Below are 57,671 nucleotides of genomic sequence, written 5' to 3'. Positions count from 1 at the left end.
AAAATAAGCCTTGGTCAACCAGTGACAATTAAAGCTGATGCTTATCCAGGAAAGGTTTTTGAGGGGAAAGTCAGTCAAATTGCAGCTCAAGCAACCGTCGAACAGAACGTGACTAGTTTTCAGGTCAAAGCATCTCTCTCTGACCCAGAAAACCTACTGCGGTCAGGGATGAATGTTGATGCAGAATTTCAAGTTGGTGAGTTAGAAAATGCTTTAGTTGTCCCCACAGCCTCAGTTGTGCGCCGAGAAAGAGCTACAGGAGTCTATGTTTTAGGTGCGAATGATCAACCTGTATTTACTCGTATTGAAACTGGCGTGACTGTGAATAACTTTACAGAAGTGAAATCTGGCTTAACAGGTGATGAAAAAGTCTTGCTAAGTTTCCCCCCTGGTTCTCGACCCCAGTCAACGCCACGGGGAGGTGTCTTTCCTGGCGTTGGCGGTGGCGGTGGTCGTTCTGGTGGCGGTGGGCGTTCTGGTCAGTAATGTTGAGAGACAAGGGGGATAAGGGAGACAAGGGAGAGATATATGTGAATGGTTGGTGAGCGAAGTCGAACCACTGCCTCCTGCTTTTCCCAAACTACAAATATTTACGCCATTCTATATTAATATGCTTCAGAGTTTATCTAAAATTCCCAAACTTCAAAAAAGACCTAGTAAGTCTACAGTGCCATTCACAGAGATATTATCAATGGCGGTGGAAACGCTGTGGAGTAATAAATTACGCACAGGGCTGACGATGCTGGGGGTGGTTATTGGTATTGCTTCTGTGATTGCGATTACTTCTGTTGGTCAAGGGGTGCAGAAAAGTGTTGAAAACCAAATTCAAGCACTAGGAACAGATGTATTGCAGGTTTTAGCGGGTGCAGCCAGGAGTGGAAATATCCGTCAAGGTGTGGGTTCTACTAGTACCTTAACTTGGGAAGATGCTAAAGCGATCGCTCAACAAGCCCCATCAGCCGATTTAGTTTCGGCATATCTGCAAAGAAATGCTCAAGTAGTATATGGTGGCGAAAATACTTCCACCACAATCTACGGTACAGACTTAAATTATCCCGAAGCACGCAATACTCATCCCCAAGAAGGGCGATTTTTCACTCAAGAAGAACTTGATTCTAGTAAGCAAGTGGCGGTGATTGGCCCGACAGTCAAAAGAACATTATTTGGCAATAGTAATAAAGTCATTGGTGAACAAATTCGCATTCAAGGAGAGACTTATGAAGTAATTGGCATTATGGAACCGAAAGGCGCTCAAGGGCCGATGGATAGAGATGATCAAATTTTTATTCCTTTAACTAGTATGTCGGGAAGACTAGTAGGAAATAATGCTTTAACTGGTGTTTCAGTTAATGGAATTTTAATCAAAGCTAGTAATCAAGATAAGTTAGAAGCAGCGCAATTTCAAGTTACTAATATTTTGCGCTTACGTCACGAAATTTATCCCCCCCAAGCTGATGATTTTCGGATTACAAATCAAGCTGATATTGTTAGTACCTTTACTAATGTGGTTGGTTTATTTACGATTATGGTGGTGGCGATCGCCGGAATTTCTCTGGTAGTCGGTGGCATCGGAATTGCCAATATTATGCTAGTTTCCGTAGTAGAAAGAACCAGAGAAATTGGCATTCGTAAAGCAGTCGGGGCAACTAATTCAGCGATTCTCAATCAATTTTTAGCCGAGGCGATCGTGATTTCAATTGTCGGTGGTGGTATTGGTATGGGCAGTGGTATTTTAATTGCCTTTGGTGCATCGAGTATTTTTAAATTTCCCTTTGTAATTTCCGTGGCATCAGTAATTGTCGGTTTTGGACTTTCGTTATTTGTTGGGCTAGTTGCTGGTGTGATTCCGGCTCGTAATGCGGCGAAATTAGACCCGATTACAGCTTTACGAAGTGATTAATTTGAGAAATAAAAGCTTCTCCCTTGTCTCTTCTATTCATATATTAATATAACTTACACAATAACTCTCTAAAACTCTTATATCTTCGTGTCCTACCCTGCGGGAAGCCGCTATCGCGTCTATGCGTCCTTTGCGGTTCGTTTTTTCATACTTTCAATTTTATGACTCACGCAAAGGCGCAAAGACGCAAAGAGATATTATTAGTCATAATCTGATTTATGCAAGAGGTCTAATATCTTTACTCATTACTCACTACTCATTACTCAACACTAAAAAATATGACCACAATGATTTGGATGGAATCTATTACAAAAACATACCAACTCGGAGAAATGAGCGTTCCGATTCTCAAAGGTATTCACCTATCCATAGAAGAGGGGGAATATGTTGCAATTATGGGTGCATCAGGTTCCGGTAAATCTACACTCATGAACATTTTGGGCTGTTTAGATAGACCTACTAATGGAAATTATATTTTTGAAGGCAGAAATTTAACTACTTTTGATGATGATGAATTAGCTTATATCCGCAATCAAAGGATAGGTTTTGTGTTCCAACAATTTAATTTATTAGCAAGAGCCACAGCACTAGAAAATGTGATGTTACCGATGGTTTATGCTAATTTACCCAAAAACAAACGCCGGGAAAGAGCCTTAGCAGCTTTAACCAGAGTAGGACTAGCTGAACGCATTCTCAACCGTCCGAGTCAACTTTCTGGAGGACAACAACAACGAGTTGCGATCGCGCGTGCTTTAGTAAATCGACCCGCATTGGTTTTAGCAGATGAACCAACAGGTGCATTAGATACAGAAACTTCTTATGAAGTGATGAATTTGCTCACAGAATTAAATGAACAAGGTATCACTATTGTGATTGTTACCCATGAACCAGATATTGCAGCACAAACTAAAAGAACTATTCGCGTCCAAGATGGTTTAATTGTTGGTTGAGTTGGGTAATGACAAAATAATTAATCGCAGATGCACGCGGATATCATTCACTCAGGTGATAGTCAGACAAAATTAAGTGATTTAAACTGAATTAACTAATCTCTACTCTCGATTTTCCAATTAGTAAACTCTATGCTATCTTCAGTGCATTCTACCTGGTTTGTTGTGGCGATCGCTCTTTTAATTTCTGCTGTACCCAAGAGTGTTGATGCTCAAACTCCATCGCAAACAACACCACAAATTCCCGCAGAAAACTTAAATCCTAGTGCCAATCCTTTACAATTTCCCACTAAACCAGAAGAGGTACAAATTCAAAGAACTGTACCTTTGAGTTTGGCGCAGACTTTAGAATTAGCCAGACGCAATAATCGCACTTTACAAGTCACAATTTTAGAGTTAGAACGCAGTCGTGCAGCACTGAGAGAATCTCAAGCGAGTTTGTTTCCTAGTCTTAATATCAACGGGAGTGTAACTAACAGTGGTAATGGCTTTAGTAGCAATTCTTCTCAACCGAGTACTTCTTTTAACGGTACAGCACAACTGAATTATGACCTCTACACATCCGGTAATCGTCAAGCAACTATTAAACAAGCTGAAGAACAGTTACGCATAGATGAGTTAGATGTCGAAAACCAATCTAGAGAAATTGAACTAAGTGTCAAAACTCAATATTACAATTTGCAACAAGCTGATGAACAAGTCAGAATTAATCAATCGGCGGTAGCCAATGCTCAAGCCAGTTTACAAGATGCTCAAGCCAGAGAAAGAGCAGGTGTAGGGACAAGATTTGATGTCCTACAAGCTCAGGTAAACTTGGCTAACGCCCAACAAGACTTGACTAATTCCCTATCAAACCAACAAATTGCTCGTCGTCAACTTGGGACATTGCTGAGTTTACCCCAATCAGTAGATATTACAGCCGCAGATACAGTGGCACTGGCAGGACTTTGGCAACCAACTTTAGAACAAACTATTGTTGAAGCTTTTCAAAATCGACCAGAATTGCGCCAACAAGTAGCGCAAAGAAATATTTACGAACAACAACGACGACAAGCAATCGCACAAGTCAGACCGCAAGTAAGTTTAGTTACAAGTTATAACTTACTCGATCGCTTTAACGATAGTGTCAGCGTCACTGATGGTTATTCTATTGGATTGCAAGCCAGTATGAATTTATTTGATGGTGGCGCAGCCAGAGCTAGAGCGGCGCAGGCTAAAACTAATATAGCGATCGCCGAAACTCAATTTGCCAATCAGCGCGACCAAATTCGCTTTAATGTTGAACAATACTACGCTCAACTACGCGCTAATTTAGATAATGTGCAGACTTCTGCTGTGGGTTTAGAACAAGCTAGAGAAGCACTCAATATCGCCAGAATTAGATATCAAGCTGGTGTTGGTACACAAACAGAAGTCATCGAAGCAGAAAATGACTTAACCAGAGCCGAAGGTAATCGAGTCACCGCAATTTTAGACTACAATCGGGCTTTAGCTAATCTCCAACGGACTGTGAGTGCAAGAACCTTTTTTTAGGATAGACAGTCCAGTAGTCAGATATGTTAGGACGATTTGAAATCGTGAATGCCACGAATAATAAGACTTATCCTCCTGCCATAAATCATCAGCATTAAATACAAAATCATCTTCCTTGAGAGAGATTGTGATACAGAAAAATTAGGCTTGAATAGAAATAACCGTATATGTATATGGCTGATCTATATACGGGCAAAGCCTTATGAAGCGAAATAGCGCGGGTCAATTTGTGAGTAATTGCGATGGTGAAACTAAACAGCGATTTAGTGTGACACTAACCGCCACTGCTTGGCAATTATTAGATGAACAGGCAAAAAAGCAAGGAACTTCGCGCTCGGAGGTGATTGAACAGTTTGCTCGTAGTTTGATTCAGCCAGAACAACAAACTGTACAGTTCACAAATGAAAACCATCCTGGCAATACTCACTGCCAACAAACTGAAAAAACACTTTATCAAAGTGAAGAGCGACTGAGAATTGCTCAACAAGCGGCTAATGCTGGTGTGTGGGACTGGGAAATTACCACTAATCAAGTTACCTGGTCGGCAGAATATTATCAACTTTATGGTCTTGATCCCACCTTAATACCAGCTTCTTATGAAAACTGGATTTCATCGATTATTGAACCAGACCGCGATCGCACTGATCAAGCAGCCCATCAAGCCCTAGAAAACCGCACTGACCTAAATGTAGAATTTCGCATCATTCATCCCGAAAAAGGAGAACGATGGCTAACCGCCATTGGCAAAACTTTTTACGATGACAATCATCAGCCTATTCGGATGACGGGAATTGCTTTGGATATTACAGAGCGCAAACTCTCGGAAGCAGCCTTGTTGGACAGTGAAGAACGCTATCGATATTTGGCTGAATCTATTCCCCAATTAGTTTGGACAGCTGATACCAATGGAGTACTTGTTGATGTCAATCAACGTTGGTGTAATTTTACTGGGTTGACACTAGCACAAGCACACACAGAAGGCTGGGAAGCAGTGGTTCATCCTGATGATGCGCCTAGACTAACTCAAAATTGGGCAATGGCTCAACAAAATGGCAGTTATTATCAAGCAGAAGGCAGAATGCGCCGGGCTGATGGGACATATCGATGGCATTTACACCAAGCAATACCGTTAAAGAATGACCAGGGTCAAGTAGTTAAATGGTTTGGAACAGCTACAGATATTGAAGACCAAAAACAACTAGAACAGCAACGTATTCGGCTGCTGCAACAAGAACAAGCCGCTAGAGAACAAGCAGAAACCGCCAACCGCATTAAAGATGAATTTTTGGCAGTCTTATCTCATGAATTGCGTACACCCCTCAATCCGATTCTTGGCTGGTCGCGGTTACTACAATCTCAACAGCTAGACCCAGCAAAAACCACCGAAGCCCTGAAAACTATTGAGCGTAATGCCAAACTCCAAGCCCAATTAATTGAAGATTTATTGGATATTTCTCAAATTTTACAAGGCAAACTCAGTCTGAGTGTTACCTCTGTAGATTTGACCACAGTAATTAAAGGTGCAATCGAAACAGTTAAATTGGCAGCACAGGCAAAGTTTATTAGCATACGGACGATTTTGGCATCCAATGTGGGGCAAGTAGCTGGGGATGTTAGCCGTTTACAACAAATTGTGTGGAATCTGCTATCCAACGCCCTTAAGTTTACGCCATCAGGAGGACAGGTAGAGGTTCGTCTAGAACGCTTAGAATCATTTGCTCAAATTACAGTCAGTGATAATGGCAAAGGTATTTCTCCCGAATTTTTACCTTATGTTTTTGATTACTTCCGCCAAGCTGATAGTGCAACAACTAGAAAGTTTGGTGGTTTAGGTTTAGGACTAGCCATTGTGCGTCATTTAATTGAGTTACATGGTGGCACAGTTCAGGCTCAGAGTTTTGGAGAAGGACTAGGCGCAACTTTTAAAGTCAAGCTACCACTCATTCCAACTTACCAGCAATTACATCAACCTAGCCAGCGGCAGGAGTTAGCCTTAAGCTTAAATGGCATCAAGCTTTTAGTGGTTGATGATGATGCTGATAACTGTGAGTTTTTGGCTTTTGTTCTGGAACAAGAAGGCGCAAAAGTCGCAATGGCCAATTCTGCAACAGAAGCCTTACAAACTTTGAAGTACTTCCAACCAGATATCTTGTTAAGCGATATTGGAATGCCGCAAGTAGATGGCTATATATTAATGCAGCAAGTACGAAATTTACCCCCAGACCAGGGCGGCAATATTAAAGCGATCGCTCTTTCTGCTTATGCTGGAGAAATCAACGCTCAACAAGCAATTCAAGCTGGATTCCACCGCCATATCTCTAAACCTGTCGAACCAGAAGAGTTAATTAACGCCATTCTTGAATTACAAGCATTTTAATTGATATTTTTCAATCTACTAGACGCTATTCACAATATTACTATATAGTAATATTGTGAATAAATAGTGGAGTTTAGGCATAATGTTATTCCGACAACTATTTGACGTAGAGACTAGTACATATACTTACTTAATTGCAGATTTAAGAACAAAAACGGCGATTTTGGTCGATCCGGTATTAGAACAAGTGGAGCGCGATCGCCAATTGTTGCAAGAATTAGAACTAACGCTCAAATACTGTTTAGAAACCCACATCCACGCTGATCATATTACGGGAACTGCTAAATTACGGGAAATAACAGGTTGTTTGGGAATTGTGCCAGAAAATGCCCAAGCCGGATGTGCCGATAGATTTATGAAAGATGGCGAAGTTATAGAATTAGGCAGTGTGAAATTAGAAGCGATCGCCACCCTCGGTCATACTGATAGCCATAATGCCTATTTAGTGAATGGTACTCACCTACTCACCGGAGACTCACTATTTATTCGTGGTTGTGGAAGAACAGACTTTCAAAGTGGCAATGCGGGAATGATGTACGATGCTGTCACCCAAAAATTATTCACATTGCCCGACGAAACCTTAGTTTATCCTGGTCATGACTATCGTGGTCATACAGTTTCCACCATTGGCGAAGAAAAACAATTAAACCCTCGGTTTGCAGGGCGTAACCGCGAAGAATTTATCCAGTTAATGGCAAACCTGAATTTACCCAACCCGAAAAAAATCATGGAAGCCGTACCCGCTAACCAACGCTGCGGTAACGTGGCGGCGTAATTAATAAAGGGAGTAGGGGGAAGAAATTTTTGTAACCTACTCGCACAAATATGAAAAAACGAACCGCAAAGGACGCATAGGACACAAAGTTATAACAGTTAGAGAGAGTTCTTGCATAAGTTAATAGAATCTCGGCGTGCTTTTCTCTGCGCCTCTGCGTGAGACAAAAAATTTTCAGATTTCACCATATCTCTGCGTTTAAAAATATTCCTCAAAGGTAAACAATAATGACCACTTCTCATACAAGCAAATTACAAACCATTGACGCTCAAACTCTCCAACAGTTACTCAAACAACAAACTGTCACTCTGATAGATGTGCGTGAACCATCTGAATATGCTGGAGAACATATCCCCAATGCCACACTAATGTCCCTGTCCAAATTTGATCCGCGCAAAGTACCGCAAACCCAAGACACCCAAGTAGTTCTTTACTGTCGTTCTGGGAATCGTTCAACAATGGCGGCGCAAAAACTATTTGATGCGGGATTTACAGAAGTCACCCATCTTAACGGCGGGATGACAGCTTGGAAAGCGGCAGGTTATCCCACCAAAATTAACCAAAATGCCCCAATTAGTTTAATGCGGCAAGTGCAAATTGTTGCAGGTTCATTGGTGGTTACAGGCACATTGCTGGGTGCTTTTGTTTCTCCTTGGTTTTTGATTCTCAGTGGCTTTGTCGGAGCCGGATTGATGTTTGCGGGAATTACAGACACCTGCGCGTTAGGAATGCTACTAGCAAAACTGCCTTATAATCAACGGAGTAGTGTATGACCTGGATAATTGGACATATACTAGCTGCTTGTATTGGGTTGAGTTTAGGTTTGATTGGTGGCGGTGGTTCTGTATTGGCGTTGCCAGTTTTAGTTTATGTTATGGGTATACCCACAAAATCTGCGATCGCTATGACTTTGGCGATCGTCGGGACTGTGAGTTTACTGGGTATAATTCCTCACTGGCTAGCCAAAAATATTCAATTGAAAACAGCATTGATTTTCGGTTCCGCCACTATGTTGGGAGCATTTATCGGGGCAAAAATAGCCTTGCTACCCTTTGTCACCGACACTTTCCAAATGTTGCTGTTTGCCATCATGATGTTATTGGCAGCAGTATTCATGATTCGCCGTAGTTCTCAAAAAGTAGCCCCAGATGATCAGTTAGCTTTGTATCCTCCACCAATTTGTCAATATTGCTGGTTATGGTTAATGACTGAAGGATTAGGTGTGGGAATACTCACTGGCTTGATTGGTGTTGGTGGTGGATTTGCCATTGTTCCAGCTTTAGTACTTTTAGGAAAAGTACCGATGAAAAAAGCAATTGGTACATCACTCTTGATTATTGTGTTGAATTCAATTGCTGGCTTTTTAAGCTATTGGGGACATATTTCTTTTAATTGGCAGTTGATGTTATCTTTTATTGTGGCTGCTAGTGCTGGAACAATTTTCGGTGCATATCTGGCAGAATTTGTTCCTGCTTATAGACTGCAAAAAAGCTTTGGCTATTTTTTATTAGCAGTTGCAGCTTTAGTACTATTCCAAAATCGCCATTCTTTTCAATCCAGCAAAGTATCAGAATACACGCCTAACATTCGTGATCGACTTTATGTTTCTGCGAACAAGTATGATAATACCAATACTATATAGTAATATAGTAGATAGATATATTTAGCCATGAGTATGTTAGAAAATTCACCTGCTGCCCTTGGGCCAATTGCAGATTATTTTAAAGTACTTTCAGAAACTAGCAGACTCCAGGTTTTATGCAGTTTAAAATCGGGTAGCAAAAACGTCTCAGAAATTATCGAAGCTACCGGACTGGGACAAGCCAATGTGTCTAAACATTTAAAAATTTTGGCACAAGCAGGTATTGTTCATCGCCAACCTCAAGGAGTCAGTATTTACTATGAGATTGTTGACCCTTTAATTTTTGAAATTTGCGAACTGGTGTGCGATCGCCTTTCCATTCGTTTAGAACAACAAACGGCACAGTTAAAACAACTAGAAGCTTTACGCAGTCGTTGAAATTATATTACTTTTGCGCCCTCTTTATGAGGGTTTTTTTGTGGTTGTCTTGAAAGTGGTGTGAAGTGCGATCGCAATTTTCCTAAAAACCTCACTTGCTGGGGAAGCTTGTTCACTCATAGCTATAGGATTTCCGCTATCACCACCACTACAAATACGCGAATCAATGGGGATTTGTCCTAACAGTGGTGCTTGTAATTCGGCTGCAAGTTGTTCACCACCACCACTACCAAAAATATAAGTGCGTGAACCACAATCCCCACAGCTTAAGTAACTCATATTTTCTACAATCCCCAGCACCGGAACACCGACTTGGCGGAACATATATATATTACGTCGAACATCTGCAACAGCTACTTGCTGCGGAGTCGTCACTAAAATCACCCCACAAATTGGGCTTTCTTGAATAATCGTAATTTGAGCATCACCCGTACCAGGAGGTAAATCTATTAATAAATAATCTAATTCTCCCCATTCCACATCATTAATAAATTGGGTAATAATTTTGTGCAGTACAGGCCCCCGCCAAGCCAAAGGACGATTTTTTTCTGCCAGTAAACCCACCGACATTAATTTAATTCCTTGCACTTCTAAAGGTAAAAACTTCTCACCTGTAGGAGTCTGAATTACTTCCACATCAGCTTGTTCTAAACCCAACATTTGCGGCACATTTGGCCCATAAACATCCGCATCCAATAGCCCAACTTTTGCCCCTTGTAAGCTTAAAGCGGCGGCTATATTTACAGCAGTTGTTGATTTACCAACACCACCTTTACCACTAGAAATTCCCAGAGTGATTTTCACACCAGGAATTGTACAAATTTGAATATAAGTCTTTTTACACCAAGATAAAGCTGCTAATTTAGCTTCAACTTCTGTTTTTAAGTGCTGTTGATGAGAACCAATATATAAACGCAAGTAAACGTAGTCATCAACTATGCGAAGATTCCGCACCATTCCCAAACTGACAATGTCATTTTTTAAAATTGGTTCAATGACTTGTTTAAGTAGTTTGACGACTTCTTGCTGATAAGAATTAACTTCTGCTTGCACCATTATTGCCAAACCTCTTAAAAAGTTTCATGAAACCATAGCAGACTAACTTTAAAAACACTCTGCGTTTTTCCGCGTTTACTTAGCGTGACTCTGCGTTAAAAACAATATCTGTTTGTATCTTGTTAATCGCTCGTTGCGCTTGAATAGCAACTTCCCTATCAGGGTCATCTAAAGCTTGTTGTAGTGGGATGATAACATCAGAATGAGCGAAATTACCCAGAGCAATTACAGCTTCTTTGCGGACATCTGCATATTCATCTGTTAATGCTTGAATTAATTGCGGCATAACTTGAATATCTGGAATTTTTTGTAAGGCTTGTGCTGTTGCTTTCCTGACTTGCCAATGTTCATCACTTAAAGCAGTTTCTAAGGCAAAAATTTCTTGATGATTTGCATGAATAGCTAGAGATTTAGCCGCATTACGCCGCACTTGCCAATCATGATCATTAGTCAGTGCTTGACTGAGTTTAGTAATTACTTCTGTATCTTGCAAATGTCCCAGAGTTAAAGCTGTAGCACGTCGCACAACGGCTGATTCATCAAAGATTAAATTTAAAGCTTCGGGGCATTTTTCTAGTTGATTGAGATAGCGCAATGTAGTTATTGCAGTTTCCCTTAATTCGGGATTATTTGATTGTAAAAATGGTAATATATATGGTAGAGATTGAATATCATGAATTTTACGCAACAGCACTAAAATATTGAGTTGTGTATTGATATTATCAATTTGTACTTTATCTAGTAAAAGCAATAAATCATCTTGACTAACTAACTCATTTAAAGCTGATGCAGCTTCAGCCCGAATATCTTCATCTTGCGAACTCAAACATTCAATTAAAGCAGGAATCGCCACAGGATTGGCAATTTCCCAAAGAGCAGATATAGCTATTTTCTGGACAGCTATATTTTCATCCTTAAGGGCAATAATTAAAGCATCAATTGTCTCTTCCTCGCCAAGATGTTGTAAAGTTTTAACAGCTACTAAGCGGTCATTGACATCAGGCGATCGCAACATTTCCAACCATTGATTTAATTCAGAATCAGCACTTATAGACATCTTAAATCCTCTCTCAAACTCTTACTCTCCGCACCTATGGTTACTGAGCGAAGTCGAAGTATGCGCCTCTGCGTGAAATTCACATTACTCTAACGGCATAATTACCGCAACAAAAAAGGAATCTGCACCGTAATAGCATTAGTAGGACATTCCTTTTCACAAGGTAGACAAAACCAACATTCGTCATATTTCATATATGCTTTCCCAGTCTCTGGATTCTTAGCCAACACATCTAAAGGACAAACCTCAATACAAGCCGTACATTTTTCCAAACATTTCGATTCATCAACAATAACAGGTACATCTACTCTTTGATTAACTAAAGCCATAACATCATTCCCCAACTTTGTAATTTAGACATTAAACTAATGGCTTATAAAAAGCTAATGACTGTTTTATATTTGTATAACCAATTTTTTCATAAAATAAATGTGCTTCCTTGCGTTTAATATTAGAACGTAAAATTACTCCATCACATTCTTTTAAGACAGCCCATTGTTCAATATACTGCATTAAATAACGTCCAATTCCGTGATGACGATAATCTTTATCTACCACTAAACCTAAAAGAATTGCTTGCTTTGGCATAATGAGTAAATCACAAATATGAGCGTGCGCCCAACCAATTACATATTCATTTGCTAAAGTTGCAACATAAACAATATGTTCTGCATTGTTTTGAAATTTATTCAGACGTTGCTCCACCTGTTGAATTGTGAGAGAATATCCTAGTTGTTCCCCAAGGATAGTAATTCTTTCTGCATGTTTAATATTAGCTTGTTTAATTGTAACTTCTTTAACCAAAGCAACTTTATTTACCATAATTATTACCCATCATGATTTATCGACTGTTGTATAAATAAAGCGATAGCCTATATCAATCTCTTGCAGATTATGAATTTCACCATATTTTTTTATCCATTCTCCACTATTTAAATCGGCTGTAAGTAACTCTAATCCTTTTTCTACTAAATCTTGATTAGCTAACGCAAAAGATGATATACCTGCACGTACTTCGGCTTTCAGATATAATTCTGGTCGTCTCCAGGCTGCGGCGGCGAATAAATCAGATAAGTCGTGTGGTAATAAAAATGGTATGGCTTCAACGCGCCTTTTAGTATTCTTCTGAAGTAAATTAATTTGTTCGTCAAGGGTTAAAAATCGTAAAGCATCTTCCCATAAAAAAGGAAAATAATCATAGAGCCAAATTCTTTGCGCGAGTCTAATATCAAAAGTTAGTAAAATGATTGTTCCATCTCTAATAATTCTTTGCATTTCTTGGAAAGATTTTTCGAGATGCGAAAAGTGATGTATCGCTAAAATACTGATAACGCCATCCACAGATTTATCTGGTAAAGCTAAATTTTCTGCATAGCCAGTAAACCACTCAACTTGAGGATGTACAACTGCTTGCTGTCGCATCACGATAGAAGGTTCAACAGCATAAACAAACAATCCTTGGTTAGCCAAAGCTACACTATAACCACCAGTACCAGCACCAATATCAGCGATAATGCTACCCTTTGGTAAATTGAGTAGATTAATTATTGCATTGACAATGCGACTATCAGGAACACGAGTTTGGGAATATTGTTTACCAATGGAATTATAAATAGGCATTTTTTTGAAATATTCAATGGTTAAACATTATTTAACGAGTTCTAGGAGGATGTTTTAAAAGTCTTCTTGTTGGTAGCAAAACATTTTAGATCCCCCTAAATCCCCCTTAAAAAGGGGGACTTTGAAGTATTTCCCCCCTTTTTAAGGGGGATTTAGGGGGATCAAGAAGTGCTAATAATCACAACCAACCACTTTTCAAACAACCTCTAGTAAATTTAAAAGTTGATTGACGATAAATTTTGGTTTAACTTCCTGTGGTAAGGCTTGATTTTTTCTGTTGTAGTAACAAAAATCAATATTGACTTGTCTTGCTCCTGCATAGTCATGATTAAGAGAGTCTCCAACGTAAAGAACTTGTGCGGGTGTTAAATCTAATTTCAATAAGGCATGATGAAATATTTCAGGAGATGGTTTAGCAAAACCAATTGCTTCCGAAACTACCACCTCCTCAAAAAAGTGATCAATTCCCGCAGCCTGCATCCTTGGTACTTGTGCTGATACAAAACCGTTGGTAATGACAGCTAACCGATAATTGCGTTCCAGGACGGTTAAAAGTTCATATACACCATATTCTGTTACGGCTGAATGATTAAAAATATGCCAAAAGCTTTGACTGAGGTGATTAGTTTTATCTGTTTTTATATTTAATTGAGCAAGTGTACTTTGATAAGACAATTCTGTTATTTCGATAGGTGATAAAACATCTCTCTTTCTCCAATACTGAGAGTTATAAGTCTCAAATACTTCTAAAAAATTAGCTTCAGTTATTTCATATATATCTAAAGATACTGCACAATCTGATAACGCACCAAGGATAGCTTGACGTTCACATAGTTCAAAATTTAATAGTGTATTATCGAGGTCGAAAATTATGGCTTTATAAGACATTTATTACTACTTATTATTTGACCAAAAGATGAGGAAACCAATTTAACCAGCCACTCCAATTCTGCACAAGATTGGCAAACTCTGTATATCCTGCGGTTCTGGGATGTGCGCCATCATACGATTTTGCCTCCTCTACCCAAATATTGGACTGTTTTAAAGGAGTAAAAACATCAAGGTAAGGTATATTCAGTTCATGACATATTAAAGAAAATTCCTGAGATAAATTTGCTATTCGTTGATTTCTTTCATCCTGCTGATTATCTGCACATGGTGGAGGACTAATCATTAAAACAGGATATAACTTCTTTGCTTCACTTAAGATAATCCGGGCGTTCTCAATTGATTCTGAAAGTTCGACACGAGTTTTACCATTTTCAATAGTTGTATCATTTACGCCAAACGAAAATACAACTCTACCATCATATTCTTTTGGTAAACGATAAACGGTTTCTCTTAACCAACGCTGTCTTAACTCTGTACTGGTTTCTCGTCTCACTCCTAAATTATAGTAGGTAATATCATAGCCATTTTTATTAGCATAAACACATACTCTGCCTGTCCAACCTAGATACTCTGGGTCGCCAGTACCGTTAACAAATGACTCACCAAGAAAGCATATTCTAATTTGTGATAAATCTGTCATTTTTAGTTAAATTGCAAGTTATATTTTTGGAAATAACATATTAATAATTAATTGAGTATACTGGATTTATTCATCGTGTAGAGTAAGACGAACGTAAGTGCGATCGTCAGATTCAAGAACTGTACAGACTGGTTGCGGGTTCATTTTGAATACCTTACTTCATAGTTACATTGTATAGTTCTTTGGTTGTGTCTACTTCGACAATGTAAGGATCTACAGGACGCTTGAACAATACCATTTGTCCTGATTCATCTTTCTTTAAATTGACATGACAGAACCATTCATCATCATTTTTTTCTGGATAATCTAAGCGGTAATGATATAGACCCCAACGAGTTTCTTGGCGATATAATGATGCTCTGGCTGCCATTTCTGCACAGTCTCGAATAAAATGCACTTCCAGAGAACGCATTAATTCATGGGGGTCACGCGCACCCATTAAATCTAAGGTTTGTTGATATTGAATAAACTGTTTTAAACCAATTTCGATTTTGTTGCCTGATTTGGGTGGTTGGAGATAATCATTAACTAAGCGTCTGAGTTTATATTCTACCTGGGTATGAGGTACACCATTGGGTCGAGTTAATGGGGCATAAATTCTGGCTTTTTCTGTTTCTAAAAACTCGGCATCTGGTTCGACAAAATCTAAATCTTGGATATATTCAATGGCATGAGTTCCAGCTATGCGACCGAAGACAAAAGCGCCAATCATATAATTATGGGGAACGCTGGCCATGTCTCCGGCTGCATATAAACCTGGGACTGTAGTTTGGGCATTTTCGTTTACCCACACACCAGAAGCACTATGACCGCTACATAAGCCGATTTCGGAAATGTGCATTTCTACGCCGTGGGTGCGGTAATCTTCATTTCTACCTTGATGAAAGCGTTCTCTACTTGGTCTTTCATTCGCCCAAAGTATGGATTCAATTTCAGCAATTGTATCTTCATCAAGATGGGTCATTTTGAGTTGGACTGGCCCTTTTCCTGAGTTTAATTCTTTCCAAATTTCCAACATCATTTGCCCACTCCAATAGTCGCAACTAATGAAGCGATTTCCTTCGGCGTTGGCTGTATGTGCGCCAAAAGGCCCGGCGACATAGGCGCAGGCAGGGCCGTTGTAATCTTTAATTAAGGGGTTAATTTGAAAGCATTCAATGTTACTGAGTTCTGCGCCTGCGTGATAAGCCATTGAATAGCCATCGCCAGCATTGGTAGGATTTTCATAAGTGCCGTAGAGATATCCGGAAGCGGGTAAGCCTAGTCTGCCACAAGCACCTGTACAGAGGATGACGGCTTTGGCTTGAATGATTATATAGTCGCCGTTTCTCACATCAAATCCTACCGCACCAATAGCGCGTCCGTCTTTGACTAAGACACGGGTAGCCATCACTCGGTTCGTAACTTTGACTTTGTGGCGCTTGACTTGGCGGGTGAGAATGGTTTTTAAGTCTTTACCTTCTGGCATAGGTAAGACGTATTTACCCACACGATGCACTTGTTTTAAGTCATAGTTACCTTGGGCATCTTTTTGAAACTTTACACCCCAACTTTCTAATTCTTGGATGACTTCGTGACCTAATTTACCGGTTTGATAGACAGCTTTTTGGTTGAGAATGCCATCGTTGGCGAGGGTGATTTCCCGGACGTATTGTTCTGGTGTGGAGTGTCCGGGGATGACTGCGGTGTTGACTCCATCCATCCCCATTGCGATCGCACCACTCCGCCGGATGTTAGCCTTTTCTAATATCAGCACCTCTGCATCTGGATTTGCCTGCTTGGCTTTAATACCTGCCATTGTGCCAGCAGTACCGCCACCAATGACGAGTACATCAGTTTTTATGCGTTGAGTATTGATATCCATAAGTAGGAGTGGGGAATGGGGAGTGGAAATTACAATTACTAGTACAGGTTGGCGTAAGTAAACAGACCACACTTCGACTACTTCGGCTGCGCTCAGTACAAGTAAGCTCAGTGACAGGCTGTAATTGCTAAAAAGCTTGTGGTATCGTGATTTTTTCTTTTGCCTTTTGCCTTGTTGTACTAGCCTCTAGCCTTCCAAACAATTTCGCTCACATTGACAGATTTCGGTATCAGCTTGATTTTGTAAAAAGTATCGGCAATTTCCTGCTGTGCGCGAATTACTTCGTCTGTTAGCGGTAATACGTCATAGTCTCGGCGTTTTTCTGCCACTTCTAAAACTCCAGCATCAATTCCCAAGGCTGGTGAAAGAAATTTGGCAACTTCTGTAGGATTATTTTTTGCCCAGTCACTTCTTTTTTTGACTTCTTCCAATACTGTTTTTAAAGCATCAGGGTTCTTGTCTACAAAAGATTTCGCCGCTAAATAATAACCGCGATTTGGTGCTAAACCAGTTGCATCAGTTAAGGTGCGTGCGCCTGTAGCAGCTTGCGCCGCCGCTAAATAAGGGTCCCAAATCGCCCAAGCATCAACATTATTACCCTCGAATGCTGCACGCGCATCAGGCGGTTGCAGAAAAGCAGGTTTGATATCGTTGTAATTTACTCCGCCTTTTTCTAAAGCTTTGACTAATAAATAGTTAGTATTAGAACCTTTTGCAAACGCAACTCGTTTACCTTTTAAGTCTGCAACGCTTTGAATAGGGGAATTTTTTGGCACAATAATTGCTTCGGCTTTGGGACTCCAAGGATCGTAAGCAACATATACTAAGGGATTACCTGCGGCTTGGGCAAAGATTGGTGGTGATTCACCTGTGTAGCCAAAATCAATACTTCCAGCGTTCATCGCTTCTAACATTGGGGGGCCAGAAGGAAATTCTGACCATGTTACGGAAGCACCAGTCGCTGCAAAAGCCTTTTCTAAATCTTGTTGGGCTTTCATCGCGCTGAGAATAGTTGCAGCTTTTTGATAGCCAATACGAATGACTACACCTTGATTGGTTGGACTGGAATTAGCTGTTGGTGTTGCGGTGGAGTTACTCGCGTTGTTGGCAGAACACGCAGACATCACCAAAGCCAACGTCAACCCGCCAGCAAAGAATAAAGCAAATGTGTTAATTCTCAATAGTTCATAATTTTGCAGTACACTGCTGAACATCTTCATCAATCTATTTGATAGATACTTGATTAACATAGGCACATTCAAGCTATATTTGATTTGATAATACGTCAAGTCGAGCAATTAACCGTAGTTTTATAGCATACTCACACAAATAGCCGACAATTGCAAGCTAAGGCAAGCAGGTATTTACTTTTGTGTTTACTCGCTTTGAACTCAAGTTCAAGGCTAATAGCTGAACTCTACTCAAGTAGACTCAAAAATTTCGGGTATATTGAGCCATCTTCAGATGAATTTTGCTCTCAACCAGTAACTTGAGTGGCTTGCGGGATATGAGTTATACGTTAAGATAGGTTTCTCTAGATACAATGCACTTAGCTTTCTTGTTGAGGAACTTCTCATAGATGTGTCCAGTAAGTGTTCGGACTAGTAACTCTACGCGCAACCTAGAAACTGGTGCAGCAAAACTGTGGCTGTTGTTAGTTGGAGTTAATCAATATCAAGATGAGCGCATACCTTGTTTACGTTATTCTGCACAAGATTGCCAAGGTTTAAGTGCAGCTTTGAGTACAGCAACGGCTGGATTTCCTCAAAAAGAATTGCGAGTTTATTGTGATCATAGTGAGCATTTACCTTTATTAGAAAATGTCCGCAATAGTTTAAAAGAAATTGCGGCGGCGGCTCAAGCTATAGATACGGTATTAGTTTATTTTTCTGGTCATGGAATGTTAGAACCATCTGATAAACAGGTGGTTTTGTGTTTGCAAGATACTCAACAAGATAATTTAATTAATACTGGCTTGCAATTACAAGAATTATTGCAAATATTAGAAAATAGTGCTGCCCAACAACAGTTAGTCTGGTTAGATGCTTGTCATAGTGGTGATTTGACTTTTGTGGGGGCGAGGGGCGAAAAAAATCCTTTACTGGATTCTACACAAGAATTAGTAGAAATTCTCCGCCAACGGGCAGCAAAGAGAAAGGGATTTTATGCTTTATTATCTTGCGATCGCGGTCAACAATCTTGGGAATTTCCCCAATTAGGTCACGGGGTTTTTACTTACTATTTAATTCGCGGATTGCGAGGAGAAGCCGCAGATGCTCAAGGAATTATTGAATCTGATGGATTGTACCGCTATGTTTATCACCAAACACTGGCATATATAGATAAAGCTAATCAACAATTGCGAGTTATTAATCAACTCAAAAAAGGTAGAGGCGAAAATCAAATTCATTCGGAATATACTTTGCAAACACCAAAGCGAATTGTTGAAGGTGTAGGTGAGGTAATTTTAGGGCTAAAACCAAATCAAAAAGGTGTCACACGTCATCCCCGCCAAGGTTTAATTATTGATGGATTTTCTCAGATAAAAAGTGCTTCGGCTTTCATCAAAACACTCAGCAATTCGGGGAATTTTGAAATTAATTATTGGAACGGGCGTAGCAATAGTATAAAGTCAGATGTCCGCAAAGCCATTCAAAAATGCTTACTCTCAGAATCTTTCTCTGAATCTCCCAAAGAATACCAAATCCAAGAAATTTCCACCATATTTTTATATTTACGCGGACAAATTCAAGAAACACCCACAGGTGAAGCAGTATTGGTATTGGCTGATGATACAGTAATTAATCGTGCTTGGTTACGCAAACAATTACGCCTGTGTAAGTCACAACAAATTATTATTTTAGATTGTCCGGTTCCAGATAATAATATTCGTGATTGGGTAGAAGAACTACAACTAGGTACAGATGCCGGACAATGTTTAATAGCTTGTGCCGCATCAGATAATGCGAGTGAAACTTTTGCTAAGACTTTATTAGATATCTTCAGTCAAGATAAGCAAGCTTCTGGACTCACAGCCGCTAGTTTAATTACCCAATTACAAATAAATTTGGCATCCACTGAAGTTAAATTATACTTTTGGTTATCTGGTTCCCAAGGAATTATTGAAGTTTTCCCAGAGAAGCATTCATTTTTCACTGAAAGTTCTACTCAACCAACAGAAGATGATGATTTAAGTTCATCTTTAGGCATAGATTACTCTCAATTGCGAGATTTATTACAAGCTGGTAGATGGTTAGAGGCGGATGCAGAAACCACAAATCTGATATTAAAAATGGTGGAAAGGGAACAACAACGCCACCTTGATTTACCGAGTTTAGAAAACTTACCTTGTGTTGATTTACTGACTATCGATCGCTTGTGGGTAAAATACAGTCACGGAAACTTCGGTTTCAGTGTCCAGCAACGCATTTACCAAAGCATTGCGAGTTCTGCATCAGACCCGGTGTTATCTTTAATGCTGGGTAGTGCCAAAGTTGCAGCGTCGGAAACTTGCATTGATTTTGCTAACCGAGTTGGCTGGCGGTTGAAAGATGCTTGGCTGAGTTATGATAACCTCACTTGGTCGGAAGATGCACCGATGGGACATTTGCCGTTTTTTGGCTTTTTTGAGTCGGTTTGGCGCGTCAAAGTCTTAGGCGTTTGGGAATGGCATAGTGCGATCGCCACAGCTAATTGGTGGCAATTATGCGTTAATCTGTTCTCACGCCTAGAAGTTTGTCAAACAACGAAAAGATAAACATCGCTTCTAACTCAGGAATTAGCATTTAATCAGGACTTACGCAAAAATTGCCCAAAAGCTTAATTTATCGTAGACGCGAAGCGGCTTCCCGCAGGGTACCGCCAAGTCGCCAAGAACGCCAAGAAATCGTAGAGTTTGCGTAAGTCTTATTAATTACTCTGGTGAGATATTAGGCAGGAATAACTAACCGCAGATGCACGCGGATGGATGCAGATAAATGAGTCGATAGATTCGATGTTTATGAGGTACAGCAACTGGTTGAAAAAAGGAATAAGTAATAAAATTACTCATTACTTATTAATCATTACTTAATACTTATGGTGTACCTCACTTGCTTCAAAATTTTTATAAATAATCATCCCTAAGATAGTTTTTAAAGTTTGATTTTTCCTCAAATATTTATTGAGGACTATATTTAAAATTAATATTAGGAGAAAATTTATGAAGTTATTAGCACAAGAATTACCACCACCAAGAGCAATTAAAGAAACTCCACCACCTGGGACAAACCAAGACCCACTGATAGCCAAAAATTTACAGAAAGGTCAATATGTGGGCATTATAGGACTAGCGATCGCTCTCGTTGCGGCTGTCGGATTTTTTAGCCGCCGAGTGGAATACGCTATTATGTTTGCCATTGCTTTGAGTGCAGTATTGATAGCTTTCTTTTTATTTATTTGATTGGTCAATAGTCAAGAGCATAAATTTTAGCTCTTCTATGTCTCTCGATGAAAACAATTTGTAGAAATTCTAATTTTTATGAATAGCAGTGTTTATCAAACTATTATTATCGGTGGTGGTTTTACTGGATTATTTACTGCCTTACATTTAGCACACGAACATTATCCGCGTTCTGTAATTTTAATTGATAGCAATGAGCGATTTTGCTTTAAGCCACTACTGTATGAATATTTTGATGGCGAGCTGGATTCTATTCAAGTAGTACCGCGTTTTTCGGAATTACTAAAAGGAAGCGGAGTTATCTTTGTTCAAGATACAGTACAGTCAATAGATTTGCATCAACGAGAAGTCAAATCAGCTTCGGGTAACTCTTACAAATACAGTAACTTAGTATTAGCTTTGGGTAGTGTAACTGGCTATCATCAAGTTACAGGTGCTAAAGAAAATGCCTTTCCGTTTTGGACACAAGCAGATGCGATCGCACTTGATAAACATCTACGTGATTGTTTACAAACAGCAATCCAAACACAAGATATAGAACAACGCCGCAAACTATTAACAGTAGTTGTAGTTGGTGGTGGTGCTTCTGGTGTGGAAATGGCTGCAACTTTAGCCGATTTTCTGCCACATTGGTATCAAGCTTTAGGTGGTAATTCTCAAGAAATTCGGGTAATTTTACTCAATCATGGTCACAACATCCTGGATGGAGATATTAACGATCCTTTGCGTCCAATTGCTGAAGAAGAATTACAAAAACGTAGCACAGCTATAGAAATTTTGACACAAGCAGAAGCTACTGCTGTTCATCCTTATGCAATTGAATATAAAACTAATAATGAAATTAAAACTCTAGCAACACACACTACAGTTTGGACTGCTGGTACTTCAATCCATCCCCTAATTCAAGATTTACCCATCCCCAAAGAACATCGTGATGCGCATCACCGTCCCTTAGTTACTCCCACGATGCAATTGCTCGATTTTCCAGAAGTCTTTGCAGGTGGTGATTGTGCAGCAGTTGTTGATAGTTCCCTACCACCCACAGCACAAGTCGCTTATCAACAAGGCGCAAATATTGCTCATAATTTGAAAGCACTGGCTTTAGGAGAAGACCCCAAACCAGCTAGAGTAAATATCCGAGGTACTCTATTAAAGTTAGGAATTAATGACGCTGCTGCAAACCTATTTAATGTTTTTGAAGTTACAGGTGAACCTGCACATTTCATCCGTCAAGGTACTTATTTAACACTATTACCAACCCCAATTCATGACTTTAAAGCGACGACAGAATGGCTAGATGAAGAAATATTTCATCACCATTTAGACACTCACGCTATCGGTAAAACAGTCGTACAAGCTGTGGAATTAGTTGGTGCTGGGGTAGTTAGTGTTTTAGTTGCGCGAAAATTACTGCGAATGTTAGCAGATGAGGGTAAGAAAGACCAAAATATTTAGGGGTATAGGTGAGTTACAACTCCTGCACCCATATAACCTGAGTTCAGCTTTGCCGTTGCCGATAGCTTAGGCAGGCAGGCGTTTGTATAGCCCCAGACTTCCAGTCCGGGGAATAATTTTATTGAGAATATTTTTAAATAGATATTGATCATTTGTCAGAAAGGTACTAAAGTGATTGAGAAATTGAGAAATAGTCTCAATTAGTTTGGCGAACCAACGCACAATCAAACTCTAATGTTCTCTTTTGTTAAAAAAAAACACTGTCCCTGATGCAGTGGCACAAAATATCACGTAGATTCTTACCTTTTCTACTCTGTCTGGTTTTGACTTTGGTTCTCAGTAGTCAAAGTATTGCTTCTCTCGCCAAACCCACAGAAATTCTTTGGGATACTTACGGCGTACCGCATATTTATGGCAATAATCCTCAAAATGCTTTTCAGGCTTTTGGGTGGGCGCAGATGCAAAGTCACGGAAACTTACTATTGCGTCTCTACGGACAAGCGCGAGGTAAAGCAGCAGAATATTGGGGAGAAGATTATCTCGAATCAGATCAATGGGTTTTGACAATGGGTGTACCCAAACGTGCTGATGCTTGGTACACAGCGCAAAGTCCCGCATTTCGGAATTATCTCCAGGCTTTTGCCAACGGCATTAATAACTATGCTAAAAAGTATCCCGATTTAATTGACAACGAAGTCAAAGTAGTACTACCAGTTACACCACAAGATGTACTCGCACATTTACAGCGAGTTATGTTGTTTACTTTTGTTGTCGATCCAGGACAGGTAGCTAATATACATCGTACACAGTCTGCCCCTGGTTCTAATGGTTGGGCGATCGCACCAAAACGGTCAGCCAGTGGTAAAGCAATGCTATTAGCTAATCCCCACCTGCCTTGGAGCGATTTATTTTTATGGTATGAAGCCCAAATTACTGCCCCTGGAATTGATGCCTATGGGGCAACATTGGTCGGTGTTCCTGTTTTAGCGATCGCCTTCAACGATAATTTAGGTTGGACTCATACCGTCAACACCCATGATGGTTGGGATGCTTACGAACTGAAATTACAACAAGATGGTTATCTTTTCGATAACAAAATCCGCCCTTTTGAAACAACAAACCTTCCCTTAAAAATCAAGCAAAAAGATGGCTCTTTTCAAGAGCAAATTTTCACAGTCAAAAGTTCGGTTCATGGGCCTGTAGTTAGCGCCAAAGAAGGAAAAACCCTCGCGTTGCGTGTTGTCGGTCAAAACAGTCCCGGCATTTTAGAACAGTGGTGGGATATGGCAAGCGCCAAAAATCTCACCCAATTTCAAAAAGCATTACAACGCTTGCAAATACCCATGTTTACTGTGATGTATGCCGACCGTGAAGGTCATATTATGCACCTATTCAACGGTCTAGTACCTGTACGTCAACAAGGAGACTTTGCATACTGGCAAAACGTTATCCCTGGTGATACCTCAAAAACTCTCTGGACAAAAACGCACCCATATCGAGACTTACCCAGAGTCATAGACCCGCCTAGTGGATGGTTGCAAAATGCCAATGACCCACCTTGGACTACGACCTTTCCTGTCGCCATCAAAGCCGAAAATTATCCACCTTATATGGCACCACAATGGCCAATGGATTTCCGCGCCCAACGTTCTGCCAAAATGTTAGCGGAGGATGAGAGTATTTCTTTTGAGGAAATGATTACCTACAAACATTCGACGCGAATGGAACTAGCAGACCGCATCCTCGATGATTTGATTCCTGCTGCCCAAAAACAAGAAAATCAAATAGCACGTCGCGCTGCGGAAGTACTAACAAAATGGGATCGTCAGGCGAATGCCAATAGTCGAGGTGCTGTACTATTTAACGCTTGGGTAGATAATCTCGATTTGAATACAGTATTTAGTACTCCTTGGAATGAAAAAGCTCCCCTCAGCACACCAGATGGTTTAGCTGATTCTGAAAGTGCAGTCAAAGCCTTAGTAGATGCAGCCACAAAAATAGAACAGACCTATGGAACTCTGGACATACCTTGGGGCGAGGTTTTTAGATTGCGGTATGGCAATTTAGACCTACCTGCTAATGGTGGCGATGGCACAAAAGGTATCTTCCGCACCGTCTATTTTGCCCCGGCGGATAATGGACGCTTTCAAGCATTTAATGGTGATTCTTTTGTTGCGGCTGTAGAGTTTTCCCAGCCAGTGAAAGCCAAAGCTCTTACTAGTTATGGTAATGCTACACAACCAAATTCACCCCATGTTGGCGATCAACTACCATTATTTGCTCGTCAAGAATTGCGTCCTGTTTGGCGCACCCGCAAAGAAATTACAGCCCACTTAGAAGCGCGTACAGTTTTCTGATGTAAGACTTACGCACCAAGATGATCTGCGGCGATTGGGTTTAGGGGTGAAAGGGTTTTAGATACATACACTCCTACATCCTGATACTCTTACACCCATTCTCCACAAACCATCTTTATACACATCAGTCTTATTCATATTGCATTTTTACAAAATTTTTTTTAGTTCTACTGACAAAGTATCTCAATAAATCTGATAAGATATGCTCAAAGCTTATTGAGATGTATATTCAATAAGCTCTGCAATTATATAGCTAACATCAGATATTGCATCCAAAGCCCAGAAGCTTTAGCTAATAAGATGCAGAACTGCGTTTTGTCTGTTAAGAACAACAGACATAGTTTATTTTGCTGCAAATATCATCGCCAAGAGCTAGATATTTGTTGATTATCAATAGTAAATTTTCTCAATATCGGGGTTGAAGATGTCGCAAAAAATTGGCTTATTCTACGGTACTCAAACAGGTAAGACTGAATCTGTAGCAGAAATCATTCGGGATGAATTTGGTAATGGTGTGGTGGAACTACACGACATTTCTCAAGCGGATACTGCTGATTTTGACGAGTATCAATATCTGATTATTGGTTGTCCTACATGGAATGTGGGTGAATTACAAAGTGATTGGGAAGGCTTTTTCCCTGAACTGGACGACATAAATTTTAGTGGTAAAGTAGTTGCCTATTTTGGTACTGGTGATCAGATTGGCTATGCTGATAATTTTCAGGATGCAATGGGAATTTTAGAAGAAAAGATTTCCCAACGCGGGGGAAAAACTGTCGGCTATTGGTCAACTGATGGTTATGACTTTAACGATTCTAAAGCATTAAAAAATGGCAAATTCGTCGGGTTAGCAATTGATGAGGATAATCAAGCTGATTTAACCGATAAGCGGATAAAAGATTGGGTATCTCAGTTAAAAAGAGAGTTTGGTTTATAGTTTGAGTATCCTAATTTAGGACAGAACTTATGCACAAATATAGACAAATTTGGTGCGTAAGTTCTGATTCTAACAATTTATATGCCTGATGATTAAATGTCATAAATCTTTGAGGTTATAGAGTTTTTATGTATGATGATATTGATGTAGCCTGGATTAGTTCTAGTCCTGTATTACAGCGTTTTGATAAACCCTTATTACAATACATATCGCAATATGTAAATGTAGCTCAGTGGGAATATCGTTCCGGTAAAGATGAAGGCAGTTCTATAGATGAGGCTGTAGATTTATTGGATGAGTTTTTATCAGAATGTGCTTACCCAATAAATTTAGCAGGTCATGGTGCGGGTGGTGCGATCGCTCTGACTTATGCGCGGCTATATCCCGAAAAAGTGCGATCGCTTGTGCTTTTATCTGTCCCCTCTCAACCCGCACATACTTGGCATGTCCACTATTACCTGCAAAGACAATTATTTCCTCTCAGTCGTGACCAGATATTAGCAAATACCGTTCGTCATCTATTTGGTGAACAACCACATAACACTACCAAAAAATTAATTGCTGTATTAAAGCGAGACTTGGAACAAACACCTTTATCCCACTCTCTATTTAAGTTAATTGAATTACCTAAAGGTGGAGTTTCTATGCCAATGATGGTTTGTGGGAGTCAGAATGATCCGATTGTCAATTCTCCAACATTAGAAAAATGGATAAAAATGTTTAAACCAGAAGATGATTTTTGGGAGTATTCCCAAGGATATCATTTTTTTCATTACTTCTACCCCCAGCCAGTTGGTCAAGCCATATTACGCTTTTGGCAACCATATCATTCACCAGTCATAGCTAAAAATCAACTATTTTCTAGCACTTTGAAAAATTAACCACAGACACTTTATTTATTCTCCAAACTTTCTCAAACAAACTTCTCTCCCTTGTCTCCTTCCTCTATTTCCCAAATAGAACTTCCATACATACTCTAGGGTCATAAATACTTCCCTAGTTAATTTTTATCTAACATTTAGACAGCGACAAAATCAACTCTTGTCGTCTGTTTTTTGCTGTTTAATTACTCCTAATTTTTAATTGTTAAGTTTTGTAATACATCTTGCTATTAAGAATAATTTTCAATAAATTAGATTTGTAAGCAACAAACCAACTATTAACTTCAAGCTTAAAATTCTCTCTAGTACAGGTTGGCGTAAATAAACAGACAATAAGAAATTGCTCAAAGGCTTGTGGTATCAATATTCCTTCTTTTTCCTTTTGCCCTTTGACTTTTGCCTTGTTGTGCCAGTTATTGTGTCAACTGTTGAACTTTGAAGTTAATTAGTCACTACTTGAGTATTTTTGGCAACAACTCATAGATTAGAAACCAATGCAGACATACGATAATCCCAACGTCAAATATGGTTGGTGGGTTGGTAATGCCCGCTTTGCCAATCTCTCTGGCTTATTTATCGGCGCACACGTAGCCCAAGCCGCACTTTCGATGTTTTGGGCAGGGGCATTTACATGGTTTGAAATTTCTCGTTACAAGCCTGAAATTCCGATGGGAGAACAAGGACTCATCCTGCTTCCCCATTTAGCTACTTTGGGTATTGGTATTGGTGCAGGTGGTCAGATAGTCGATACCTACTCTTATTTCCTCATTGGAGCCTTGCATTTAATCTCGTCCGCCGTTCTGGGAGCAGGTGCGCTATTTCATACCTTCAAAGCACCACGCAACTTAAAAAATACAACTGGTGCTGCACGTAAATTTCACTTTGAATGGAATGATCCCAAACAACTAGGGTTGATTTTAGGTCATCATCTCCTATTTTTGGGTGCAGCAGCTTTGTTACTAGTTGGCAAAGCTATGTTCTGGGGCGGGCTATACGACTCCGTAACTCATGCTGTCAGAGTAGTGACTAACCCTACCCTCAACCCGTTAGTTATCTATGGCTATCAAACCCATTTTGTAGATGTTAATAACCTAGAAGACTTAGTTGGTGGTCATATCTATGTAGGTTTAATCCTCATTGGTGGCGGGATCTGGCACATTATTCAAGAACCTTTACCTTGGGCGAAAAAGCTCTTAATCTTTTCTGGAGAAGCAATTCTTTCTTACTCTTTAGGTGGTATTGCCTTAGCTGGATTTGTTGCTGCTTACTTCTGTGCTGTCAACACCTTAGCTTATCCTGTAGAGTTTTATGGTGCGCCCCTAGAACTGAAACTAGGTGTAACTCCTTATTTTGCCGATACTGTTAAGTTAGCCAATGGTGATTTTAGTTCCAGAGCATGGTTAGCTAACGCCCACTTCTTCTTAGCTTTCTTTTTCTTACAAGGTCATTTGTGGCACGCCCTACGAGCTATTGGTGTTGACTTTAAAGAAGTTGAAAAATCATTGAACGCCATTAGCAGTGTTGAATAATCAGTCGTCAGTTGTCAATTTCTGACATCGATCTCTGAGTGATAAGGATCAGTTTAACGTGCTGAGTCTAGACAAACTCAGCACCTTTCTAGAGAGGACAGATAACAGTGGTAATTTCTACTGATAAAACCTTTGTAACCAATACAAAATTAACTTGGTTAATTGGTAATGCGCGTTTAACCGATTTATCTGGTCAATTATTAGGCGCTCATCTGGCTCATGCAGGATTAATTATGTTTTGGGCTGGTACAACTACTATCTCAGAAGTTCTGCGCTTTGTTCCTGATATTCCTATGTATGAACAAGGTTTGACTTTATTACCACATCTAGCAACTTTAGGTTGGGGAGTGGGTGCTGGGGGTAAAGTAGTTGATACCTATCCTTATTTTGTAATTGGTGTATTGCATTTAATTGCATCTGCGGTTTTGGGTGCAGGTGGACTATTTCATGTATTTCGCGCCCCAGCAATTTTACACAACAACGGTGGCAGAACTGCAAGATTTCACTATGAATGGAATGACCCTAAACAGTTAGGTTTAATTTTAGGACATCATTTAATTATTTTAGGTTTAGGAGCATTCTTACTTGTTATCAAATCCATGTTTGTTGGTGGTATTTATGATACTCATTTAGGTGATGTCCGCCTAGTTACTAGCCCGACTCTCAACCCCATCGTAATTTTTAGTTATTTAGTAGGGTTAAAAGATCATGTTTGGCATCCTTTAGGAATCGCCAGCGTTGATAACCTCGAAGATGTCATTGGCGGTCATATCTGGGTTGGCGGAATTTTAATTCTGGGTGGTATCTGGCATATTCTCCTACAGCCATTTGCTTGGGTCAGAAAATTTTTACCAATCAAAAACGGGGAAGAAATTCTAGCTTACAGTTTGCTTGGTTTAGCTTTAATGGCTTGGATTTCTGCTAGTTTTGTGGGATACAACACTACAGTTTTCCCCACAGAGTTTTACGGCTCCGAACATTTTGTTGCAACAGCTACCCAATTAATTCTCGGAGTCTTAGCCTTTGTGGGCTATGTTTGGCACAGTTGGAGAGCGCGTAGCATTTCTTAATTATTTCTATTTTCCTCTTTCCTCAACATTAGCTATTCTCATGTTCCTTCCTTTGCCTACGGTTGAATTTTTGAACTGTAGGCAATTTCTTAAAACTTTTTTGGAGTAATAAATAGCGATGGCTATCATCTTATGTGCCTTATCAGCCTGGACAATCATGGTTTTATTATTTTGGAGTGTTTGGACAACTCTCGAAAAAGGAATTATTTTTTTGTGGAGATTACATCAAATTCCTTGCCATAAGTGCGAGTTTTTCACGAATGACTATCGGCTTAAATGTACAGTACACCCAAAAAAAGCCTGCTCTGAACAGGCGATTAGCTGTCTTGATTTTGAGCCAAAAACGGCTGCTTGTAATGCTTGTCAGTCAGGGCGCATTTGGAAATTAGATAAAAACGGCTGATCAGCAAATTAATTTTGTATGGCTAGAACTTGGGAAACTGCGTATTTAACCTATTTTTAATTAACTCTGATGAATACTAACTCTGATTTTTTAGCTGAATTATGTGACTTTCTCTATCCTCGTAATCCATATCATGGACAATTAAAAGCAGAGAATATAACGTTCAATGCACATCTACAAGATTTTTCTCAACGAGTTAACTATATTTGTAGTCTACAAACAGGAGGAAAAATTTCTGCTGAAGAAGCTTACAAACAAATTCACCAACTTTGGAAGCAATTGAAACAAATCAAGAAATCTTTAGAAATTAATGGTAGGACAGAAGATAGTGGTTCGACTACGCTCGCCAACCGTTAGGCTACACTCACTAACCAGAGGTAAAAATAAACCCCTCAAACTGACAGTCTGGTGGGGCTATACAAACAAAGCCTGCGTTTGCAGGCTAACACACAATTATTTCTGACTCAGTGCGATATATTGAGCCACTATAGCAGCCTTAGTTGGTGTGTGAATAACAAAAACAAGGGAGACAAGGGAGACAAGGAGGAGGGGGTAGACAAGGGAGAGGAATGTTTATAAATCATTTAGGATTGCTATACAATCCTCATTCAGCAGACACTTTTTCTTCATAGTCGGGTAGAATCTTTTCCAAATTTCGGAGCAGTGGCACACTCAATCCAGCTAACCCTACCAAAAACATACACACAGCGCAAATTACGTATAACATCGCCAGTCCCCCAGCCGTACCAGCACCGAATATTCCTGCAAAAATAACCGCTATGCTACTTTCCTGAGTAAAAGCGGGGATAAACACTTTATCTGCTAAGGGGCCAGCAACTAAAACGGCAACAGCTGAAGCTAATTGTAAAAGCAAAGAGCGTGCAGCAAAAACCCTTCCTTGCACATTAGGAGCTACCTTAGATAACCAGATTGCGTTATCGGCGCTTCCACCGGCTGTAAAACTTAAAGAACACAAAAATTGTGGAGGAATCCACACCCATAAAGTTCGACCTAAACCAAATACTATTTTTGTTAAACCAACACCCATCATTCCCAGTAAAATACCTCTAATTTTGTCTTTGAAACCTCCCCACTTATTCACAATTAAGGCTCCCAACACACCACCAAATCCTGCGGCTGTGATTAAGTTACCCAGCACTAAAGTATCATTACCTGTGCGGGCGAGAATCATGGGGATGTAAAGTGAACCTCCCAGGTCATGGGCAAAGAAAAATAATAAGTTAGTTATTAATAGTAATAGAAGGCTTTTGTGAGTAGTTAGGTAACGCACACCATACCCTAAATTTTGCCAAAAATCTTCTTGTTTTTCTGCTGTTTGGGCAGGCTGGAGAATAGGTATAAACAAAATGCTGGAAATGGCAACAATAAAAGTAGAAATATCAATTAGCCAAATGCCAAATAAACCAATTACTTTATAAAAATATCCTGCTAAAGCAGGTGCAATAATAATGGCACTGTGATGAGATAAAAACTCAAGACTGCTGGCACGAGTATAGTGTTGTTTAGGTATCATTAATGATACTGATGCAGAGTAAGCCAGATATTGAAATTGGCTAAAAGTCCCTACAAAAGCAGCTGCCACATAAAGATGCCAAATTTGTAAGGAATTGTTGATATATAAAAATAGAAGGGTAATAGTTGCAAGAACAGCAACAGTATCACCAAACATCATTAATAATTTCCGGTTATAACGGTCTACAATTACACCGCTAATGGGAGTAATAATAATGCTAGGAAGTAAGCTGAAAAAGCCTACGAGGGCGAGAGTAGTTGCTTGTCCGGTGGTTTCCCATGCCCAAATTTCTAAAGCAATGCCGGTCATTTGGCTACCAATCCCCGAAACTAGTTGACCTAGCCAAATGATGAGAAAGTTCCGCAGACTGGTGTTAGTTGGTTGTTCTGACATTAAATTTGACATTACAATTATTGGGTTACTGGGAAATAGAAAATGAGTTTTTGAGTAAGGATTGAGGACTCATAAATCAGTATTTAAAATCGTTCAGGATAGTCAGTTTTTGCGATTGCTTCGTTCCTCGCAATGACATATAAAAAAGTGGGATGCCCCCGATATGAATTTTTATATATTAGTCTGATATGTGAATAACTGAGACAAGGTAAAGAAATGTTGATCAGTTATTGCTGATTACTATAGTTTTGTAGTGCTGTTTTTATAGATAGACTTTTTATATTACTCTGATTTAAAGTCGATTTATTGTTATTGGTAAACTTAAATCAGAGGCTTTGAAGTATGCGGTTAGATTTGCGAGTAAGAGTGATGGAGATGAGTGTATAAAAAAGTGGTCTCCAGGAAATATTTCTAGTTGGAAGGAATTTTTGGTGAGCGATCGCCACGCTTCTAGTTCTTGAATACTCACTTCTTGGTCTTCTAATCCCCCAAAGGCGGTAATTGGGCATTCTAGCGGTGTTTCTTGGGACTGTTGGGTGTAAAGATAAGTTTCGGAAAGTGTCAAATCTGCCCGTAATATAGGGATTAATAACTGCATTAATTCGTCATTTTCTAATACTGAAGCAGGGGTACCATTCAGACGACGCAGTTTTTGTTTAAATTCATGTTCTGGTAGGGTGTGGATTGGTGGCTTTGATAGTGGAATTTGGGGAGCGCGACTAGCAGAAACAAATAGGTGCGATGGTTGTTTGTCATACTCTTGACGAAGATGATAAGCTAGTGCGGCACTGATTAATGCACCCATACTATGACCGAAAAAAGCAAATGGTTTGTCTAAATATGGTAGTAAGATGGGTGCGATCGCCTTTACCAAAGTTTCCATTTGCGTAAATGCAGGTAATTTCATCTGCTTTCCTCGTCCGGGAAGTTCTATGGGGCAAACTTCCACATTTTCAGGTAAGCTTGCATACCATGTCCGAAAAATTAACGAGCTACCACCGGCATAAGGAAAGCAAAATAATCTAAATTGAGCTTGAGGATTAGGTTTAGGACAAGTTATGTAAGAGTTGAATGTTTGTCTATTGGTCATAATCCTCATTCTCAATCGTAATTTTTGCAGGGTGGTTGATGCTTCTTTAGTGTTGTTGGGAAAAACCCTTTAATTAACCGCAGCAACTTGCATTTTATCTGTTGCCACCTCATCAAAATCGGTACTTGTTGATACTTCTTTCCAAGCGTCCAACCCTTCTTTAATAAATTGCAATGCACCATCAATGGTTTCTACTGCATCGCTTCCCAAAGCTAATCTGAGTGGTGGGACATCGCTATCAACTGCTTTAATCATTGCTAGAGCCGCTTTTTTGGGATCACCAATTAATTTAATTTTCTGCTCTTTGACATCTTGTATCCATTGGCTCATATCTTTAATAATGGGTTGGTATTCTGGGATTTTTGTTTCAACTAAGACATGAGATTTGTTGAAAAAGTCGGTGCTGAATGCACCAGGTTCAACCATTGTGACTTTGATTCCCAAGTGGGCAACTTCGTTAGCTAAACAGCCAGAAATTCCTTCTAAAGCTAACTTGCTGCTGATATAAATTCCCCCGCCTGCACCAGACATAAAGCAAGCTGCTGATGAGATATTGAGAATATGCCCACTACGCTGCTGACGCATATAAGGTATGACAACTCGCAGCATATCTATAACACCAAAAAAATTCGTCTCAAATTGCCGTCTGATGGCATCATCACTGACTTCTTCCAGGATGCCGGCAACTTCACATCCAGCATTGTTGACGAGTATATCAATTCTGCCAAAGCGAGCGATCGCATTTTTGACAGATTCTCTGACTTGTTCGGGTTTTGTCACATCAAGTTGCAATGCTAATGTCTGTTCTGGAAAGCTGGTGGCCAAATCTTCTAGCTTTTGAGGGTTTCGTGCTGTTAGCACCACTATTTCACCCTTCTCCAGTACTGTTTCTGCCAAGGCTTGACCAAAACCACTAGAACAACCAGTAATAAACCATACTCTTGTTTGTTTTACCATCGCTATTCTCCGTTTTTTTAAATTGTTGATAATGTAATTTATCGGTTGTTGTAGATATGTTGTGTGCAACTTTTCTACAGTATTTATAAATTCAACTTCTCATATAGCAATCCTCTCTGAGTTGTGAAAAATATTCTGTTTAACGAACCGCAAAGGACGCATAGACGCGATAGCGGCTTCCCGCAGGGTAGGACACAAAGAAAGAGAATAAAAAAAAGAGAGAAAGTTTCACAAATGATTTAGGATTGCTATAGTTACTGAATATTGCTAGAAGTAGCTTGCATTTTTTGTCTGAGACTCAGAGGCCTCATATCAGTCCAAACTTCTTTGATGTAATCTAAACACTTTTGTTTGAGTCCATTTTTGCCTACATCCTGCCAACCAAGGGGATTTTCTCTCTCTAATAGCCAAATAGAATATTGTTCTTCATGATTAACTACAACTTTGTAGATTGTTGTGTCTTCTTTCTCATTTTGATACATAATTTACCTCACATGATACTTGCAGAACTTTATTATCAATAACTCTGAAATACTCATAATTATGAGATTGCCAAAGTTTTGAAATATTTAGAAACAATTATTAGATAGAGAAGCGAAACATTAGATTTATCTTTTAATTTGAGATTGTATTTATGAAATCATTTTTTTACTCCAGCCTAACCAAATGGCTAACGCGATACTGCTTAACTGGTTCTAATTCCATGACTGTTGCTGAGTTACATACCGTCATCACCTCACCACAGGTTTCTATTCTGACTTGATAGCTACCTTTTGTTTGAGTATGAGGATCTATAAAATCAATTTGAACTTCTGCCCAGTCAGGCTGACATTCTTCCGCAACTTTTTCCATTGCTAGTACTTTTCCGGCTTTTAAACATTTCTGCCAACTCCAACCAGACTGCATCCAAATTTCACGTTCGGCAATTTGCTCAAGTTGGTTTAAACCTGCCCATCCTCGGTAATATTTACGCAAACCCAGAACTGAATCATTTTGTTCGACTAGTAAATCTAATACAGATGACTCCAGATGTCCCCAAAAATATCCTTGTGGTAAATCAATAAGAGTTGGCGCAAATTGATGACCACCAAAATGAGATGATTGCCAGACTCTTAAGTTTCCGTTGCTAATAGGAGCATATTGTTTGCGTAGTTGTCGATATAAAGGATTACCAAATCTCCCACAAGCTAAGTCTACTTGAGCATGGGTACAAATCATTAATTCACGAATATGACTTGTTTGTTGTTGATATTTTTGAAAATCTGATAAATTATTGGGTTTTTGTATTAACTGCTGAAATATTGCTGTTACTAAAGCGGCAGCTTGATTTTCAGGAACAATAAATTCCTGTTTTTCAAACTTAGAAAACAAATGTGCAGGACGATAGTAATACAATATACGAGTCAAACCAGGTTCAGAATATTCGCGGTCAGGGGCGATTAATACTGGTTTCAACTGAATTTTATATTTAAAAACTAACTCCTGATATGCACTAATTAATGATTTGATAGTGGGGTTTTGTTGATAAATTTCTTGCGGCCAAGGTTGGGGAACTTCCATAATTAGCCAATGGTCGCAAGCTATGGCTGTACCAATTGGATCTTCTTTATTGGCTTTAGAAACTACAGAACAAAAACGGCAATCTATTGTGTTGTTAATCATAGTTAAAGCTCTTAAAGTAGACTTGATCATGAAAATATTGATATGGTAGCAGTCTTTTGTATACTGCAAATAGTCTTAATGACCAAGGATATTTAGTGGGGAAATATTGTCTTTTTGGCTTTTTCGCTTCTAAAGCTTCTAAAATTACCTCGGTTACAATCTCCAGGGGTGAGCCAACTTCCCGATTATGCTTGATAACATTGTCTATATGAATTTTATGGTTTTTGCCATATAAAGCTTGATGTTCTGGGGAAATGTTAGCCAAGGTTTTCTGGTAATTTAGTTCTTGTTTATCCGCTTGTTCTGGGGTTATTAAGGCATCGGCTGGCAATATCGAAAGCACCTCAACACCGCTAGATTTTAACTCCATTCTTAAACAATCTGTCAGTGATTCCAAGGCGGCTTTTGTTGCGGATAAAATTCCAAAATATGGTACAGCGACTCTGCCACAAACACCACTAATATTGATGATTCTGCCCTTGGCTTTGCGTAGCATTGGTAAAAATGCTTGAGTCACGGCGATTTGACCAATCACATTGACTTCAAAGTTTAATCTAATATCTTCGATAGTTGTACATTCAATTGCTCCATTAGCAGCGACAACAGCATTATTAATTAAAGCAAATAATCCTTGTTCGCCAACTGCTAATGAAACAAAATCCAAAGCTGATTTAATTTGTTCTGGTTTGGTGATGTCCAAAATGATTGGTATTAAGTTACCAGACGCAGCTTGTTTGAGTGACTCAGCATCTTTTTCGGTACGGACTCCGGCAAAAACTTGATATCCTTTTTTGTCTAGGAAAAGTGCGGTGGCTCGACCAAGACCTGTTGATGTTCCTGTGATGACAACTGCGCCTTTATTACTTTGATTCATCTTTAATTACTCCCAGATAAAATATATTTTTGATTTCCAAATCACGGTATAAATAATAAGTATGATAAAACGAACCGCAAAGGACGCAAAGGGCGCGAAGAAGAGATAGGAGTTTAAGAGAGTTATTACGTAAGTCCTATTAAATGATTTACAACCATCTTTCTCCCTTGTCTACCTTGTCCCCCTTGTCTCTCTTTTCTGCATAATTCCTAAAACCTGCCAGAAACAAGAGATACCGACGATCGCTGATGTTGATTTTGAGCAGATACAACCATCTTAACGCCACTAGAAGGGTAACAAAGAAGACCATCAAATTTTGGCTTTTCTGGTTGTTGACTCACGAGCTTTAATTGATAGTGGGCAAGAATTGTGGCTAATACTAATTTCATTTCAAATAAAGCAAATGTGCCACCAATACAAACACGAGAACCACCGCCAAAGGGTAAAAATTCGTAGGTAGAAAATTGTTTTTCTAGAAATCTTTCTGGTTTGAATTGTTTTGGTTCTGGGTATAAATCTTCGCGCTGATGTGTAGAATAAATGTTGGCAATTAATATAGTTCCTGGACTTAATTGATAGCCCATAATTTCCACTGGAGATTCTACAATTCGGGGAAATGCAAACAGTTGAGTTGGGTAAATGCGTAAAACCTCGTTACACACAGCGTTGAGATAAGGTAAGGCTAAGATGCTGGTGATATCTGGGTTTTCGCCAAGGCTGGTAAGTTCTTCCCGCAGGCGATCGCACACATCAGGTAAACGGTGAATCCAGTACAAAGCCCAAGCGATCGCTGTGGCTGAAGCACCTTGCGCCGCCCCGATAGGTGAAATTAATAAGTCTCTGATTTCTTCATCTGCGATCGCTTCCCCCATCTCATCACTCGCTAATACTAAATCTGAGAGAATATCTGTGCGCGATAAATCTGCTTGCTGGCGGCGTGCTTGCACTTCATCCGACAACACTTGAAACATTTCTTCTCGCAGGGAAAGCAAATTTCCTTGGGGACTCCACCTCCCTAAATCCCATCCCCAAAAGGGTAGTTTTGTTAGCAGTTGTATCAATGGCGAGAGTTCATGTTTAAAAACAGTAGCGAATAAATGTTTTACTCTTTCATAGCGTTCTCCTTCACGCAATCCCATCACCACTTCTATACCTACCGCCAAAGTAATTTCTTCTAAAGCTGAGTAAGCCAGAAAAGGTTTACCAATGGTTTGTTGATTCATGATTCTTGCTGTTAGTTCGCAGATGCGTTTCCCACAGGTTTGCATCCGTTCACCATGAAAAGCCGACATTAACAGCTTGCGTCGATTTTTATGACGTAATCCATCTATTTGTAAAACTCCTTGTTCTCCTGTTAATAAAGCAAAATTTTGGTTTAATTCTCCCTTCGCTACAACTTCTTTAGTGTGGGTAAAAATCTCCTTGATCCCAGAAGGATTACTCACATAAATTGTCGGTGTTGAATCAAACATTACAGTCACAATGTCACCATAACGTTGAGCAATAGTATCCATATAGCCAAAGAAATCAGCCTCGAATTGCAAAGCCAGCAACCAAGCAGGAGTTTTTGGCCCAGGGGGTAGTTTCATCAGCCTCTTTTACTCCTTTGAGATAGTGAAATTACAAACAGCATCATCAATACAAATTTTTAATTGTTTGGCTAATTCATGAATATGAGGTTCCAGTAAAATTGAGAAATGATTGCCAGGAATTTCAATCACTTGTGTAGATGCACTACCATATTTACCCCAACCTAAAAAGGGATCATTAGTAGTCCATTCAGGATTATCAAAATCATGAACAATTTCTTCTTCGGCTCGCAAAATAGTTAAGGCATCAGGATAAACTTGCGGTACATAATTTCGCATCGCTTGGACATTAGCCTTGAAAACTTTGTAATGATGTAGAAAATCTTGAATCTCAGCTTCAGAGAAAATAAAGTTGGCTTTTTGATTAATTAAATTAAATTGCTCATGGAGTGATAAATCTCGCATTTCTTCAAAAGATAGCGATAAATTTATGTCATTCCAAATTTTTGTTTCTTCCGCCAACCGCAGCAAAAACTTGGCATCATCATCAGGACTTGTAACAATAGTTGTTTCTGGTAAAATAGCATCAATAATTGCCACCAAGCCTACTTTTTGACCTTGTTTTTGTAGTTGCTGGGCTATTTCAAAAGCCAGTATTCCACCGTAACAATGTCCGCCTAAAAGATAGGGGCCATTGGGTTGAAGTTGGCGAATTTCTTTGAGGTAGCGAGTTGCTAGTTTTTCTACGGAAATTATATCAGGTTGTTCGGGGTCTGGCTGATATTCTAATCCATAAAATGGATAGTCCTCGCCCAAGATTCTTGATAATTTAAAATAGGGGCTAATGTTACCGCCAGCACCATGTATACAGAAGAAAGGTAGCCGATTACCAGTTGAGTTAATGGCTACCAAAGGAGAATTAGAAGTTTCTCGCAATGGTTGACTAACAATTTCGGCTAGTTCTTCAATTGTTGGGTTTTCAAATAAAGTCGATAAAGGAAGGTTGTGACCAAATTTATCATAAATTTGCGCCATCACCCGTACAGCTAAAAAGGAGTGTCCGCCTAATTCAAAAAAGTTATCTTTGATGCCGATAGGATGAGTGTTTAAGATATTTTCCCAAATTTTAACTAAAGCTAATTCGTTGAAATTTCGGGCAGCAATTTTTGATATCTGGGAATTTTGCTGGATAATTTCAGTTTGAGGTAAGGCAGCTTTGTTGACTTTACCATTAGGTGTAAGTGGCAGAGCATCCAGTAAAATAAAAGCTGAAGGCAACATATAATTAGGTAATTTATGTTGCAAATAGTATGATAAGTCGGGAATTATATCTGACTTATCGGTAACGATATAGGCAAGCAAACGGGGATTTTCGAGATGATTATTGCTAGTAATTACAACTGCTTCTTGGACATCTGGATGTTGAGCGATCGCACTTGCTATTTCTCCTAATTCTACCCGGAAACCTCTGATTTTTACCTGTTCATCACGGCGGCCTAAATATTCCAAATTGCCATCGGGTAAATATTTAACTAAATCGCCTGTTCTATACAGTTTATCTCCAGTCATCCAAGGATGATCAATAAATCTTTCTTTGGTTAAATCTGGACGATATAAATATCCCTTCGCCAACCCATCACCACTAATATACAGTTCTCCCACTACTCCTATCGGTGTTGGTTGCAAATCACTATTTAAAACATAAGTTTGGGTGTTATCAATTGGACGACCGATAGGTACATTCTGGGCTTGAATAGGTAATAAACTAGTATCGTAGTAAGTTGCATTTGCCGAAACTTCTGATGAGCCATAAAGGTTAATTAACTTGGCAAATGGCATTAATTCACGGAAACTCTGCACCAGTTTAACCGATAATGCTTCTCCACTCGTTATCCAGAATTTGAGGTGTGATAATTTATGAATCAGATGGCTATAATTATCTAGAATTAACCGGAGTAATGAAGGTACAAGGATAATTCGACTAACTTTGTGATGTGCTAGAGACTCGATAAATAATTGTGGGTCAATTAAAGTTGTATTGCTGATAATTACCGTGGGGATTCCTTGTAGTAAAGGCGCAAAAATTTCCCAGACAGAATCAACAAAACTAATAGCTGTTTTTTGACAACAAACTTCTCCTGGCTTAAAAGGATAGGTTTTCCATAACCAGTGTAAGCCGTTGACTGTACCGCGATGAGTACCAAGAACACCTTTAGGTTTACCAGTAGAACCAGAAGTGTAGATAATATAAGCGATATCATCCGATGAATAAATGTGAATCGGATTTTCTGTACTTTCTTGCGCCAGTTCTTCTTGGTGAGTATCTAAGCAAATAATTTGAGCCGCAGATAATGATAGTTTTTCTAATATTACTTGCTTGGTAATTAACAGTTCTGCTTGGGAATCAGAGAGCATAAAATTTAAACGCTCTACTGGATAACTCGGATCGAGGGGAATGTATGTACCACCAGCTTTGAGAATAGCTAAAATCCCCACTACCATATCTATATCGCGTTCTAAACATAGAGCCACCAAAGTTGCGGGTGTTACACCTTGTTTTTGTAAAAAATGCCCAAGCTGATTAACTCTTTGGTTTAGTTGACGATAAGTAATTTGTTCAAACTCGCTAATTAAGGCGATGGAATCTGGTGTGAGTTCAACTTGCTGCTCAAATAATTGATGTAGAGATGCAGTTTGGGGATAATCTGTATGAGTTTGATTAAACTTATATAATAGTTGTTCTTGCTCTGAAGTTGTTAACAGCGACAATTCACTCAGGCGCTGTTCTGGATTAGCAATTATATTTGTTAATAAAGTTTGAAAATGATTGATAAATTGCGTAATGGTTGACGCATCAAAAATGTCGGTGTTGTATTCCAGAAAGCCTGTCAATCCTGTTTCAAATTCAGACATAGAAAGAAAGATATCTAATTGAGATGTCCCGCTATCAAACTCTAAAGTTTGCAAAGTTAACCCCGCTACTTCCTCCACAGTGCTAGGCGTATTTTGCAACACAAACATGACTTCATAAAGAGGATTTCGGCTTAAATCTCGTTCGGGTTGCAATTGTTCGACAAGCATCTCAAATGGTAAATCTTGATGAGCATACGCACCCAGAGTTACTTCCCTGACTCGATGTAAAAATTCCCGAAAACTTGGATTTCCACTGAGGTTATTACGCAATACTAAAGTATTGACAAATAAACCCAGCATTCCTTCTAATTCTGGATGGTTGCGGTTAGCAATTGGCGAACCGATTAAGATATCTTCTTGATTTGTGTAGCGATATAAAAGGATATTAAACGCCGCCAGCAAACTCATAAATAAAGTTGTATCTGTTTGCTGACTTAATTGTTTGAGGGCGTTTGTCAGAGATTTTGATAATCTAAAATATTGCTTCGCCCCAGCAAAATTACTAATTTGAGGTCGCGGACGGTCTGTAGGTAGTTGTAATACAGGTAATTCACCCTGGAGTTGTGCTTGCCAATATTGTAATTGATTGGCGAGTAATTCACCTTGCAGGCGATCGCGTTGCCAAATTGCAAAATCCGCATACTGTATTGGAAGTTCTGGTAAAGTTGGCGGTTGATTTGTCGAAAAAGACCCATACAGCGCGGATAACTCCCGCAAAAATACCCCGCAAGACCAGCCATCGGTAATAATGTGGTGCATAGTCACCAGCAAAATATGTGATTCTGCACTCAAGCGCAATAAATTCGCCCTAACTAACAATTCTTTCGCTAAGTTAAAAGGTTTTCTGGCAAATTCCGCCGCCAATAATTTAACTTCCGATTCCCAATTTTTACGAGATAAATGTTCACAGTTAATAAGCGATAATTCCCAATTTAATTGATGCGTAATTTCTTGGACAGGTTCTCCATTAACAACCTTAAAATTTGTCCGCCACACTTCATGACGCTTGAGAATCTCATTTAAACTTTGTTCAAGGGCGGGAATATTTAAATTTCCTTGGATATGAAAAGCAAGAGGGATATTGTAGAAATCACTCCCATGATAAAGCTGATCAATAAACCATAGTCTTTGTTGCGAAAAAGATAAGGGACTGTTTGAAATATTTTGGCGCTTAGGAATAACATCAGCTTTTAGTTTTCCTCCCTTCCATTTTTCTAAAAGAGCTTTTTTCGCTGGTGATAAATTAGAGTATTGTTTATCCATAATTATAAAATTTCCTTCATCGGCGTTCATCTGCGTGCATCGGCAGTTAATTATTCTTGAATTAGACATTACTTAAGAGTAAAGCTACCTCTTCCTCCGATAATTCAGCAATTTTTTCTAACATCAACTGTTCAATAAATTCTGCCTGCTTCACTGGAGTCATTGCTTCTAATAACAGGTCACGCAAAGGCAAATTCACAGGGAACTTAGCCCGCAAACGAGAAACTAATTGAGTTGCAATTAGCGAATCTCCTCCTAACTCATAAAAGTTATCGTAAATACCAATTTCTGCAATTCCTAGTACCGCTTGCCAAATTTCTGTAATTTGCTTTTCTAACTCATTCGTCGGCGCAATGTATGAATTATTCAGGCTAGGTCTAGAGTATCGCGGGGATGAATCTAATTGATGAGTAGATTGTGTATTTTGCCAAGAATCAAGGTTAATTGTTTGAGTTTTTCTGGTATTAATATCAACTGGAGAAATAATCATCTGAGTTCCTTGCGGACAAGCAAGAACTCGCTGAAATACTTCTATTGCTGCTGTTGGTGTAATTGCTAATGTTGTTCCAGAAACTTGCTCAGATATTGTTGATTCTTGGGCTGGATTTAGTTGTATATTATCCCAGTTAATAATATACCACGGATAAGAATTGTTTTGGTTACTTCGATTGCCCCAACTATCAATTAATTGATAAACTGCGGCATCTAAACATAAACCAAATCCTCCTAAAATCGCAGTTAAGGAAGAAAAAATACAGCCAAAATCTAGATTGTAGTTCTGTAATACTTTTTCTAAGACAGTAATTTGACTATGTTGTGATTTTAAGAGATTTTCTAACTCTATGGCTGTAATTTCTGCCAAAGAACCAAATATTTGTTCGTGCTTAATTCCAGTGGCATAAATCACACCATTAATTTGTTCAACATTTTCTGTAAGTATTTGCTGCATTTGCTCAGAATTAGTTTTATCGGCACGCAACAATAAAACTGCCGCACCGAGTTCTTCTAAGGCGATAAAATGTTGAATTTTCTGGCTGATAGTATCATCTGACGGATGAGTTTCTAGCCATTGTGAAAATTTCTCTGTTTCAGGAAATTGAGAACTTTCAATAAATATCAGCTTGGCTTGGCAAGTTGTTGTTAAATGTTTCGCCAGCACAAATTCTAGATTATCTAAACCACCTGCAAATAAGTAAGTACCCCGATTGCGGAAAGGGATGTTTTTGTCAACAATGGCATCTAAATGAACTGGTGTAAATGTTTGTACCCAACGATGGCGATCGCGGTAAGCAATTACATGATCTAAAGATGCAGAATTTAGCTCATTTAATAGTTGTTGAATAATCTGATTATTGCTGCGATCGCTATTTAAAACAATATCAATACACTGGCAACTAATATTGGAGTATTCTTGGGATATTACCTGACATAAACCTAAGATTGGCGTTTTTTCTGGGTTTATTTTTTCATTCCCATTCACCTCTAGAATGTTACTGGTTATCACCTTGATTTGTAGGCGGTTTTTCAGCTTACTAATACTTTGAGTTAAAGATAGTAAACTCTTGCATTCTAAATATTTGTCAGGTTGAGAATTTTCAGACTGATTTAAACTCCAACAGTAAGCAATATTTTCCGGTTGTTGTCCCGATGATATTAATTCTTTAATTAATAATTCATAGTCTGAGTTTGAGTAGGGATTAATTTGATAACTCGTTGTACTGATTTTCTTAAATTCATCACCTTGGCGAACAGTAAAAACAGTTTTACCTTGATTGTTCAACTTATCAAATATTTGCTCACCCACTCCCAAATCATCTACAAACAATAGCCATGTTGATTCTTCGACGGCTGTGGATGAATGAGTGAGTAAAGAACGTTGCCAAGAAGGAATGTAAAACCAGTCAGCAATATCTTGTTTATAATCATTTACAACAGCAGATGAAGATTGGGGATTAATCCAGTATCTTTTACCTTCAAATGGGTAAGTCGGTAAAGGCAGACGATGACGCTGTTCATGACGATAAAACCCTGACCAATCAATTTCTATACCCGCCAGCCACAGCCGACCTACTGTTTGTAATAAAAAGCAAATATCAGATTGTTGGTCTTTGATATGGCGTAACGAACTTAATACTTGTTGCTGAGAATTTTTGCCTAAATGCTGTGTGGTGAGTGTGCTTAAAGTCCGTCCCGGCCCCACTTCTAAAAACACACCATCAAACTGCTGAATTAGTTGTGATATTCCTTCAGAAAATCTGACAGTTTGGCGTAAATGTTGACACCAGTAATCAGGATTTGTGGCTTGTGCTGGAGTAATCCAAGTACCAGTTACATTAGAAATAAAGCTGATTTTTGGTGGATTGAGTTTAACTGTTTTGAAAGTTTCCCGAAATGCTGGCAATATTGGTTCCATCATCAGCGAATGGAAAGCGTGAGATGTGTGCAACCGCCGACATTCAACTGCTTGCACAGTTAATTGTTGTTCCAAGGCTGTAATTACACTGCTGATTCCTGACACTACACAAGCAGATGGACTGTTAATAACCGCAATTTGCAGAGATGCTCTGTACAAATCGGATGTATCTAGGAGCGACTGCACATCTTTGGCGGGTAACTTAATTGCCAGCATACTGCCTGGGGGTAGTTGCTGCATTAACTGTCCTCTTTTTGCCACAATTGCCAAAGCATCTTCTAAAGAAAATACACCAGCGATCGCCGCCGCGACATATTCGCCTATACTATGACCAATCATCGCCTCTGGATGCACACCCCAAGACATCAATAACTGCGCCAAGGCGTACTCTGTGACAAACAAGACGCTTTGAGTGAGGAATGTTTGTTGTAATTGATTTGCAGTCGCTTCCGTCGCCTCTGGATGGGGGTAAAGTAGAGAGCGAATATCTAAACCAAGATAAGGCTGTAAAATTTCAGCGCAAGTATCTACCTGTTTTTTATATACTGGCTCTAGTTCATATAATTCCCGACCCATGTTTGCATACTGCGCTCCTTGTCCCGAAAACATGAAGATGACAGGACAGTGGCTCGGCTGATAGTGGTGATTAAAAATACGTTGTGAGTCTTGATTATCCAGCAATTTCACTGCATCAGCATGGTTGTGACAAATCATAATGCGGCGATAATCAAAAGCCTGACGACCAACTTGCAGAGTATAAGCCACATCAGCCAGGGGAACATCAGAATTTTGCGTCAAATAATCGCGCAGTTGGGCTGTTGCTGTTTCTAAAGCTGTGCTGGTTTTCGCCGACAACAGTAACAATTGCCAAGGACGGGAAGAACTAGAAGGAGGAATGACAGGAGCTTCTTCTAAGATGATATGGGCATTAGTCCCACCAATACCAAAAGAACTTACACCAGCTCGACGGGGTGTGCTGTTGGTTTTCCACTCTGATAATTGGGTATTGACGTAAAAAGGGCTATTGGCGAAATCGATTTGGGGGTTTGGCTGCTGAAAATGTAAACTTGCAGGGATTTGCTGATGTTTTAAAGCCAAGACAGTTTTGATTAATCCTGTCACACCGGCGGCTGTATCTAAATGACCAATATTCGTTTTGACAGAACCAATGGCACAAAAACCTGTTTTATCTGTACTATGGCGGAAAGCTTGGGTTAACGCCTGAATTTCAATCGGGTCGCCTAAAGCCGTTCCTGTACCGTGGGTTTCGATATAACTGACAGTTTCTGCTTCCACCCCAGCCAAAGCTAAAGCTTCTAAAATCACTTCCCGTTGACCATCAACACTAGGGGCGGTATATCCTACCTTTAAAGAACCATCATTATTAACGGCTGAACCTTTAATAATTGCATGAATAAAATCACCATCATTAATTGCATCTTCCAAGCGTTTTAAGACGACAACCCCCACACCATTGCCAAAAACAGTACCGTTGGCATTAACATCAAAAGCTCGACAATGACCATCAGGAGATTTAATTCCCCCTGGTTGATATTCGTATCCAGTTTTGGGTTTAGCTGCAATCGTCACACCGCCAGCTAATGCTATATCACTTTCACCATTGAGTAAACTTTGACAAGCTAAATGTACAGCTACCAATGATGTCGAACAAGCTGTTTGAACATTAATACTTGGCCCTCTTAAGTTTAATTTATAAGAAACTAAAGTCGGTAAAAAATCTTTGTCATTGCCGATTAAAACTTGATAGCTGTCGGCTGATTCGAGAAAACTGCGATTGTTATATAAGTTAGAAAGTAGATAATCACTAGCAGCAACACCAGCAAATAAACCGATGCGATCGCGGTAAATTTCAGAGTTATAACCCGCATTTTCTAAAGCTGACCAAACAGCCTCTAGAAAAATGCGGTGCTGTGGGTCTGTAACTTCAGCTTCTCTAGGAGAAAAACCAAAAAAAGCCGCATCAAATAAATCAATATTTTCTAATATGGCGCTGGCTTTCACATAATTGGGATTGTTGAGCAATTTAGCATCTACCCCAGCAGCAATTAGCTCCTCATCAGTGAAAGTAGAAATTGACTCTACACCATTTCTCAGGTTTTGCCAAAAGCTATCAACTTTATTAGCTCCAGGAAACCGACCTGCCATTCCAATAATAGCGATCGCATCTTGATTATTTAAGCTATCAATAAAATTATTAGCCATATCCATAATTCAAAACCTGACAGTAAATAGAACGGTGTAGAGCGACATTTTGTAGTTGAGAGAAGGCAGAAGGCAGGGGGCATAAGGCAGGAGGGAAGAAGATTTTGGCTTAATTAACCTTTCTGAATATAGTTTTTTTCCCAACTACTTACTTAATGTTCATAAATCAATTTATTTTCAGGGGCTTGTGACAATATTACATAGGAAAAAAATATATTTTTTCCTCCTGCCTCCTGCCTCCTGCCTCCTGCCTTCTTCGGTCAATATGTCAGTGGCATTGCCGCCGCAATCTGAATTTGATCATGTAAAACTGCATCAATATCTCCTTCAGTAGTTAAAGGATTTGCAATCACCGCACGCATCGCAATCACTGGTATTTCCTTATCTAAACTAATAGTTGTTTTCGTCGTTCGGGAAATAAAAGTCCGTCCAATCTGACGCTGCTTTTTCTGCAAGCGTTCATTAAAATCATTGATAATTTGATTATCAGATTCAGTTAATTTTTTATTACTAACTACATCTCGAAATTGCTCAGGAATATAACGATAAATTAACAAATTTGTATCAGGTTGCGCTAACAATTCAAACTCCGGTAATTCCTCAATTTGTGCTGCCATATATTGGGTTTTGCGGATACCTTCATCAATCAAAAACTCATAACCATTCAGCCCAATTAACTGCAAACCAGCATGTAAAAACAACGCCATCCCTGGACGAGAACCTTCTAAAGCCCTTTTACCTAAATCAAATGACCCCTTACGCATCGTATAGCTGGCTTGTTTTTCAATTGCTGAAGCTAAATAAGGGTCACGGAAAAATACCATCCCAATACCCATTGGCAAATACAATTGCTTATGCCCATCAATTGTCACAGAATCAGCTTGTGCAATTCCCGCCAGTTTATGTTGGTATTTACGCGAAAAAATAACAGGGCCACCCCAAGCAGCATCGACATGGAAATGTACATGATTTTCTTGGGCAATTTCAGCAATTTCTGTTAACGAATCAACACTACCAGAATCGGTTGTTCCAGCAATACCAACAATGGCGATAATATGTAAGTTTTTGGCGCGGCATTCTGCAACAGTTTGGCGTAATGCTGGGATATTAACGCGATTATTAGCATCGACTGGGACACGAATCAAATTTTTAGTACTGATTCCCATTAAATCCGCAGCTTTATCAAAAGAGAAGTGCATCAATTCCGAACCAATGACCACCGCCCCTTCATAACCATAATAATTTAACGCTGCTGTTAACCCTTCTTTTTCTATACCTAAAAAATCATGAGTCGCGCCTAAAGATTTATTACGAGCGCACCACAAAGCCGTGATATTGGCTGTTGTCCCACCAGAAACCAAAACACCCAAGGTACTTTGATTATTCTGAATATGTTGATTGTAGAAATTATCAGATAAATGATAAATTTGACGGTGCATCATCGCCAAAGCTTCCCGTTCACAAAAGCTCAAAGCTTTAGCCGTTTCGATTTTGACAGCATTTTGATTCATCGCTGTCATCAACTTTGCCAAAGGGCGCACAAATGAAGGTAACGCCGAAGTCATGTGACCGATAAACTGCGGCGCAGATGTATGTATAGAATGAGCAACAACATTCTCATTCAAAGATTGAAAATAACTATCAAAATCAGTAGGTTGGGTAGGGATTTGACTATTGCCAAATTTGCTAATAATCCAGTCAATCTCAGCATTTGTATTGGCATCTTCAGCCATTAAAAAATCAGTCGATAAATCATCAACTATTTCATCGAGTTGATTTTCTAGATATTTCCCCTGATTTGGGGCAAATATTTGTTTAACATACTCACCAATATCAGTTTGTACGATTTTATCTGTGGGAGGAAGATTGTTTCGAGATAAAATTTCTGTTTCACTTAATGTCATGGATTTTCCTTTAATTACTAATATTGATGCTGTTACTTCTAACCTGATTAAAACTTACGCAGACTCTAAAATTTCTTGGCGTTCTTGGCGACTTGGCGGTTCGTAAAAAAATCACCAAACCTCAAACCCTCCTGCCTTCTCCCAAACTCACTCCCCTGTTTGATTAGTAGCAGCACGATATTCCTTCCTGGCTTGTTTACGACGCTGAGTCGAAGCAGTTCGCTGTTCCGCACGATGGGAATTTGGGATAGTAGATGTAGCAACTGTATATTCCTGACTAAAATATCTAGCCAAACGACTCACAGTTGGATATTGAAACATTTCTACCAACAGAAAATCTTTCTGGAGTATTTTTTGTAATTGACTGTGAACTTGAATTAACAGCAGCGAATGACCACCCAGTTCAAAGAAATTGTCATGAATTCCTACACGCTCAATATTCAATACTGCTTGCCAAACATCCGCAATGGTTTTTTCTAACTCAGTTTGGGGTGGTTGATAAACGGCTGTTAATTCTGGATGGGTTGTGTCTGGTGCGGGTAGTGCTTTGCGGTCAACTTTACCATTGGGTGTTAATGGTAGTGCTGCCAAAGTCACAAAAGCTGCGGGAATCATGTAGTTTGGTAACTTTGCTTCTAAAAAGCCGCGTAACTCCGCAATGGTTGGCGGTTGTTCTGAGTTGAAAACTACGTAGGCTATTATTTGTTGGGCATCCACAACCGTAACGACAGCAGCTTCTACGCCTGGATGCTGAATTGTCAGTGCTTCAATTTCGCCCAATTCAATGCGGAAACCACGAATTTTTACTTGGTTGTCAATGCGTCCAATGTATTCAATCTCTCCATTCGGCAAATAGCGTGCCAAATCCCCAGTTTTATATAATCGTTCTCCTGGGACATTGGCGTATGGATGAGGAATAAATTTATCCGCCGTGAGTTCTAATTTATTGAGATAACCACGGGCTAAACCAGCCCCACCAAGGTACAACATCCCTGGTACACCGACAGGCACTGGTTGTAAATTTTCATCTAACAAATAAGCTTGGGTGTTGTGAATTGGTCTACCAATTGGTGGTGTACCGCTTGCGCCCTTCTGTATCAAGGCAAACGTAGAATAAGTGGTATCTTCCGAAGGGCCATACAAGTTAAATACCTGTTGTATGTGAGCTTGTTGGTAAAGTTTCTGCACGAGTTGATTTTGCAGTGGTTCTCCCGCAATATTCACAGTTTGCACAGAGGCGGGAATATTATCTGTTTGGAGTAACTGTGCAATCACGCTGGGGACAGTATTAATTAAAGTTACACCACAGGTTGCGGGGAGATTGCTGATATATAGTGCATTCTCGATTAAAATTACCTTGCCACCACAACACAAAGGCACAAACATCTCGAATACCGACAAGTCAAAACAAATAGAGGTGGATGCTAAAACTCCCGCCCTTGCTTCTCGGCTAAAGGTTTTGTCTGCCCAATCTAACATTGCCACGGTGCTGGCGTGTTGAATCATCACACCTTTGGGTTTACCTGTGGAACCAGAGGTATAGATAATGTAGGCGAGGTTCTCAGGCGTGACGTCCGTGACCAGATTTTCCTGGCTGTGTTGGCTGATATTATGCCAGTCAGTATCTAAACAGATTACCTTGGCTTGGTGTAGGGGCATGACTGCCAGAAGTGCAGTTTGAGTGAGTAAGACTGGTGCTTGTGTGTCTTCCAGGATATAGGCAATGCGTTCACTAGGATAGTTGGGGTCGAGGGGGATATATGCACCACCCGCTTTGAGGATGGCGAGTAGTCCAATGATCATATCTAAAGAACGCTCCACGCAAATTCCCACCAACACCTCTGGTTTAACTCCCAGCGATCGCAAATAATGGGCTAATTGGTTGGCTTTGGTGTTTAATTCTTGGTAAGTTAATTGCTGATTTGCAAATTCTACGGCTACTGCATCCGGTGTTTTAGTTACCTGTTGTTCAAATAATTCATGAATACATAGATGTTGTGGATAAGCAACGGCGGTATCATTCCACTCCCGCAGTAATTGATGCTGCTCAGATTTATTCAACAATGGTAACTCTGACAAACGCTGCTGTGGATTTGCCACAATTCCTGCTAACAACGTTTGTAAATGACTTGCCATCCGGCAAATTGTACTTTCTTTAAATAAATCAGTGTTGTATTCTAAACTGGCAACTAACCCTGAATCGGTTTCTGTGACATAAAGAGTTAAATCAAACTTAGCACTATCACTGCTGCTATCTTCCGGCGTTAAAGTCAAACCCGGTAATTTTAATGCAGACATTGGCGCATTTTGCAGCACAAACATCACCTGAAACAGTGGCGTATGGCTCAAATCGCGCTGGGGTTGCAATTGCTCAACCAACAACTCAAACGGCACATCCTGATGTGCGTAAGCGCCTAATGCCATTTCTCGCACTTGTTTGAGCAGTTCTACAAAGCTGGGATTTCCGCCTAAGTTAGTTCGCAGGACTAAAGTATTGACAAAAAAGCCAATTAACCCTTCTATTTCGGCTCGGTTGCGGTTAGCGATGGGTGAACCAACCACAATATCTTTCTGTCCGGTGTAACGCCATAGCAAGATTTGGAAACTTGCCAACAAGGTCATAAATAAAGTACTTCCCTGCTGTTGGCTGAATTTCTGAAGGGCTGTTGATAGTTCTATAGATAATTCAAATGAGTAGGTTGCACCCTGAAAGGTCTGGATTGCTGGTCTGGGATAATCAGTGGGTAATTCTAAAACTGTGGGGGCGTTTGCTAACTGCTTGCGCCAATAAGATATTTGGGTTTCCAGGACTTGTCCTTGTAACCATTGTCTTTGCCACGCAGCAAAATCTACATACTGTATTGGTAGGGCAGGTAATGGTGAGGGTTGTCCATCACAAAAAGCTGGATAAAGGGCGGCTAATTCTTGTACCAGGATGCCAATTGACCAAGCGTCAGAGACAATATGGTGCATGGTCACTAAAACAATATGTTCTTGTTCACTCAGACGTAAGAGTTTGACTCTGAGGAGATGGTCGCGGCTGATGTCAAAGGGTTGTTGTGCTTCTAAGTCAGCGAGGTGTTTGATTTTGGCTGCTTGTTCATTGGTCTCCAGGTCGCTGAGATCAATGGTGGATAAGTTGAGGGGCTTTTCTGGTGCGATCGCAGCTACAACTTGTCCGGCGGTGGTGACAAAATTGGTTCGCAGTGCTTCATGACGGGTGACAATTTCGCTGAAACTTTGGGCTAAGGCGGCGACATTTAACTGTCCTTGTAGCCTGACTGCTGCCGGGATATTGTAGAACGGGCTATTTGGTTCTAGTTGGGATAAAAACCACAATCTTTGTTGAGCAAATGATAAAGGTAATTGTGGCGATCGCGCTATCTTTTCAATCTTGGTCGTGGCAATTGTCAAATCTGCCTGAATTGCTTTTTCAATTTCTTTCGCTAACCCGGCTATGGTGAGTTTTTCAAATAAATAACGTAAAGGTAACTCGATTTGAAAAACTTGGCGAATTTGGGAAATCACACGGGTGGCGATTAAAGAATGTCCGCCTAATTCAAAGAAATTCTGATCAATCCCGACTTTATCTATACCCAGGATTTCCGCCCAAATCCCGGCTAATAAATTCTCTATGGGTGTGGCTGGAGTCAGACTGGATGCTGATCCCGGTGTAAATTCCGGCGGTTTGAGGGCTTTGCGGTCAACTTTACCATTGGGTGTTAATGGTAGTGCTTCCAAAGTCACAAAAGCTGCTGGCATCATGTAGTTAGGCAACTTGGCTGCTAACAAATCCCGCAGTTCCGCAGATGTAAAAGTTTGCCCTGTGTGCGGGACTATATAGGCAACGATTCGTTGAGTATCGGCGGCGGAACCATGAACCGTCACCACAGTTTCTCTGACGGCTGGGTGTTGGCTGATGACAGCAGCGATTTCTCCCAATTCAATGCGGAAACCCCGGATTTTGACTTGATGATCAATCCGTCCCAGGTATTCAATGTCTCCGTTGGGTAAGTATCGCGCTAAGTCTCCGGTTTTATACAGACGTGCGGCTGTTTCGCTAAAAGGATTGGGGATAAATTTTTCGGCGGTTAAATCTGGACGCTGGAAATAACCCCTCGCCAGTCCCAAACCACCAATGCACAACTCTCCGGCTACACCCACGGGCATTAATTGGTGATTTTGGTCGAGGATATAAAGTTGGGTATTGGCAATAGGAGAACTAATGGGTACGGTGTGATCAACGGTTTTTACTTGACAAGCGGCTGACCAAATTGTGGTTTCTGTGGGGCCGTACATATTCCACAAACACCGACATCTCTCTAGCAACTGATTAGCTAATTGTTCTGGTAAAGCTTCCCCACCACAGAGAATTTTTAATTGATGATTACCATCCCAACCTGCGGCTAACAGTAATTGCCATGTGGCTGGTGTGGCTTGCATAACTGTGGCTTGACACTCAGCGATTTTTGCCGCCAACTGCACACCATCGGAGATAATTTCTTGGCTGGCAATTACCAACCTTGCGCCGACAATCATCGGTAAAAATAATTCTAAGGCGGCAATATCAAAAGAGTAGGTGGTAACTGCCAGTAATGTATCTTCAGCAGTTAAGCCTGGGGCTTGCTGCATAGAGTACAAAAAGTTAGTCAAGGCAAGATGGGGAATTTGTACACCTTTGGGTTTGCCTGTGGAACCAGAGGTATAAATCACATAGGCGAGGTTCTCAGTCGTGACTTCCGTGACCGAAGAAGCAGGGGGGAGAGGTGCAGGGAGCGGAGGGGAAAGATTCTCCCCCTGCTCCCCGCTCCCTGCTCCCCTGCCTCCCTGGCTGTGTTGGCTGATGTGATGCCAATCAGTATCTAAACAGATTACCTTGGCTTGGTGTGGGGGCATGACTGCCAAGAGTGATGCTTGGGTGAGTAAGACTGGTGCTTGTGTGTCTTCCAGGATATAGGCGATGCGTTCAGATGGATAGTTGGGGTCGAGGGGGATATATGCACCACCCGCTTTGAGGATGGCGAGTAACCCAATGATCATATCCAAAGAACGCTCTACACAAATTCCCACCAACACCTCTGGTTTAACTCCTAGCGATCGCAAATAATGGGCTAATTGGTTGGCTTTGGTGTTTAATTGTTGATAAGTTAACTGTTGATTTGCAAACTCTACAGCTACTGCATCCGGTGTTTTATTTACTTGCTGTTCAAATAATTCATGAATACATTTATCTAGAGCATAATTAGTTGCGGTATTATTCCATACTTGGAGTATTTGCTGATTTTCTTGTGCTGTCAGCATTGGTAGTTCCCGCAACTTTGCTTCGGGATTGGCAATAAAACCCGCTAATAAAGTTTTTAAATGCTCTAATATGCGGCTCATACTAGAACTTTCAAATTGATGATTATTATAGGAAATATATAAATTTAATGATTCTGAGTTTGGTACTACCTTCACCGTTATGGGGTAGTTTGTCCAGTCAAATAATGATTTAGAATCGACGACTCCGATATCTTCAACAATCGATGCTTGATTGTAATCTACTAATTCATTATCAAAAACTAAAATACTATCAAATAGTGGTAGACCGGGTGAAACCTGACTCCATTGTTGAATTTTGGATAATGGGCTGTATTCATACTCCCGCATCTGCACTTCTTCGGTTTGGAGTTGTTTCAGCCAAGAAGTAAGAACAGCATCATTGTCTACTTTTACTCGTAGTGGGAGTGTGTTGATAAACAGCCCAATCATCGACTCGGCATCGGCTAACGCCGTTGGTCTACCTGAAGATGTGGAGCCAAAAACGACATCTGACTCTTGACTATAACGGCTCAAAAGTAAAGCCCAAGCGCCTTTAATGATAATATTTAAAGTTAGTTGATACTTGCGGGCAAAAGCTTTAAGATCAGTTGCCATAGTTGCTGACAATACTAACTCTTGTCTGTGATAATCTGCTGGTTGATCAGCGAAATTAGCTGCATTTTTTCCAATCAGAATTGGTGTTGGAACTGTAAATCCTTGGAGTTTCTGCCGCCAAAAAGATTCGGCTTTCTTCTGGTCTTGTTGTTGTAACCAAGTAATATATTCTTGGTAGGGACGGGGGCGTTCTAAATATAAATCTTGCGCTTGGCAAAAGGCATCATAAAACTCATAAAATTCTTTCCACAGCCAGCTTAAAGACCAGCCTTCCATTAAGATGTGATGAAAGCTAAACACAAATTGATAATTGTCTTCAGCCATCTGAATTAATGTCAGGCGAATTAAGGGAGCTTGCCCTAGTGCAAAACCGCGATCGCCATCAGCCTTTAAAAAATCTGCAAACTGCTTTTGTTGCTCTTCTAATGATAAATGTTGCCAATCTTGAAATTCCCACGGTAAGTCTACTTGCTTATACACAACTTGATATGGTTTATCAAGATTCTCCCAATAAAATGCTGTGCGTAAAATGGGGTGACGATCTACAACTCGCTGCCAAGCTTTCTGGAACGCTGGGATATTAATTGGCGTTTGCAAAGTAAAATAATTCTGCTCAAAATACACCACCGAATCAGGTGCAGCCAACTTGTGAAACAGCATCCCCTGTTGCATCGGAGAAAGTTCGTAAATATCTTCAATATTGTTGGGTTTCATGACAAATTTCTCCTGCTTATTGACTGATTTGAGCTAACAATTTACTTAAATTTTCTTGATTGATATTTGCAGCCGCAAAATCAGAGGGGGTATAGTCTCCGGCTTCGGGAGACTGACAATGGCTGATCAAAGATTTGAGGGCTTGAACAAAATTTTGTAGTAATTTTTCGACTGTCTGAGGTCGATGAATATTTCGGCTGTAGTTAAAATCTAGTTGCAATTTGCCTTCAGTAATTGCCGCATTAATTTGGAAGAGATAAGGGCGAATTGCTTTTGGACTGGTGGTTGAACCGAGTGCTTCTTCTGTCCATTTAAACAAGGAATTTTGGGGCAAACTTTTACTCAGTTGACCAAGGTAGAGAAACATTACCTCAGCTTGGGGAAGAGACTGGAATTTTTCAATTATTACCGGGTCAGGGCTGAGGTAGCGTAACACTCCATAGTCAATACCATTACTCGAAGCATGACGCACTTGTTCTTTCACGGCTTTGAGTGCATCCCCAGAATTAACTGTTTTGTCTAAATCTAACAGTACAGGATAAGTAGTCGTAATCCACCCCACTGTTCTGGAAATATCGACATCATCAATTCCACCTGTACTCACTTCCCGTCCATTTTCATCAATATTAATTAGGAGTAAGTTTTGCTTTGTCCATTGTTTAAAAGCTTGTACCAGTGCAGTCAGCAAAACTTCTTGTGTATTCATCCGATACACTCCCGGAACTTCCTGAAGCAGCATTTGAGTTTCGCTTTCATTCAACGCAACTGAGATAACTTGCGCTTCGGAAGCTACAGTGTTTATGCCGTCAGGATAGTCTAAGGGTAAAGTGGCAACTTGCTGATAACGTCCGCTTAACCAGTGTTGCTGCTGTTGTTGTAACTGTTCGGATGCGGCATACTTCTGGAGACGCAACGACCACTGCTGATAAGAAGTTGTCTTTTCGGGGAGTTGAATTGGCTGTCCTTGACTCAACTGCTGATAACCAGTCTGGAGATCCTCTAATAAAATGCGCCAAGAACCAGGATCAGTCCCCAAGTGGTGAATCACAATTAATAAACGACTGTTTTGCTGCACACCCATATCAAACAAGGCAAAGCGGACAATTGGCCCAGTGGTTAAATTCAAACTGGCTTGAATTTCGGCGGCGGCTACCTCTAAAGCCGATTGTTGGGCGGTGGATGACAAAGCTGACAAATCAATATATGTCAACGGAACAAATTCTTCAGGCGCGGCGTTGACCTGTTCCCATCCAGAATCAGAACGGGTGAACCGCAGACGCAGGGCATCGTGATGTATTAATAGTTGCTTTAATGTTTGCTCTAAAATATCTAAATTCAGAGGTTTCACTACCTCTAACAAAATCGCTTGGTTCCAGTGATGAATTTCTGGTTGATTCAAGGCAAAGAACTGGTGTTGAGCCGGGGTCAGAGGTACTGAACCTGTGACTATACCTTGTTCAGCTTGGACAACTTGGGTTTTAGTGATTACCTGTGCTAATTTGGCGATCGTTTGATGTTCAAATAATTGCTGGGGTGTGAGTCGAAACCCGGCTTTAGTGGCTCTGGCGCTGACTTGAATCCCTAGTACGGAATCTCCACCCAACTCAAAAAAGCTATCTTCTACACCTACGGAAGCAATTCCCAGGAGTTCTTGCCAAATATTGGCAATGATTTGTTCTACTTCCGTTCTAGGGGCGACATAATCATTATCTAAGTTTGGTCTGAGATAGGCGGTGGTGCTGGTTGTTGGTGCAGTTTGAGTTTCGTCTATTGTGTTGGGCTGTTCCCCAGGGGCGCAACGCAAAACCAAATTAGCGGACGGATGGGCATCAACCCAGTAACGCTGACGTTCAAATGGATAGGTTGGTAAAGGAATACGTTGTTGTGGTGCATCGGTATAAAAACTTGACCAATCTACAGTAACCCCAGCTTGCCACAGGCGACCCAATGTCTGTAATAAATAGGCAACATCTGACTGCTGCTCGTAGAAATAACGCAAGCTGGAAAGCATCAAAGATTTATCGAGACATTGGGATGCAAAACTAATTAATGCTTGACCAGGGCCGACTTCTAACAAAATCGGATGATCTTTTTGCGATAATTGTTGGACTCCATCTGCAAAGCGCACTGTTTGACAAAGGTGCTGCACCCAGTAGGTGGGGTCTGTGGCTTGTTCGGCAGTAATCCAAGTGCCGGTGACGTTAGAAATATAAGGAATTTTGGGGGATTTGAGGCTAAATTGATTAACTAAATTGTGAAAAGTTGGTGCGATCGCTTCCATCATTACAGAATGAAAAGCATGAGAAGTTTGTAACCGCTTACCTATTAAACCGCGATCGCTCAATTTTTGTTCTAATTCTGCAACGGCATCGGGGAACCCTGCAACCACACATAATGATTCACCGTTAATTGCCGACAGGGAAATTTTCTCATTCAACCAAGGCTGTATCTCTGACTCGGAAAGCGGCACAGCCAGCATTGCCCCTGCTGGCAACTCATCAATCATCTGCGCCCTTCTGGCGACTAAGGT

At 40.0% G+C, this 57,671-nt stretch carries 40 protein-coding genes (2 of these 40 cut by a window edge); 19 read left to right on the top strand and 21 right to left on the bottom strand.

Going from position 1 to position 57,671, the window contains the following annotated elements:
* The 9 genes from H6G75_RS11430 to H6G75_RS11390 form a co-directional block, all read left to right on the top strand.
* A protein-coding gene (locus H6G75_RS11430; protein ID WP_190980054.1) for an efflux RND transporter periplasmic adaptor subunit crosses the window boundary here: on the top strand, positions 1 to 486 show its 3' end. 1,062 nt of this gene lie to the left of the window's left edge; 486 of the gene's 1,548 nt are visible here — the last part of the coding sequence; its start codon lies off the left edge, out of view; its stop codon occupies positions 484 to 486.
* Positions 487 to 610: 124 nt separating this feature from the next.
* Positions 611 to 1,900, top strand: a complete 1,290-nt coding sequence (locus H6G75_RS11425) for an ABC transporter permease (protein ID WP_190980094.1) — start codon at positions 611 to 613, stop codon at positions 1,898 to 1,900.
* 278 nt (positions 1,901 to 2,178) lie between these two features.
* Positions 2,179 to 2,850 carry an ABC transporter ATP-binding protein gene (locus H6G75_RS11420; protein WP_277884088.1) on the top strand — a complete coding sequence of 224 codons (672 nt, stop codon included), beginning with the start codon at positions 2,179 to 2,181 and terminating at the stop codon, positions 2,848 to 2,850.
* 132 nt (positions 2,851 to 2,982) lie between these two features.
* Positions 2,983 to 4,383, top strand: coding sequence for a TolC family protein (locus H6G75_RS11415; RefSeq protein WP_190980053.1), 1,401 nt, complete (start codon positions 2,983 to 2,985; stop codon positions 4,381 to 4,383).
* A 202-nt stretch (positions 4,384 to 4,585) separates the two neighbouring features.
* Positions 4,586 to 6,760: a PAS domain-containing protein gene (locus H6G75_RS11410; RefSeq protein ID WP_190980052.1), complete on the top strand. Its 2,175-nt coding sequence runs from the start codon at positions 4,586 to 4,588 to the stop codon at positions 6,758 to 6,760.
* Between the two features lie 82 nt (positions 6,761 to 6,842).
* Positions 6,843 to 7,535, top strand: a complete 693-nt coding sequence (locus H6G75_RS11405) for an MBL fold metallo-hydrolase (protein WP_190980051.1) — start codon at positions 6,843 to 6,845, stop codon at positions 7,533 to 7,535.
* Between the two features lie 227 nt (positions 7,536 to 7,762).
* A complete protein-coding gene (locus tag H6G75_RS11400; RefSeq protein WP_190980050.1) occupies positions 7,763 to 8,308 on the top strand; it encodes a rhodanese-like domain-containing protein in 546 nt (181 codons plus the stop codon).
* Complete coding sequence (locus tag H6G75_RS11395; protein WP_190980049.1) at positions 8,305 to 9,177, top strand: sulfite exporter TauE/SafE family protein; 873 nt, start codon at positions 8,305 to 8,307, stop codon at positions 9,175 to 9,177. The genes H6G75_RS11400 and H6G75_RS11395 overlap by 4 nt, the downstream gene beginning before the upstream one ends.
* 33 nt (positions 9,178 to 9,210) lie before the next feature.
* Complete coding sequence (locus H6G75_RS11390; protein ID WP_062293739.1) at positions 9,211 to 9,555, top strand: helix-turn-helix transcriptional regulator; 345 nt, start codon at positions 9,211 to 9,213, stop codon at positions 9,553 to 9,555.
* Between the two features lie 24 nt (positions 9,556 to 9,579).
* Here H6G75_RS11390 and H6G75_RS11385 read toward each other — a convergent pair whose 3' ends face one another.
* The 9 genes from H6G75_RS11385 to H6G75_RS11345 all read right to left on the bottom strand — a co-directional run bounded on the left by H6G75_RS11385 (position 9,580) and on the right by H6G75_RS11345 (position 17,897).
* Positions 9,580 to 10,611, bottom strand: a complete 1,032-nt coding sequence (locus tag H6G75_RS11385) for an Mrp/NBP35 family ATP-binding protein (RefSeq protein ID WP_190980048.1) — start codon at positions 10,609 to 10,611, stop codon at positions 9,580 to 9,582.
* Positions 10,612 to 10,690: 79 nt separating this feature from the next.
* On the bottom strand, positions 10,691 to 11,668 hold the full coding sequence (locus H6G75_RS11380) for a HEAT repeat domain-containing protein (protein ID WP_190980047.1): 978 nt from the start codon (positions 11,666 to 11,668) through the stop codon (positions 10,691 to 10,693).
* A 101-nt stretch (positions 11,669 to 11,769) separates the two neighbouring features.
* Positions 11,770 to 11,997 carry a ferredoxin family protein gene (locus H6G75_RS11375; protein WP_190980046.1) on the bottom strand — a complete coding sequence of 76 codons (228 nt, stop codon included), beginning with the start codon at positions 11,995 to 11,997 and terminating at the stop codon, positions 11,770 to 11,772.
* Positions 11,998 to 12,028: 31 nt separating this feature from the next.
* Positions 12,029 to 12,490, bottom strand: coding sequence for a GNAT family N-acetyltransferase (locus tag H6G75_RS11370; protein ID WP_190980045.1), 462 nt, complete (start codon positions 12,488 to 12,490; stop codon positions 12,029 to 12,031).
* Positions 12,491 to 12,502: 12 nt separating this feature from the next.
* Entirely contained in the window at positions 12,503 to 13,288 is a 786-nt protein-coding gene (locus tag H6G75_RS11365; RefSeq protein ID WP_190980044.1) for a class I SAM-dependent methyltransferase, read from the bottom strand.
* A gap of 195 nt (positions 13,289 to 13,483) precedes the next feature.
* Positions 13,484 to 14,176, bottom strand: a complete 693-nt coding sequence (locus tag H6G75_RS11360; protein ID WP_190980043.1) for an HAD family hydrolase — start codon at positions 14,174 to 14,176, stop codon at positions 13,484 to 13,486.
* A gap of 13 nt (positions 14,177 to 14,189) precedes the next feature.
* The gene (locus tag H6G75_RS11355; RefSeq protein ID WP_190980042.1) at positions 14,190 to 14,819 is read right to left on the bottom strand and encodes a GDSL-type esterase/lipase family protein; all 630 of its coding nucleotides are present in this window, start codon (positions 14,817 to 14,819) and stop codon (positions 14,190 to 14,192) included.
* A gap of 154 nt (positions 14,820 to 14,973) precedes the next feature.
* Positions 14,974 to 16,683, bottom strand: a complete 1,710-nt coding sequence (locus tag H6G75_RS11350) for a fumarate reductase/succinate dehydrogenase flavoprotein subunit (protein WP_190980092.1) — start codon at positions 16,681 to 16,683, stop codon at positions 14,974 to 14,976.
* A gap of 179 nt (positions 16,684 to 16,862) precedes the next feature.
* Positions 16,863 to 17,897 carry a sulfonate ABC transporter substrate-binding protein gene (locus tag H6G75_RS11345; RefSeq protein ID WP_242051508.1) on the bottom strand — a complete coding sequence of 345 codons (1,035 nt, stop codon included), beginning with the start codon at positions 17,895 to 17,897 and terminating at the stop codon, positions 16,863 to 16,865.
* Positions 17,898 to 18,262: 365 nt separating this feature from the next.
* On the opposite strand from H6G75_RS11345, the gene H6G75_RS11340 reads away from it, so the two are divergent.
* The 10 genes from H6G75_RS11340 to H6G75_RS11295 all read left to right on the top strand — a co-directional run bounded on the left by H6G75_RS11340 (position 18,263) and on the right by H6G75_RS11295 (position 30,113).
* On the top strand, positions 18,263 to 20,440 hold the full coding sequence (locus tag H6G75_RS11340; protein WP_190980040.1) for a GUN4 domain-containing protein: 2,178 nt from the start codon (positions 18,263 to 18,265) through the stop codon (positions 20,438 to 20,440).
* 444 nt (positions 20,441 to 20,884) lie between these two features.
* A complete protein-coding gene (locus tag H6G75_RS11335) occupies positions 20,885 to 21,124 on the top strand; it encodes a hypothetical protein (protein WP_190980039.1) in 240 nt (79 codons plus the stop codon).
* 78 nt (positions 21,125 to 21,202) lie between these two features.
* Positions 21,203 to 22,579, top strand: a complete 1,377-nt coding sequence (locus H6G75_RS11330; RefSeq protein ID WP_190980038.1) for an NAD(P)/FAD-dependent oxidoreductase — start codon at positions 21,203 to 21,205, stop codon at positions 22,577 to 22,579.
* Between the two features lie 269 nt (positions 22,580 to 22,848).
* The gene (locus tag H6G75_RS11325) at positions 22,849 to 24,936 is read left to right on the top strand and encodes an acylase (RefSeq protein ID WP_190980037.1); all 2,088 of its coding nucleotides are present in this window, start codon (positions 22,849 to 22,851) and stop codon (positions 24,934 to 24,936) included.
* A 424-nt stretch (positions 24,937 to 25,360) separates the two neighbouring features.
* Positions 25,361 to 25,873 (top strand): flavodoxin FldA, encoded by a 513-nt coding sequence (gene fldA / locus H6G75_RS11320; RefSeq protein ID WP_190980036.1) that lies wholly within the window; start codon positions 25,361 to 25,363, stop codon positions 25,871 to 25,873.
* A 128-nt stretch (positions 25,874 to 26,001) separates the two neighbouring features.
* Positions 26,002 to 26,754: an alpha/beta fold hydrolase gene (locus H6G75_RS11315; RefSeq protein ID WP_190980035.1), complete on the top strand. Its 753-nt coding sequence runs from the start codon at positions 26,002 to 26,004 to the stop codon at positions 26,752 to 26,754.
* A 494-nt stretch (positions 26,755 to 27,248) separates the two neighbouring features.
* Positions 27,249 to 28,283: a chlorophyll a/b binding light-harvesting protein gene (locus H6G75_RS11310; protein WP_190980034.1), complete on the top strand. Its 1,035-nt coding sequence runs from the start codon at positions 27,249 to 27,251 to the stop codon at positions 28,281 to 28,283.
* A gap of 107 nt (positions 28,284 to 28,390) precedes the next feature.
* A complete protein-coding gene (locus H6G75_RS11305) occupies positions 28,391 to 29,353 on the top strand; it encodes a chlorophyll a/b binding light-harvesting protein (RefSeq protein WP_190980033.1) in 963 nt (320 codons plus the stop codon).
* Positions 29,354 to 29,471: 118 nt separating this feature from the next.
* On the top strand, positions 29,472 to 29,756 hold the full coding sequence (locus tag H6G75_RS11300; protein ID WP_190980032.1) for a hypothetical protein: 285 nt from the start codon (positions 29,472 to 29,474) through the stop codon (positions 29,754 to 29,756).
* Between the two features lie 69 nt (positions 29,757 to 29,825).
* Positions 29,826 to 30,113: a hypothetical protein gene (locus H6G75_RS11295; protein ID WP_190980031.1), complete on the top strand. Its 288-nt coding sequence runs from the start codon at positions 29,826 to 29,828 to the stop codon at positions 30,111 to 30,113.
* Between the two features lie 247 nt (positions 30,114 to 30,360).
* Here H6G75_RS11295 and H6G75_RS11290 read toward each other — a convergent pair whose 3' ends face one another.
* From H6G75_RS11290 to H6G75_RS11235, 12 genes are all read right to left on the bottom strand, one after another.
* A complete protein-coding gene (locus H6G75_RS11290; RefSeq protein WP_190980091.1) occupies positions 30,361 to 31,683 on the bottom strand; it encodes an MFS transporter in 1,323 nt (440 codons plus the stop codon).
* Between the two features lie 292 nt (positions 31,684 to 31,975).
* Entirely contained in the window at positions 31,976 to 32,773 is a 798-nt protein-coding gene (locus H6G75_RS11285; protein ID WP_190980030.1) for a thioesterase II family protein, read from the bottom strand.
* A 69-nt stretch (positions 32,774 to 32,842) separates the two neighbouring features.
* A complete protein-coding gene (locus H6G75_RS11280) occupies positions 32,843 to 33,730 on the bottom strand; it encodes an oxidoreductase (RefSeq protein ID WP_190980029.1) in 888 nt (295 codons plus the stop codon).
* 254 nt (positions 33,731 to 33,984) lie between these two features.
* Positions 33,985 to 34,212 (bottom strand): MbtH family NRPS accessory protein, encoded by a 228-nt coding sequence (locus H6G75_RS11275; protein ID WP_190980028.1) that lies wholly within the window; start codon positions 34,210 to 34,212, stop codon positions 33,985 to 33,987.
* 166 nt (positions 34,213 to 34,378) lie between these two features.
* A complete protein-coding gene (locus tag H6G75_RS11270) occupies positions 34,379 to 35,392 on the bottom strand; it encodes a sucrase ferredoxin (protein WP_190980027.1) in 1,014 nt (337 codons plus the stop codon).
* Positions 35,385 to 36,266 (bottom strand): SDR family NAD(P)-dependent oxidoreductase, encoded by an 882-nt coding sequence (locus tag H6G75_RS11265; protein WP_190980026.1) that lies wholly within the window; start codon positions 36,264 to 36,266, stop codon positions 35,385 to 35,387. Before H6G75_RS11265 ends, H6G75_RS11270 begins: the two co-directional genes overlap by 8 nt.
* A 209-nt stretch (positions 36,267 to 36,475) precedes the next feature.
* Positions 36,476 to 37,855, bottom strand: a complete 1,380-nt coding sequence (locus H6G75_RS11260) for a cytochrome P450 (RefSeq protein ID WP_190980025.1) — start codon at positions 37,853 to 37,855, stop codon at positions 36,476 to 36,478.
* A 9-nt stretch (positions 37,856 to 37,864) separates the two neighbouring features.
* Positions 37,865 to 41,971, bottom strand: coding sequence for an amino acid adenylation domain-containing protein (locus H6G75_RS11255; protein WP_190980024.1), 4,107 nt, complete (start codon positions 41,969 to 41,971; stop codon positions 37,865 to 37,867).
* Between the two features lie 61 nt (positions 41,972 to 42,032).
* A complete protein-coding gene (locus tag H6G75_RS11250) occupies positions 42,033 to 46,607 on the bottom strand; it encodes a type I polyketide synthase (protein ID WP_190980023.1) in 4,575 nt (1,524 codons plus the stop codon).
* A gap of 260 nt (positions 46,608 to 46,867) precedes the next feature.
* Complete coding sequence (gene panP, locus H6G75_RS11245; protein WP_190980022.1) at positions 46,868 to 48,511, bottom strand: pyridoxal-dependent aspartate 1-decarboxylase PanP; 1,644 nt, start codon at positions 48,509 to 48,511, stop codon at positions 46,868 to 46,870.
* 147 nt (positions 48,512 to 48,658) lie between these two features.
* A complete protein-coding gene (locus H6G75_RS11240) occupies positions 48,659 to 55,141 on the bottom strand; it encodes a non-ribosomal peptide synthetase (RefSeq protein WP_190980021.1) in 6,483 nt (2,160 codons plus the stop codon).
* A gap of 16 nt (positions 55,142 to 55,157) precedes the next feature.
* Positions 55,158 to 57,671, bottom strand: the 3' portion of a protein-coding gene (locus tag H6G75_RS11235) for a type I polyketide synthase (RefSeq protein WP_190980020.1). Its footprint extends 2,013 nt past the window's final position; only the last 2,514 of its 4,527 coding nucleotides appear in the window; its start codon lies beyond the right edge, outside the window — the gene reads right to left on this strand; the stop codon is at positions 55,158 to 55,160.

It is taken from the genome of Nostoc sp. FACHB-280, from assembly GCF_014697615.1.
Taxonomy (GTDB): Bacteria; Cyanobacteriota; Cyanobacteriia; order Cyanobacteriales; family Nostocaceae; genus Nostoc_B.
The sequence above is the reverse complement of the archived record's forward strand: the minus strand, read 5'-3'. Positions and strand labels throughout refer to the sequence as shown.

Coding starts and splice junctions, on each gene's coding strand:
- H6G75_RS11425 (WP_190980094.1), top strand. CDS start 611: ATGCTTCAGAGTTTATCTAAAATTCCCAAACTTCAAAAAAGACCTAGT.
- H6G75_RS11420 (WP_277884088.1), top strand. CDS start 2,179: ATGACCACAATGATTTGGATGGAATCTATTACAAAAACATACCAACTC.
- H6G75_RS11415 (WP_190980053.1), top strand. CDS start 2,983: ATGCTATCTTCAGTGCATTCTACCTGGTTTGTTGTGGCGATCGCTCTT.
- H6G75_RS11410 (WP_190980052.1), top strand. CDS start 4,586: ATGAAGCGAAATAGCGCGGGTCAATTTGTGAGTAATTGCGATGGTGAA.
- H6G75_RS11405 (WP_190980051.1), top strand. CDS start 6,843: ATGTTATTCCGACAACTATTTGACGTAGAGACTAGTACATATACTTAC.
- H6G75_RS11400 (WP_190980050.1), top strand. CDS start 7,763: ATGACCACTTCTCATACAAGCAAATTACAAACCATTGACGCTCAAACT.
- H6G75_RS11395 (WP_190980049.1), top strand. CDS start 8,305: ATGACCTGGATAATTGGACATATACTAGCTGCTTGTATTGGGTTGAGT.
- H6G75_RS11390 (WP_062293739.1), top strand. CDS start 9,211: ATGTTAGAAAATTCACCTGCTGCCCTTGGGCCAATTGCAGATTATTTT.
- H6G75_RS11385 (WP_190980048.1), bottom strand. CDS start 10,611: ATGGTGCAAGCAGAAGTTAATTCTTATCAGCAAGAAGTCGTCAAACTA.
- H6G75_RS11380 (WP_190980047.1), bottom strand. CDS start 11,668: ATGTCTATAAGTGCTGATTCTGAATTAAATCAATGGTTGGAAATGTTG.
- H6G75_RS11375 (WP_190980046.1), bottom strand. CDS start 11,997: ATGGCTTTAGTTAATCAAAGAGTAGATGTACCTGTTATTGTTGATGAA.
- H6G75_RS11370 (WP_190980045.1), bottom strand. CDS start 12,490: ATGGTAAATAAAGTTGCTTTGGTTAAAGAAGTTACAATTAAACAAGCT.
- H6G75_RS11365 (WP_190980044.1), bottom strand. CDS start 13,288: ATGCCTATTTATAATTCCATTGGTAAACAATATTCCCAAACTCGTGTT.
- H6G75_RS11360 (WP_190980043.1), bottom strand. CDS start 14,176: ATGTCTTATAAAGCCATAATTTTCGACCTCGATAATACACTATTAAAT.
- H6G75_RS11355 (WP_190980042.1), bottom strand. CDS start 14,819: ATGACAGATTTATCACAAATTAGAATATGCTTTCTTGGTGAGTCATTT.
- H6G75_RS11350 (WP_190980092.1), bottom strand. CDS start 16,683: ATGGATATCAATACTCAACGCATAAAAACTGATGTACTCGTCATTGGT.
- H6G75_RS11345 (WP_242051508.1), bottom strand. CDS start 17,897: ATGTTCAGCAGTGTACTGCAAAATTATGAACTATTGAGAATTAACACA.
- H6G75_RS11340 (WP_190980040.1), top strand. CDS start 18,263: ATGTGTCCAGTAAGTGTTCGGACTAGTAACTCTACGCGCAACCTAGAA.
- H6G75_RS11335 (WP_190980039.1), top strand. CDS start 20,885: ATGAAGTTATTAGCACAAGAATTACCACCACCAAGAGCAATTAAAGAA.
- H6G75_RS11330 (WP_190980038.1), top strand. CDS start 21,203: ATGAATAGCAGTGTTTATCAAACTATTATTATCGGTGGTGGTTTTACT.
- H6G75_RS11325 (WP_190980037.1), top strand. CDS start 22,849: ATGCAGTGGCACAAAATATCACGTAGATTCTTACCTTTTCTACTCTGT.
- fldA (WP_190980036.1), top strand. CDS start 25,361: ATGTCGCAAAAAATTGGCTTATTCTACGGTACTCAAACAGGTAAGACT.
- H6G75_RS11315 (WP_190980035.1), top strand. CDS start 26,002: ATGTATGATGATATTGATGTAGCCTGGATTAGTTCTAGTCCTGTATTA.
- H6G75_RS11310 (WP_190980034.1), top strand. CDS start 27,249: ATGCAGACATACGATAATCCCAACGTCAAATATGGTTGGTGGGTTGGT.
- H6G75_RS11300 (WP_190980032.1), top strand. CDS start 29,472: ATGGCTATCATCTTATGTGCCTTATCAGCCTGGACAATCATGGTTTTA.
- H6G75_RS11295 (WP_190980031.1), top strand. CDS start 29,826: ATGAATACTAACTCTGATTTTTTAGCTGAATTATGTGACTTTCTCTAT.
- H6G75_RS11290 (WP_190980091.1), bottom strand. CDS start 31,683: ATGTCAGAACAACCAACTAACACCAGTCTGCGGAACTTTCTCATCATT.
- H6G75_RS11285 (WP_190980030.1), bottom strand. CDS start 32,773: ATGACCAATAGACAAACATTCAACTCTTACATAACTTGTCCTAAACCT.
- H6G75_RS11280 (WP_190980029.1), bottom strand. CDS start 33,730: ATGGTAAAACAAACAAGAGTATGGTTTATTACTGGTTGTTCTAGTGGT.
- H6G75_RS11275 (WP_190980028.1), bottom strand. CDS start 34,212: ATGTATCAAAATGAGAAAGAAGACACAACAATCTACAAAGTTGTAGTT.
- H6G75_RS11270 (WP_190980027.1), bottom strand. CDS start 35,392: ATGATTAACAACACAATAGATTGCCGTTTTTGTTCTGTAGTTTCTAAA.
- H6G75_RS11265 (WP_190980026.1), bottom strand. CDS start 36,266: ATGAATCAAAGTAATAAAGGCGCAGTTGTCATCACAGGAACATCAACA.
- H6G75_RS11260 (WP_190980025.1), bottom strand. CDS start 37,855: ATGAAACTACCCCCTGGGCCAAAAACTCCTGCTTGGTTGCTGGCTTTG.
- H6G75_RS11255 (WP_190980024.1), bottom strand. CDS start 41,971: ATGGATAAACAATACTCTAATTTATCACCAGCGAAAAAAGCTCTTTTA.
- H6G75_RS11250 (WP_190980023.1), bottom strand. CDS start 46,607: ATGGCTAATAATTTTATTGATAGCTTAAATAATCAAGATGCGATCGCT.
- panP (WP_190980022.1), bottom strand. CDS start 48,511: ATGACATTAAGTGAAACAGAAATTTTATCTCGAAACAATCTTCCTCCC.
- H6G75_RS11240 (WP_190980021.1), bottom strand. CDS start 55,141: ATGAAACCCAACAATATTGAAGATATTTACGAACTTTCTCCGATGCAA.